Here is a 57,671-nt window from a genome sequence, read left to right as displayed (position 1 = left end):
ACTCGTTCGAAAGCTATCGTTGGTAAGCTCTTCAACGACCTGGGCAAGCGTTACGCTACCCGTGAGGGTGGCTACCTGCGCATCCTCAAGTGCGGTTTCCGCGCTGGTGACAACGCGCCTATGGCGTACGTTGAGCTGATCGATCGTCCAGTTGGCGGTGAAGCTGTATCCGCTGAGTAAGACGTCAGTCTGTAACGAAGAACCGGGCCTAGTGCCCGGTTTTTTGTGCGCGTTGAAAACTGGAATTACCTCGAGCGAATACACGTTCAGCCCGTGCAGCTACTTCTGATATCCGTTCGGATGGATCGTTAGTTAATTTCTATCGGTGGGTATGATTTAATAAATTTGATGGTGTCATCTTCCTGATCAATAATCGCTCCAAGCCGATTAGCCGGCAGTTCCGAGACTGACCTGAGGAAGATTGAGCATGAGCCAGAATAAAACCCTTACTACCGCCAGCGGCGCACCTGTCGCGGATAACCAGAATTCCCGTTCCGCCGGCCCACGCGGCCCGCTGCTGCTCGACGACTTTCACCTGATCGAGAAGCTCGCTCACTTCAACCGTGAAAACATTCCTGAGCGTCGTGTACACGCCAAAGGCTCGGGCGCTTACGGTACCTTCACCGTCACTCAAGACATCACGCAGTACACCAGCGCCAAGCTCTTCGATTCTGTGGGCAAGCAAACTCCGACTTTCCTGCGCTTCTCCACGGTGGGTGGCGAGCGTGGTTCGGCTGATACTGAGCGCGACCCGCGTGGTTTCGCGTTGAAGTTCTACACCGAAGAAGGCAACTGGGACATCGTTGGTAACAACACCCCGGTGTTCTTCATCCGCGACCCGCTGAAGTTTCCCGACTTTATCCACACCCAAAAGCGCCTGCCGCAAAGCAACCTGAAAAGTGCACAGATGATGTGGGACTTCTGGTCGCACTCCCCTGAGGCGCTGCACCAGGTCACCATCCTGTTTTCGGACCGTGGCATCCCGGATGGCTACCGTCACATGCACGGCTTCGGCAGTCACACCTACAGCTTGATTAACGCCAAAGGCGAGCGTCACTGGGTGAAGTGGCACTACAAGACCAAGCAAGGTATCAAGAACCTGGCGCCGGCTGACGCTGCACGCCTGGCGGGTACCGACCCTGATTACGCTCAGCGCGATCTGTTCGGTGCTATTGAGCGTGGTGACTTCCCGAAATGGCGCGTGTGCATTCAGATCATGACTGAGGCCCAGGCCAACGCTCACTACGAAAACCCGTTCGACGTGACCAAGACCTGGTCGCAGAAAGAGTTCCCGCTGATCGAAGTGGGTGAGCTGGAACTGAACCGCAACCCGCTGAACTACTTCGCTGAAGTTGAACAGGCGGCTTTCGGTCCAAGCAACATGGTCCCGGGTGTTGGCCTGTCGCCAGACCGCATGCTGCAAGGGCGCGTGTTCGCTTACGCCGATGCCCATCGCTACCGCGTAGGTACCAATCACCAGCAACTGCCGGTGAATGCGCCACGCAGCCCAGTCAACAGCTACCAGCGTGATGGTTCGATGGCATTCGGCTCCAATGGTGGTGCGGCCCCCAATTACGAGCCAAACAGCTACGCCGATGCGCCGAAGCAGGCTCCTCAGTATGCCGAGCCAGCCTTGGCCCTGAGCGGTGCGGCTGATCGTTACGATCACCGCGAAGATACCGACTACTACAGCCATGCCGGTGCGCTGTTCCGCCTGATGAACGATGAGCAGAAAGCCCTGCTGATCAACAATATCGCCGGCGCAATGGCGGGTGTTTCCAGCGACGTGGTGCAGCGCCAGTTGCAGTACTTCTTCAAGGCCGACCCGGCTTATGGAGAAGGGATCGCATCTGCACTGGGTGTATCGCTTAACTGACTCTAAACGATAAGCAGAACCGCCCTCATTTGGGCGGTTTTTGCGTTATTTAAGCTACTTTTCACCGGAAATCTTCACTTTTCTGCCGTTGGTCCCGTGACCTCCGGGTCATCATGGTTCAAACTACAGACTTTCAAGCAGGGAGATGTAGGGCGATGCAAGGTCACCCCGACGTAATCGATTACCTCAACACGTTGCTGACGGGCGAACTGGCAGCTCGTGACCAATATTTCATTCACTCGCGGATGTACGAAGACTGGGGCTTTACCGAGCTCTACGAGCGTATCAACCATGAAATGGAAGAAGAGGCACAGCACGCCGACGCACTGATGCGCCGTATCCTGATGCTCGAAGGCACGCCCCGTATGCGTCCCGACGACCTGGATACCGGCACCACGGTGCCTGAGATGCTCGCCAGCGACTTGCGCCTTGAGTACAAGGTCCGTGCCGCGCTCTGCAAGGGCATTGAGCTCTGCGAGCAGCACAACGACTACGTCACGCGGGAAATCCTGCGGGTGCAGTTGAATGACACCGAAGAGGATCACACCTACTGGCTGGAAAAGCAGTTGGGCCTGATCAAGCTGATTGGCCTGGAGAATTACCTGCAATCGCAGTTCTGATTCCTCCAGCTACTAAAAAGCCCCTGTCACTTACACGGTGACAGGGGCTTTTTCGTGGGGCTGAACAATCAGTCCTTGTCGCGAGCCAGCAGAGGCTTGAGGTAGAAGCCGGTGTGAGACTGCTTCATCTCCGAGACTTGCTCCGGTGTGCCGACCGCAATGATCTGCCCACCTTTGGAACCGCCTTCCGGCCCCAGGTCCACCAGCCAGTCGGCGGTCTTGATCACATCCAGATTGTGCTCGATCACTACCACCGTGTTGCCGTGGTCACGCAGGCGATGCAGCACATCCAGCAATTGCTGGATATCCGCGAAGTGCAGGCCTGTGGTCGGCTCGTCGAGGATGTACAGCGTCTTGCCGGTATCACGCTTGGACAGCTCGCGAGACAGCTTGACCCGCTGGGCCTCGCCACCCGACAGCGTCGTCGCCGACTGACCCAGCTTGATGTACGACAGGCCAACATCCATCAGTGTCTGCAGCTTGCGCGCCAGGGCCGGTACCGCGTCGAAGAACACCCGCGCTTCCTCGATCGTCATCTCGAGGGTTTCGTGGATGCTCTTGCCCTTGTACTTGATCTCCAGGGTTTCGCGGTTGTAGCGCTTGCTCTTGCACACGTCGCACGGCACGTAGATGTCCGGCAGGAAGTGCATCTCCACCTTGATCAAGCCATCGCCCTGGCACGCTTCGCAGCGGCCGCCCTTGACGTTGAACGAGAACCGGCCAGGCCCGTAGCCACGGGAGCGCGATTCCGGCACGCCGGCGAACAGCTCGCGAATCGGCGTGAACAGCCCGGTGTAGGTCGCCGGGTTGGAGCGCGGTGTGCGGCCAATCGGGCTTTGGTCGATATCGACCACCTTGTCCAGGTGTTCCAGGCCCTTGATGCTGTCGTGAGCGGCGGCTTCCAGGGTGGTCGCGCCGTTCAGTGCAGTGGCACTCAACGGGAACAGCGTGTTGTTGATCAGCGTTGATTTGCCCGAACCGGATACACCGGTCACACAGGTCAGCAGGCCCAGCGGGATCTCCAGGTCTACATTGCGCAGGTTGTTGCCACGCGCGCCCTTGAGGTGCAGTGCCATCTTCTTGTTGCGCGGGGTGCGTTTGGCCGGCACGGCGATCTTCACGCGACCCGACAGGTACTTACCGGTCAGCGAGTCAGGATGCGCCATCACTTCAGCCGGCGTGCCCTCGGCGACAATATGCCCACCGTGAACACCCGCTCCCGGCCCGATATCGACCACATAATCGGCCAGGCGAATCGCGTCTTCATCGTGCTCGACCACGATCACCGTATTGCCGATGTCCCGCAGGTGCTTCAGCGTGCCCAGCAAACGGTCGTTGTCCCGTTGATGCAAACCAATCGACGGTTCATCGAGGATGTACAACACGCCCACCAGGCCGGCACCGATCTGGCTGGCCAAGCGAATCCGCTGGGCTTCACCGCCGGAAAGCGTGTCGGCACTGCGGTCCAGCGACAGGTAGTCCAGGCCCACGTTGACCAGGAACTGCAGCCGTTCACGAATCTCCTTGAGGATCTTGTCGGCAATTTCCCCGCGGCGGCCCGTCAGTTTCAGCGTGCCGAAGTATTCGCAGGCATCGCCAATCGGCAGGTTGGTCACTGCCGGCAGGGTCTTCTCGCCAACCCACACATGCCGCGCCTCACGGCGCAGGCGTGTGCCACGGCAATCCGGGCAAGGCTGGGTGCTGAGGAACTTGGCCAGCTCCTCGCGCACGCTGGCGGACTCTGTCTCGCGGTAGCGCCGCTCCAGGTTCGGCACGATGCCTTCGAACGGGTGCGAGCGTTTGACGATATCGCCACGGTCGTTCAAATACTTGAAGTCGACGTTCTGTGAACCGCTGCCATGCAGGATGAATTTCTGCTGTTCGGCCGGCAGTTCGTTGAACGGCACTTCCAGGCTGAACTTGTAGTGCGAAGCCAACGAACCCAGCATCTGGAAGTAATAGACGTTACGCCTGTCCCAGCCACGTATCGCACCCTCCGCCAGTGTGAGGTCACCGTTGACCAGGCGCTTGATGTCGAAGAATTGCTTAACCCCCAGGCCATCACAGGTCGGGCAAGCGCCGGCCGGGTTGTTGAAGGAAAACAGCTTCGGTTCCAGCTCGCTGATGGCATGGCCGCAGATCGGGCAGGCGAAGCGCGCGGAGAAGATGATTTCTTCCCCGGGTTCATCGTCCATCGGCGCCACCAGGGCAATGCCGTCTGCCAGCTTCAGCGCGGTCTCGAAAGACTCCGCCAGGCGCTGCTGCAAGTCGGCACGCACCTTGAAGCGGTCGACGACCACATCAATCGAGTGCTTTTTCTGTTTATCCAGCTTCGGCGCTTCGTCCAGCTCGTAGAGCTTGCCGTTGATGCGGGCACGCACGAAACCCTGGGCACGCAGTTCTTCAAAGACCGAAAGGTGTTCACCCTTGCGCTCGCGAATCACCGGTGCCAGCAGCATCAGCTTGGCGCCCTCCGGCTGGGCCAGCACCAGGTCGACCATCTGGCTGACGGTCTGGGCTTCCAGGGGAATGTCGTGGTCCGGGCAGCGGGGAATACCCACGCGGGCATACAGCAGGCGCAGGTAGTCGTAGATCTCGGTGATGGTGCCCACGGTGGAACGCGGGTTGTGGGAGGTGGATTTCTGTTCGATGGAAATCGCAGGCGACAGGCCTTCAATGGTGTCGACGTCGGGCTTTTCCATCATCGACAGGAACTGGCGGGCATAGGCCGACAGGGATTCCACATAGCGGCGCTGGCCTTCGGCGTACAGCGTGTCAAACGCCAGGGACGACTTGCCGGACCCGGACAAGCCGGTGATGACGATCAGTTTGTCCCGTGGCAGGGTCAGGTCGATGTTCTTCAGGTTGTGGGTTCGAGCCCCACGAATCAGGATCTTGTCCAAGATGGCCTCGCACGGCGGGCGTAAATAATGCAGGAGTATACGGCTAAAGACTGGATGAATATACACTGTCAAAGTGCCGGGTGCAGCCTTACATGAAAGCTGCGCGGCAAAGCGCCGCATATACCCTCTCAATCGATGGGACTGGTAGAATCGCCGCCGGTTCACACGAGGTTTATCCATGCACGATCCCCACAGCGAACGCATGAGTGGCAGCGAGACCCGCGCAGCAAGCGGTCTGGCCCTGGTGTTCGCATTCCGTATGCTTGGCATGTTTATGGTGTTGCCGGTGCTGGCGACCTATGGAATGGATCTCGCAGGAGCGACCCCGGCCCTGATCGGCCTGGCGATTGGCGCCTATGGCCTGACCCAGGCGCTGTTTCAGATTCCGTTCGGCGTCATTTCCGACCGCATCGGCCGCCGGCCGGTGATCTACCTCGGCCTGATCGTCTTCGCCCTGGGCAGTGTGCTTGCGGCCAATGCCGACTCTATCTGGGGCGTGATCGCCGGACGCGTCCTGCAAGGCGCCGGCGCGATTTCCGCCGCCGTCATGGCACTGCTCTCCGACCTGACCCGCGAACAACACCGTACCAAGGCCATGGCCATGATCGGCATGACCATCGGTCTTTCGTTCGCCGTGGCGATGGTAGTCGGCCCGCTGCTGACCCGCGCGTTCGGCTTGCACGGTCTGTTCCTGGCCACCGGTGGCATGGCGCTGTTCGGCATCGTGATTGTCGCCTTCATGGTTCCGCATTCCACGGGGCCGTTGCAGCACCGTGAGTCGGGCGTCGCCAAGCAGGCATTGCTGCCGACACTCAAGCACCCGGACTTGTTGCGCCTGGATTTGGGTATCTTCGTATTACACGCAATGCTGATGTGCAGCTTCGTCGCCTTGCCCCTGGCTCTGGTGCAAAAAGCCGGGCTGCCCAAGGAGCAGCACTGGTGGGTGTACCTGACCGCGCTGCTGATTTCGTTCTTCGCCATGATCCCGTTCATCATCTATGGCGAGAAGAAACGCAAAATGAAACGAGTTCTGCTGGGCGCCGTCGCGACATTGATGCTCACTGAGCTATTCTTCTGGCAGTTCGGCGACAGCCTGCGGGCGCTGGTGATCGGCACGGTGGTGTTCTTCACCGCGTTCAACCTGCTGGAGGCTTCACTGCCTTCGCTGATCAGTAAGGTTTCACCGGCCGGCGGCAAAGGCACGGCGATGGGCGTGTATTCCACCAGCCAGTTCCTCGGTTCTGCACTGGGCGGGATCATGGGCGGCTGGATGTTCCAGCATGGCGGTTTGTCGGTTGTGTTCCTGGGATGCGCAGGTCTGGCTGCCCTCTGGCTAGCCTTTGCTGTTACCATGCGCGAACCTCCCTATGTGACGAGCCTGCGCTTGCCGTTATCGCCCGAAGCGATCCGCGAAGCCGGTCTGGTCGAGCGCCTTAAGGCCGTTGTTGGGGTTACGGATGCTGTGGTTGTTACTGAAGAAGCCGCCATCTACATCAAATTGGACACCGAATTATTGGATCGCGCGACGCTCGAGCAACTGGTCAACCCAGTGCCGACAGCGCGCCCAGCCTAGGAGAACGTTATGGCCCGTGGGGTTAACAAAGTCATATTGGTCGGTACATGCGGCCAGGATCCCGAAGTTCGCTACTTGCCGAACGGTAACGCCGTGACCAACCTGAGTCTGGCGACCAGCGAACAGTGGACCGACAAGCAAACCGGCCAGAAGGTCGAGAAAACCGAATGGCACCGTGTGTCGATGTTCGGCAAGGTTGCAGAGATCGCCGGTGAATACCTGCGCAAAGGTTCGCAGGTCTACATCGAAGGCAAACTGCAAACCCGCGAGTGGGAAAAAGACGGCATCAAGCGTTACACCACCGAAATCGTGGTCGACATGCAAGGCACCATGCAACTGCTGGGCGGCCGTCCACAGGGCGACCAACAGGGCCAGGGCGGCATGTCCAACTCGGCGCCGCGTCCACAGCAGCAGTCCCGTCCGCAGCCAACCCAGCAGCCACAGCGTGAGTCGCGTCCAGCGCCACAGCAGGCCGCTCCTCAGCCGGCAGCCGACTTCGACAGCTTTGATGACGATATTCCGTTCTGACTTACACCTGAGAACAAACTGTAAAGTATTGTCCTGAGACCCCCGCCCTGCGGGGGTTTTCCATTTTCGCATAATGTAAAAGCCGATTGTTCGCCATCCACAAGTCTCCTACCATGCAAAAAAGTTAAGAGTGGAGGCTTTATGACGCTGTCGGTCAGAAGGTTTACAGGCAATGATGGGGAACGCCACGCGATGTTGATGGACGAGGCGGGTATGCCTCTCTTCTATCCCGCACTCTGGGTAACCGTGATCCTCCGCGGAGGGGCACGGGCCGTCAACACGATCCATAACGCACTGAGTGCGATCAAATGTCTCTACGCCTGGCAGGATGTCTACGCTTTAGATGTCGAGGAGAGATTTTCCACAGGCGCACTTTTGAAGGCTAACGAGGTCCATTCGCTTCGAGATTTCCTGCAGGAGTCTCGGCGGCAGAAGGCAGGCGGGAAGGTTGTTCCGTTCTCGCATAAGCGAAAGGCAGTAAGTTCTAGCAGCCAGTATGCCCGGATGACGGTAGCTGCAGAGTATCTTGAGTTTCTTGCTAGACGACTCAGTCCATCATCAGAAGCCGCCGAGAAGCAAATCGCCGCGATGGTGGCCCAGATAAAGGCCAATCGTCCTAATCAAACGACAAAGACGATGGGCGGTGAACGAGACGACAAACATCTAGAAGATTCGGTTCTGGATGCCTTGGAGACAAAGCTGAAGCCTGGTGCGGAAGAGAATCCGTTCACAGACTATTCCGTCCAATTTCGAAATGCCCTCATGTTCGCCATTCTTCGTACTACCGGGATGCGACGCGGAGAACTACTCAACCTGAAGGTTGACGATATCGATTTTTCAGTGGACACCCTGAGGATCGTTAGACGACCCGATTCACAGCAAGATATACGCCGTTACCAGCCGGTAGCAAAGACACGCGAACGCCAATTTCCCATTGATGCGGAGCTCGCGAACCGCATCCATGAATATGTCGCGCGACACCGCAGCCGGCTCAATGCTGCTAAGAGGCATGGGTATCTTTTTGTTGTTCACAAGGAGGGCCCGTATCAGGGAGCGCCTATGTCTAACTCTGCCTTCAGTAAGTTTATTGAGGGCTTGAAGGTGATAGTTGGGACCATTCACGCTCACAAACTTCGGCATCATTGGAACTATACATTTTCAAGCCTGAGCACCGAAAAAGGTTTGCCAGTTGCAAGAGAGGAAAAGCTGAGGTCGTACCTGATGGGGTGGGAGCCCACGTCTGGCACAGCTGCAATATATAACCGCAGGCATATCAAGAAAGAAGCGGGCGAATCCATGCTGGCGCTCCAACGCAAGATGCTGGCCAAGAAATTGGACAGCCCAAATGAACAATAATCCGTTGGAGCTACACACCTTAGCCGCTAAGCGATTTGTTGCGCGGGATGGCTATCAAGTCGAATTCAATGCGCCAAGCTGGAAGCTCAGCAAAGACGTTAGCTTTCCGGTCTCAAATGCTTCTCAATTTCTGGCATGCCAGATATTCGAGTCGTACAGAGATGTGTTGGCTTTCTTTGCAAAAGGTAACTCACCGAAGTACGTTGAAGCTCTGCACTATCGGGCTGTGCATTATTTTTCTGCGATGAGCGCACTGCCGCTATTCAGCGTAGAGTCAATCATCTCCTATCGTGCCTTGCTTGGACGGAAAGGCGAACCTGCATTAGCTGTGCTGCGAGCATTTATCAGAAAATGGGCTTCGCTTGGGTATGAAGGTATCCCGCCTGAGACCATCCACCTTCTATCCAAGTGGCGGCTTTCCGGTGGAGATCGGGGAAACCCTGTGCGCTCGATGTGCCCTGAGCGGGGGCCTCTGACGGATATCGAAATGGAGGCGGTTCTCACAGGCGCTATTCAATCATTTGACGCAGGCCAACTGTCGCTTTCGGATATGTCGCTTGCAATGACCGTAATGATGACGGGGCGTCGACCGATTCAAATAACGGCGCTCAAAGTTGGCGACTTACACCGCCTCTACGATAAGTACTACTTGAATGTACCGCGGGCGAAACAACGTAATGATGGTGGGTGGCGGAAGACGTTCAAGCAAGTGCCAATCGTGGAAGATCTTTGGCTGCAACTGCAGCAGCAGGCTGACCTGGTGTATCGAGAGTTTGAGATGCTGGATACGGTAGCTTCCAAACTTCGAGATAAGTTGCCCTTGTTTCCAAATTATGCGGCCTTCAATAAATCTGAAGAGCTTGTCGCGCAGCTCGACAGCGACAGACTGCATATGCGAGTTGAGGCTCTGCAGAAAACGATGGCCAAAGTCGCAGAAAAGATATCGATAAACAGTGAGCGAACCGGTGCACCAATTCTGATTAATGCTTACCGCTTTCGCTATACCCTAGGCACTAATCTCGGGCGCGAAGGTAAGGGCGAGTATGTTATCGCAGAAGCACTTGATCATACAGATACACAGCACACCGGTGTCTATGTCAAAAACTTGCCAGAGATCGTAGAGCGAATCGATAAAGCTGTCGCATATCAGCTTGCCCCGATCGCGCAAGCATTTCAAGGGGTTGTAATCAAGACCGAAGATGAGGCGCGACGTGGCAGCGACCTTAGGAGCCGCATTTCGAACGGCACCGAGAACCTGGGAAACTGCGGAAGCTATGGGTTTTGTGGTGCGCTGGCGCCTATCGCCTGCTACACCTGCAGCCACTTCCAGCCTTGGCGCGATGGTCCGCACGAAGGTGTGCTCGACCATCTGCTGCAAGAGCGCGCCAGAATCCTAGATTTAACCAGCGACCGTAAGATTGCTTCGGTCAATGACCGCTTGATTCTTGCCGTCACCGATGTTGCTGTCCGCTGCAAGAAAATGAAAGAGGAGGCAGCTCGTGGCTGAATTACTGCTTTTCACACCGAAACACGAGCGCGACTGCCGTAAGAATCTCGCGGAATTCGTAGAGATGTGCCGCTACCGGCTGACGGTGTTCGGCGAAGACCTGGACTGGGACGCGGACAATTGGCCTGGCGTAGCGAACTTCACCGTAATTGGTGCCAATTCGCGGGGTTTTAAGCCCGAGCACCTTCTGGATAACGAGATAATGCCATTTGCCAAAGCCTATCTTAGATACCAACAAGGGCATAACCCGACAAAACTGAAAAATGAATTAAAGGCACTTCGCTGTATCGAAAAAGCTCTGCTCCAATCGTGCGGCCGTGCTGATATTACATTGGTTAGCGCTCGCGTATTGGACGTTGCGGCGTGTGTTGCCCGGGAATACAAGGCTACCTCGTATCAAGCTGGGATACAGCTCGTTAGGCTGGTTGGGTTCCTCAATGAGTCGAACATCATCCATAAGAACGTTACATGGAGAAATCCGTTTCCGAAGCCCAAGGAGTTGGATAGGACTGACACAGAAGGAAAGCGAAAGAGAGCTGCGAAGATTCCATCACATCAGTGCCTAGAATACATGGCGGAGATTTTTGCGAACGATCCGCAGGATCCTCGGGACCGTTTTACTTCTTCAATCTTTGGTCTTCTGATGTGCGCGCCGTCGCGGATCGCCGAAGCCCAAGATTTACCAGTCAATTGCTTGCATCATGAGGAGGATAGCCAAGGCGTCAAGCGAATGGGGCTTCGATGGTGGGCGGGCAAAGGATTCGGATGTGACATCAAATGGATACCTACCATATTCAAGGATGTAGCCCAAGAGGCGGTCAGGCGATTGACAGTTCTCTCCGAATCAGGCCGGCAGTTGGCGCGATACTACGAGGGGAGTCCGGACAAATTCTACCGGCATCAATGTTGCCCTGACGTTGATGAAAATGAACCACTTACTCTACGGAAGATTGAGGAGGCGCTAGGGCTGAAACCGAACGAAGGTAATTCAATCACGCAGTTCTTCAAAAACTATGAGCCGTACCGTGCGCTTCGCAACGCCGGAAAACCAGTAACGCTGGCATTTCTGCACAGCTATTGCCTTAGCCAGCTTCCAAAAGGTTGGCCGTGGTTGAGAAAGGACTTAGGCGTTAAGTACTCGGATGCACTCTGCTGTTTTCGAGCTCATGAACTTCGTACCGATTTAAATACGAGCCCCGTATTGCTCTGGTTTCCAGATAGTAATGCGTTCACAGATGATTTGAAGGTGGTGGTTGGTCGGAAGAAGAAGAGTATTTGGCAGCGGCATGGTTACAGGAATCCTGATGCATCGACAATACACATGACCTCGCACCAAATTCGACACTTTCTCAATACAGCAGCCCAACGTGGAGACCTTGGTCAGTTAGATATCGCAAAATGGTCTGGAAGGGCAAATATTCATCAGAACCCTGTCTACAACCATATGGCGGATGTTGAGTATGTGGCGGTCGCACGGGAAGCTGGTATCGGCAAAGGGCTTGTCGAGAAAATCAAGGTTAACGCGCCGGTCACATTCAGCGATCTGCAGGCTGTCGGCGAAGGGGTGGCGCATGTCACCGAGTTCGGCTTCTGCGTCCACGATTATTCGATGGTTCCATGCCAGCTTCATCGTGATTGCTTGAACTGTACGGAGCAAGTGTGCGTTAAGGGCGATGCCGAAAAACTAGAGCGCTTGAAGCTGCTGCGTGTCGGTATTCATTTGCAGTTGGAAAAAGCTAAGGTCGCCTCGACCGAAGGTATATATGGTTCGGATCGATGGACGCAACACCAACGTAATACGTTGGAACGAGCGGACGCACTTATTGACTTGCTGGTATCGCCTCAGACGCCGATGGGCTCACTCATTCGGCTTAGCAATAATCAGGCGCACAGTCCTCTCAAGAGGGCTATCGCTGCGCGCTCATCGGAGCTTGGGCTGAATCAGTCACCGGTCCCCGATATCGATGAAGTTCGTTTGCTTTTGAAGGGAGTTTAGATATGGCGAAACATCTCACTGTAAGAAACATTGATGTGCTCGTTGCACTGATTGACGCTTGGGAAGGAAAATTGACTTGGGAGGCCGTATGTGATGAAGGGGCGAAAGTTATTGGCTCACGCCCTACACGACAGACGTTGAACGCTCATGAGAAGGTAAAGACAGCCTATTTAAGCCGAAAGGCTAGAGTGAAAGCTGGTCATGTTCCTACTAAAAGACCGGCTAGTTTAAATATTGCAGAACAGCGAATTCGACGGTTGGAGGGCGAGAATAATCGTTTAAAAGACGAAAATGAAAGGTTGCTAGAGCGGTTTGCGAGATGGCAATACAACGTTTATAAACACGGAATGTCAAAGGAGATGTTGGATGCTCCATTACCGCCTGTTGATCGCGATTCGTCGGAGAGGCCGAAGACTTGACTTAATTAAGTTCGTGCCCTCGAGTTGAATTTTATTTCAGGCGAGATTTGCTCTAAGCAAACTGGAAAATCTGAAGTTTCAACTTGGCGTCCGTTAAGGATACATATAAAATCAACTTCTTAGCTGGTAGTTGGACAAGCATTCGGGTCCTTTGCAGCACTTTCTTAGTTGTAAATAAATTACGTAGGCACGTCGGAGCGAATGCCTAGCTCTATTTCAAGAGCCTGGATAACAGATAGAACGATCTTAAACGAGGGGTCTTCTTCTCCCAAAAGAAAGTCGGGCATGGGGTCAGGTTTATCTTTGATTTTTTTAGAAACTAACGCCACTCCTCTGGCGCGAACTGCCATTCTTAAGAAATTAACTATAAAATTCGCATCTCCAGTCTTCAGTACATCATCGAATAGTACTTTTAAGTCTTCAGAATTTTTAAGGTAGGCAGTAAGATTGTAGTTTTTTAGTTTTTCTGTCATTTGTAAAGGTCCCATGCAGATGCTTAGTAATTTGAGGCATGCTACCAGCAAAACTTGTGACGTAAATGCATTAGAGGGTAGCTCATCCCTGAACGATATCGTGCAAGGATGAGCTAACATAGCTCACCGGTCGCATCATGAATGATGGTGAACCGTTTTAGAGCCGAGGTAGCATCGTAGCAAACGTGGGGTCGTCAAGAAGGGCTCTCCTAAGCATCAGGTACGCCGTATCGTCCTCGCTATCGTCTGGAGCCTGTGAATCAGAATGTTTCGGAGCGATTTGCTTCTTCTGACAGTGGGGACGTCGCGATGCTCTGAGCCGGATGGGGATGATGTGTCGCTAGACTAAGGCTTGAACTCAGAGGGGCCAATCAATTTTCTCCCCGTCTGGGATTGATAGCTTTAGCTATAGGGCCAGTCACCTCTTTCTTTGCAAGGGGTCATGGTGTCAAATCACCGGCTGCCCTCGCAGGCAGGTTTATGCTTCATTTTGAAGGATATTCCTGCATGCGCAGCGGAATATTTCTGGGATTTCCCGAACCCCCGAGTAATCGGTCCGAGGCTGAGTTACCGGTTATTATGAACTTGTAGGAATTAAGTCACAATAGGGTGTACAGAACGCATTAATTTTAAATTGCAGAAATTTGTTGCCACTGCTCAATATATGTCATATCCGCATCTATTGATGACAGCAAGGCTTCGCAAGTTTTTTTGCTCTCGACAAAGTTGTCTATGGTTTCTGCTTTTGCGTGCGTCATAAATTGCACGTCATCTAATTTTCGGTTGGCCATATTAAGTTTTTTTTCTAGAAGCTCTTTTTCTGAAAGTAGCGCTGCGCATAAATCATCAGGAAATAGCTGATACTCTAGCTTGGTGATTGCTGTGAAAATATCTTTAACTTCAGAGCTTGTTTTGGAGTGAACAAAGTTTAGACCGGTTTCATCAAATGCATGGTGCTCCTGATTTTGACCCCTCCAGTTGATGAGGTCTTTCTTTATAGTATTTAGGTAGGTGGCATCCTTGGCCACGGCTGCTTCAATCAGGTCGTACATCGACTCCAAGCTAATTTCCAAAAGGTTGTTAGGCTTGAGATGTCGCTCTGTAAATACACCGGTTATCGAGCATTTGTTAGTTATGCAATACTTTACTACTATGGTTTCTAGCCATATGCGACAGTATACTAGGGCTTGTCTTACATCTGATACGGTAAGTGCTGCTTGCACTTTGCTTGAAAACCCAGAACTGTATTCAATTACTGTCAGCCCTTTGTTGGTGTACTTTAAGGTCCTGCTAGTAAAAGTTTCGTTGCTCTTCTCTGGTGCTCCCGTGTTGCAGTACCTTTCCCAGAATAAACGATCATGGGTTGTGATGATTTGTTGAATGGATTTTAAGTACGGATCGTTAAACATTAGTTTGATTATGTTAGCTCGATGGTCGGAATCTATAGCATTTACAACGTCATCAAATACGATAAAGGGAAATTTGTACTTTTCTGCAACTGCGAGTAAAAGTGCTAACCCCAGTGACCTAAGGTGGCCCTCGCTAAGAGAGGAAAATGCATCGTGTACTAAATTATCCGCTAAGCGAATTTTGATTCTGTATCCTGTTGTCTGCCTGTCAAATTTTATAGCATAGATTTTTTCGCAATCATCATCGTGTTCGTTGATCTTCTGATAATAGTACGTGGCTTTATTTTCAATGCCGGTTATTTGACTTTCTTCAACCTCTAGCTTGTACTTTAAAAGGTCGCTATACAATGTCTGATATTGGGATTGAATGTCAGTGAGTAGGTTGTTGTATTCATTTTCAGTGTTTAGGTCATGGTTATATAGTTTTAGTGTGCCGTAGAACTCCCTCAGTGTGCCTGCAAGACCTCGAATTCGTTTCAATGAGTCTTGAACAGCGCTTTTTTTAATTTGTATGTTTAGTATTGATGCTTGCAGTGCATCTATCTGTGATTGTTTTTCTAGATGTAGCGTGTTGTTGTCTTTTCCTTGTAGTACCATTTCGTGGCATTTTTCTAGGTAAGCTAATATTTCATTTTTGTTCGACGTAAGCCATTCAATTCCGAGAGCTACAAGTGATCTGTGCTCTGAAGGTAAGAGCGTATGCATGTTGAGAGCTGCTAAGTTTTCTATATTCGTGGCAAAATCACTTAAAGCTATCCCTTTTGTATTGTTCTCTTGTGTTGCGTTGATTAGGCTTTTTATGATTTTGGTGCACGTTATTAATTTCCCTTCGTTTACTTTAAGGCCCTCTTGCAATGCTTTCAAAGTCTCAAAGCGATTTAGTTCTTTTTTGGCTCGAATGAAAGGATTCTCTACTGTGTCATCAACCGGCGTTAAGCAAGCGGGGCATCTTAGATTTTCATCTTGTGATTCCCCTATTTTATCAACCGCCTCGAACAATTTTTGGAAGTCAATCTCTGATAGATTATCCGCTAGATCTGCTATAGAGGTGTCATAAGAGAATACGGCTTTACGCAGTGTTCGCAACACTGCTTCATATCTGTGCTTAGTGATGTACTGTGGGAGAGAAAGTTTTTTAAGGTTTCTAAGTTTATCTTCCTTATATGCGAGAAGACGTTTTTTATATTCAAACCGTTTCCCCATTTCGAATCGGTCGTAACGATCTATTCCAAGCTCTAAACATATTTCCTTTCTGTTGTTGCATATTTCTTGGAGGTGTTGTTTTTTTGTGTCTAGTTGTTCTCTATGACGGTTTTTTAAGATTTCAATTTTTTCTTTAGTTGAATATGATTTTAGGTGATCCAAATTAAAACTTTTTGGAAGCACAAAGCGCTGTATTAGCTCCTCAATTTCCTCAAGCCCAAATAGGGCTGCTAATACATCGCGTTCGACAAAGCTAGTATCTTTTGAACCTAGAAGTGAAAATTCTTGAAGTCGATTCCGATCTATAAAACAAGTAGACCATTGGGGGCTGCTTACAAAGTTAGAACCATCCGATGCCTTAAGAACCAGATTTACCTTTTCTTGGCCGCGACGAATATATTCATTAAGCTTTGTATGGCGGCGATCAGCTTCCTTTAACGAACCTGTAACGTTGTACTCAATGGCCTCACATAGGGAAGTCTTTCCGCCACCATTTGGCGCATAAAATATATTCTTCCCCGATGAAAACTTAATGTAGGTGCCTTTGTCGTCGCTAGGCAGAGATCCAAACCCGCGGAAATTCTTTACCCTCATCGCACCGAGAGATTTTAACTCTATTGGGCTAGCTAATGTAAGCGCTTGACGGCTATTTAAAAGTTTGACGTATTTTTCCTTGCGGCGAGTAATGTTGATTTTTAATATGTCTCTTCCCCGTTTACTTAGTTCGTCCTTTATTTTGTCACTTAACTTGCCTTTCTCTAGTTTTCTCGAAAATACAATCCATAAAGAAATTAGATAGCCTTGTGATTTGTCATCGAGATTTGCTTGGGCAAACTGTTCAATATGAAGCGCCATGCTTTTCTCGCTTTGGTTATTGAGTGGTGTGTTTTTTATCAGTCAATATTATTAAGGTTTCTGGCCGGCCAAGCTGGCAGTAATTCATCGTCTCCATCATTGGATGGTGATTTTTTATCTGGTCGATAAAGTGGCTAGGGGGTAGTGATGTCAGTTTGGCTAGCTTTTCAAGAATATCTTCGTGCCAATTCGGGTTTAGTGAGTTTATATTCTTACTTGCCTGAAGGTGAATTTCGTTATATTGGATGTCACTAATCAGTGCTAAGTCGTCTCTGAAATAATGGAGCATGTCTGTTGTGTAGGACATTTTAAAAAAGGTACTGATCATGCTTCGCCAGGAAATTGCATTAAAGTCTAGTGCCTTTAAGACTGGCAGGAAGCTGTCTATCCTAAACAAAATCCTAGCCATAAAGATTGCAGACCGCGTCGCTTCTACGGGTAAAAACGTTCCAATAACACTAAGTGCACCTGATCTAAGTAGTCCATTAGCTACAGATGCATGGGAGCCGTTTATTGGGCTAGTCAGGCATGCACTGAGCATAACTATAGGTGGGATTCTTGCTTTTTCGTATAAGTCCCATGTGTTTAACTTCTCCTCCCCGATTGCAAGCCAACTAATTCCCTCAGGACCGTCATGGTCGCCATGACAGTCAAAAATCACAATCGCACCGCTGTAGCTATTCAATGCAGATATTGTTTCTTCGATTGTTTCGACGTCAATGAATTCTACGGTGAGGCCATGCTTGAACGGGAAGGTTTCAGTTGCTACTTGAAGATAGCTTTTAATTGGGTCGCATGGTCGGAATGAGCGTATTACTAATATATCCAGCAGTGAGTTTTTGTGTATGTATTTTTTCTGCCCTGCGAAGCTGAGTTGCATCAGCATGTTTCCCGGTGTTGCTGGTATCTTCGATACTTCGTGACTAATCATTAGCGGTAGCTTGTCGAAGTATAGCCACTCTATTGGGGCGTCGCTTATTATCTTGCAAGCACCGCTTTTCGTATTTATGTAATTGATCAGTTTTTTGTCTATGTCGTCGACGAAGTCTTCCGATATTTTTCTAAAGGCTTGCTGGAATTTTTGGCTTGAATTAGGGTTCTCTTTTTGCGAAAGCTGTTCAATTTCCTTAAGCTGTTTCGATCTGAGATTTACACTATTAGGTAGCCGAATTGCGGGTAAAAACTCACTGGTGGCTATGAAGGCCGCACAAAGGTTCGTTATAAAAAGCTCTTTTTGTCGTGTAGCTATTATTAAATGAGCCATCGGGTCATGATATGGATTGTTTTCGTCAGCTCCCTCAACGGATATTCCAGAGTATTGACGGTTTTTGAATATTCCATTTTTTATTAATTTGCGGTGCCATTTTAATTTTACTTTTCGTAAGATTTGATTCCAGTAAATGCCATTCATGTCTTGGTATTTTGTAAATATGGATGGTGCATATAACACGACTTCTTGGCGGCCGTCATATATTTTGGTGTTTATTATGTTGAATATTGAGTCCGCGTTTTCCAGCATTGCGTCTACATAAGAGTCAGGGTTGGATGCGATTAAGGTTTCTGATTCTGTAAATTCAAAGCCCAGGGCGTGGTGTGTTAGTTCTCCAGCTAGTGTGACGCCGGAAGAGCGATTAGGGAAAGGAACCTTGAGGTTGTAAGTGTTCCTGGTTTTTTTCGACGGGTGTTGGCCTGTTCTGTGTAAGTGAACTGATATGTATTGATCGAGTAATTGGGATAAGGGTGTGGTTTGGTTTTGAAGGTTTATTACGTCATAGGTGTCATGATCGATGAGGCTTACAATGAGTGGAGGATATTTAAACTTTTTACAGGCTCGTATGACGGTTTCTAAATCTATCGGGCGACAAAAGAAAATGCAAAAGCGCTCGCTATGTGTGTCAGGAACGGAATCTATATACGAGGCGCTTATAGGAGTTGCATTTTTGAAAGAAGATTCGCGCCTTGATTCAAGTAGTTGTTCATATGTATAGAAAATTTCAAATGGAGTATTTGGTGCGCAGCACAGGGCGTGAAATAACAGTATTGATTCTGCTTCTGCTAACCCAGGATGGAACCCCTGAAAGGTAGTGAATTTTTCTTCCGTGAGGGCAGGGATTACAAAAAAATAGTGAATTTCTTCCATGATGACTCCGCTAAGCGTGTTGATCCAGCTATCGAAGCTTAGCTCGGGCAATGTCTATATGCTATTACACGCTCACAGGGAGAACCAAACAGCCAGTCCGATGTGGCTGATCTCTATGGGCACAATGCCATCATTCAGATACCATTTGCATCAATCGGGATACAGGGACAAGCCTACGGGACTTATCTGTGTCTGAAGCTAGCACTGACAGCGTTTATTAAAAGCCAGCAGGAGCTGTGGCTGAGACGAGCTGGTTGCCAAGGAGGCACTATTCCCTAGGCGCCGCTTCATGGGCTGCAGGTCGGCAACAGGGAAGCCATTATGCAAATCGTCGTTCGGGGCAATGGGTTGCACAAGAGCGAGACAAACGCTCTGGATCAGATGCAAAGGCACCTGCGTGAGAGCTGGTTCGGTTACGCATCGGTATTGGTTGCGGATAAGCAGGGTTCGATGGAGTTCGACCTCATTGTCGTGACGCATGACCGCGTGCTCGTGGTCGAACTCAAAGAATGGCACGGTAAGCTGACCAACTATGATGGCAACTGGATCATTACCACCCCGCGTGGCGAGCAGAACAGGGGCAAAAGTGCCTATCACCGCAAGCGAGACCAAGGGTATCGTCTGGCGGCCATTCTCAAAAAAGAAATAGGACATAAGCTGTCCTACGACCCCTTCGTCGAAGCGCACGTGGTGCTCTGTGGTAGCGCGACGCCTGAGCATCTGCCTGAAGGGGAGCGCAAGTACGTTCACACCCTTGAAGGCTTTCTGAAGATCGCGGGCAAAGGCTACGAGAGCTTGGTTCAGCAAGTGCGAATGATCAAGTTCGACGAAGTGGGCAGGCTAAGACCCAACAAAGCCCAGCCCATTTTCGACAGCTTCTTTCGTGGTAATCGTGTAGAGCTTGCTGAATTCCAATACCTGGAATACACCGCTGCTCATGCCCCAGACCGCATGCATGATCAGCATCTGTTCAGTGAGTACCCCGCCACCAAAGCCGGCCCTCCTGTTAGCAAGGCCATGATGCGTCGCTGGGACTTGGCAGCTTTAGGGTTGGCATTTCACGACGATGAGACTTGGCGCCGTGTGGTGACGCGAGAAGACTTTGTCTTTCGCACCGCCAGCGCTGCGAACAGCCCGTTAGAAGATTTTCTTCTCAGGCCTTTGTCCCCGATGGTTGAGGACAACATCACCAGTGACTGCGTCGAGTTGTTCGAGATTCGCAAGAACACCCTGCGTCTTGAGCAGCACCTGAATCTGCATGGCCACAAATGGTCGGTTGACGAACGTCTTGACCTTACCAAGGCTTTATTGGCGCCCTTTGCCGAAATGCACAGTATGGGTTTTGCGCATCGGGACATCGACACGCAGAACCTTTGGTACTCCCAGGATTCGCGCATCGTCTTGGCCTCCAGTTTCCACGCCGCCTTCGTGCCTGACAAAGGCACGGTCAAGGATCTGGCCGAACGCCTAAAAAGCAACACGACTCTCCTTCCCGAAGATGTATATGCCTCACAGGGTGATGTACTCAGCCCGTTTGCCAAAGACGTCTACCTGCTGGCCCTAGTCGCCCACAAGATTTGTTTTCACTGCGCCAAGTTTGTCTTGGAAGAAGGCATTTGCGTATGGCGCTCAGTGGCCAGTGATCCCTTCGATGGCAAGCTGGACGGATTCTTCGCCAAGGCAATGGATCTAGAGCAGAAGAACCGCTTTGCTAATGCTTCTGAAATGCTTGCTGAATTTAACACGCTGGCGATCGGCAAACCGCTGCAATATGACGATACCCAGGAGGTCATGCAGGAAATTGCCAAGGGCGATTTCGTCAAGGCTGATTGGAACCCCTACATGCTGATGAGCTACTTCCCGCCAGCGCCAGGGGTCGTTCCTATCGGCACTGCAGAGAAAATGGTTTATCGGTGTGTGTTTGACTCTGAAGAGGCACTATTCAAGTTCTGGCCGAAGGCCGTGGTCGACCTGAAGAATCCGGGCACCAACCGCCGTATCCTGCGCATGAGAAAGCGCATCGAGCAGTCTCTTGAGGACGAATTGCCACTGCCGGCGCTGCTGACCCATGGCATGTTTGCGGGCGGCAATGGACTGTTTGTCGTCACGCGCTTCGAGCAGGGCACCGGCTGGCCTGAATTTGTTACGACCTTGGACAACCTTGAGAAAAAGCTGGAGGCCGCTTCGGCACTCTGCAATCTGCTGATCAATGTGCATGGCCGAGATTTTGCTCATGGGGATCTGCATCCAGACAACATTCTGGTTCGTTCAAGCGGTGAGTGCGAGCCTCTTTCGCTGATGTTCATTGACGCACTCGATTTTGGCGACACCTCTGATCCCTACAATGTCGAATACGGCCCGGCCAACCCGGCCAGCACCGACAGCTTTGGTCGCGACTGCTATGCGCTCTACAAGATCGTAGGCGAGCTCCTAGGAGCTGAAGCCCCCACATCTCTGGTCGCCGAGTTAGCTTTGGCTAAAGAGCAGCCGAACGGAATTCCCGTTGCCATTGATCCGCTGAGCGAAAGCCTCAAGGCAGAGCTCGAAGCTCTTCGAAAGCCTAAGGCAGCAGAATTACCTGTACTGAAATTTGTCGCTGACGTCTTCCGGTGGCCCACAGAAGAGACATTACTTCAGGGCAGAGAGTCTGCGTATTACCTGTACGTCGAGCGCGCTGACCGCAATCCAGAGCAGCTATACATCAGGCTGACCGCGCTGGATAGGCGTCTGGCATTCAATTTTGATCCCGTGCACCAGACGCTGTCTTCGCCTTGGCTATCCGATGTGTCGTTCAGCGATTACATTTCGGCAGGGCACAAAGCTCAGGCTACCTTCATCCAACCCATCACCGTTCAAAAAGGTATTTCAACCAAGGCTACCGATGAGGCGTTCGTACGCTTTCTGCTGAGCCAAGAGCCCGTGCAGAGCTTCCTGAAGAAACCCGAGTCGGTGTCAGGTGAAGAGGAGGGAGGTGAAGAAACTGACGAGTTCGCCGATCAGAGCATCAAGCCATCGGCTATCTGGAAGGCAATGCTCGAAACCGAAGGTGACCAGCTGAGGCGCGTCGAAATCGAGAATGCCGCCTTTGAAGAGAGCCCTAGTGGCGCACTACTCATTCCCTATGTGCCGCAAAATGGCCAGGATCTAGACTTCAACGAAGATGCCGGTGACATCGGCATCTTCCTGGAGGGCGAGAACCGCCCGTTTGGTGAGGTGGTGGCCGAAGAGTGCAGTTCAACACGAATGGCTGTGCGCATTTTTTCTGCCGGCATTCGCAGCGTTAAACAGAAGCTGACGCCAGGCACGGAGCTTATTTTTGAGTCCAAACTCAATAACGCCTCTCGCGAGCGCCGCAAGAAGGCCATGGAGCGCGTGCTCAACGGAGTGTCCCGAATTGCTCACCTCCCTGTCTACTTCGATCAAGCCGGGGCCTTGCAGTCCAAGGTGACTGGCAAAATCCCTGATGAAGTTGCAATTAGAGAGCGCTATGACTCGGATAAGGGGCAACTCAATCCACGCCAAGTCATCGCTTTCCAGCGGGTCATCTCCGAAGGGCCGATCGGTGTATTGCAGGGGCCGCCTGGCACCGGGAAAACCGCCTTCGTCACCAAGCTTATCCACTACCTGTTTGAAAATGAGTTGGCGGGTAACATCCTGCTGGTGGGGCAATCACATGCCTCGGTGGACACGGTCGCGCTCAAGGCCCGCGAACTCTGCTCAGAGCTCGGCACTGACGTCAGCGTCGTTCGCCTGGGCCACGAATCGGCCATCGACGATCAGATGCTCCAGTGCCATTCCAGCTCAATTCAGCGCCAGATCCGCTTCAAGTTTCAACGTGAGTACGAAAAGCGGATCAATGCCTTGGCTTCCCGGCTTATGCTCAGCCAAGATCTGGTCGAGGAACTGGCCAAGCTGCACCGTAGCATCAGTCCGCTTCTCGATCGTATGCGCACCTACACCAAGCAGAGGGACGATATCGCTTCTAAGCGCCAAATCAGCGAAGAAATCCGCATCGATAGGGTGATGGACTATGACAGTAAGATCAAAAGCTGTGTCGAGTCACTGCAGCATCACATGGACAGCCGGGGTTATGAGTTCACCCTGCCATCGCCCAACGCGCCGGAGTTCTGGCGCGAGCTGTCCAACCAAGTGGCGCGCCAGCACGGTGTAACCAATCAGTTGGCCCTGCAGCGCCTGAACAATCTGATCAGCATCAGCCAGGACTGGATCGATGTTTTGGGCTCGGGAGCGGCCAACTACGACAAGTTTCTGGTCAAGACCTCCCAACTGGTGTGCGGCACCCTGGTAGGCATTGGAGCGGGTGCCTTGCACATCGAAGAGATGGAGTTCGACTGGGTCATCGTCGACGAGGCAGGCCGGGCGCAAGCTTCGGAACTCATGATTGCCATGCAGTGCGGGCGCCGCGTTTTGCTGGTGGGCGACCACAAGCAGTTGGCCCCCATGTACGAGAAAAAACACGTGCGCGCAGTGGCCAGGAGTCTGCAGATTGATGAGCGTGAAGTGGTCAAGACCGACTTCGAGCGCGCCTTTACGGTGAACAACGGCATTACCCTTGATACTCAGTACCGAATGATTGAGCCGATTGGAAACATTGTCAGCCACTGTTTCTATAACGACGAGCTGCACAGCTACCGCAAGAAAGCGGATTCGTGGTGCGATGAACTTCCGTATCCGTTCAACAAACCTGTCAGCTGGATCGATAGTGGTTCGGGAGAACGCGCGGTCAATGAGGATGAGCCCCAGAAGGGTAAATTCGTCAACAAGCATGAGGTTGCGATTTGCTTGCACTTGCTGCGTCAGCTCGCAAGACCCGAACACATGGAAAAGCTGAATGCCAAACGTACGCCGATGAATCCTCAACCCATAGGGCTCATCACCATGTACCGAGGTCAAAAGCGCTTGATCGAGGAAGAATTGAGTCGTGCTGAGTGGGCGGCACCGCTTCGAGATGCAGTCAGAATCGATACGGTTGACTCGTACCAAGGCAGCGAAAACACGTTATTAATTCTTAGCTTGGTGAGGAACAATGACAAAGGACTACAAGGCTTTCTTGTCGATCAATCGCGAATCAATGTTGCCTTGTCGCGGGCCAAAGATCGCTTAGTCATCATCGGTTCCAAGAAAATGTGGAGCGGAGTGAATACGCCAACTGCACTAGGGAGTGTGGTCAGTTATGTGACCGAGCAGCATGCCAAATCACCTGATGATTACGAAATCGTAGATGGCACCACTGTGATCGAGGGTCAGCGCCATGAGTGAAGAATACCAAGCTGTTGATGCCTCAGGCTTTCGCATTTGCAACACAATCTCCCTGCTTTTGCCTGCATACCAGTATCAAATAAGCTGCTCATGGACGAAGGAAGTCTCCTTGCCTGCGGTGGAGGAGTTCACGTGTCGTCTGCTGTTGGCCTTGCACGAAGTGCTGCCTGGAGAGATTCGTGAGTATTTCGGCTTGTCCAAGCGCGAATGCGAGGTATTGATCGAAACGCTCATCCGAAACAAGCTGGCCGTCTACACGAATGACGGACATTTGACACCTTCAGCGATGCTCACAGATCGCACCAAGGGAAGCACATCGGCCAGTCCGAGTCTCACCAAGTATGAAGAGCGGATCGAGCGCCCGATTTTTGAGTTGCTGACCAAGACCATAATGCCGGCCAGTCAAAACAATCGCACTCGCTGGGGGCTGCCTCAAATTCCGGTGCCGGCGGAAAATAAAGCTTGGTCCGTTCAGGCTGTGGCAGATGCATTCGGCGACCAGTATCGCGCTTTTCTGGATTACTCCAAGCTGCCCGATTCCGAAGCTCGGAAGACCAGGCTCTATAAGGTTGGTGCATGCGATCAGGCGGCTCCAGTAAACATTCAGGTAGATCTGGAAATCGGTCTGCTGCCAACCCAGACGGGCAATGTTGAAGTCATCAAGCGCGTTGCCGAGAAAGTTGGCGGCACTCGCCAGCGCCCCTTAAGTATGGAGCTCGAAGCTAAGATTTCCGACTATCTCAATAGCTTACGGATGCCGAAGGGCGGCATGACTCCCCAAGCCTATTGCGAGGAGTTTGGGGATGAAGTGTTGACCCGCTATCTAGATGACCGAGGTCTGGATATCAACACGTGGCTGATCGATCATAAGGAACGCAGGACGGGCTACGGCAGCCAAGCCACTAGAGCTATGATCGGGCCGATTTACGACAACAACAACCGGATTACTTTGGGGCGGATGCTCGAAGACCTATCTCGGGACTGGCCAGAGGGTAAGGTTCACTCGGCATTGTGGCTGTCGAGCTCTGTGCCTCTGTGGGCAGCCAACGGGACATTGCTCAGCGACTTCTGCCGCAGGACCGTCGATAAGCTCAGTGAGGCGCCTCACGTCAAAGGTCGAATTACCGCTATCTTCCCATTCGATGAAAAAAGGGAGCTCGGCCAGCTGCGCAGCACATATCACAATCGGATTCCTAACGGAATCGCTTTCGAAGGATCGGATCTTCAGGATCGGTTCGAGATCTTCCTAGTCCCAGGGCAGTTGGCCGTGGTGCAGTACCACTTTCAGCCCAGTGACGAGAGCGCGGCGACGGTCCCGATTGGTTACATCACTTGTGACCCGCAGCGTGTTGCCCACATTGACAGCTTCCTAAATTCCCGACTGTTCGGGAGAGGTGAGGGCCATGTGGTGTGGAGTGAGGATTCTGAGCGAGACATCACTAACCATATGGAAAAGGATCGCCTGGAGCTGATTCAGTCCAGTGGTCTCGGACTTCCGATGTCTAGCCAAGTGAAGCTCACAATCAAGAAGCCGCCTAGAAAAATATAGTGGGTTATAACGGGCTGCTTTAGAATTTTTACAGCTCTATACGTTCAGCTCAACGGGGCGTTGTATGCACGCGGCGCCTCGGTCGAGGCGCCATACATAAGTGCTCCATTCAATTTTAGGCTGATGGAGGCGGATGCTACAAACGTGACTCCAGGCGTTTAATGGAAATCGTTTGGCACTCTATGTTCTGAGGCTCGTACCGTTGGTCTGAATTTAAGCGAGGCTCAGACAAGCAGCTTGAGAAATACACTTATCGATTTTGTAAAGTTTTCCTAAGCCTTGCACGGCATAATTTACGAAAAACTTTACACTGATAAGAGGGCGGGGTAGTGATGATCCGTCCAATGCCCAATAAGATATGAGCTTAAGCCCACTCAGTCGTTCGTCTTGCTGAATGTCTGGTACTCATAACCCTTCTAAGGTCGCTTGAGACCCAGAACTGTCGCGTAACACCAGAAAACCCCCGGTGGCCTTGGCCCCGGGGGTTTTTCATTGCGGACACGGCAATCCGCTAAACGTCAGTAGAAGCGGCGCTCACCACCAACTCCCGAAACCTCTCCAATACCGACGACGTATCACCTACCCGGGTAGCCAGGTGCAACGGCGCCACCAGGCTCCGGCACTCCGAAAGCTCCCGATAAACAATCCCGTCGCCCCGCAACCGTTGCATTGAGGCAGGCACAATCGAAACCCCAAGCCCCGCAGCCACCAGGCTCAACGTCGCCGTCATGCGCGGCGCCTCTTGCACAACTTGCGGGCTGAAACCCGCTTCGCGACACGCCACCAGAATCGCGTCATACAACCCAAGCCCTACCCGGCGCCGATACAGCACAAACGCCTCGGTGGCCAATGCCGCCAATGGCAGCGGCGTCGACGGGTTGATAGCCAGTGGGTGGTCGGTAGGCAGCGCCAGCAACATTGGCTCTACCAGAATTGGCTGGTCCTGCAACGCCTGCGTCCCGCTCAGCGGCGAGCGAATGAACGCCGCGTCGAGCTTTTCGTGCAGCAACGCGTCCAGCAGTTCACCGGTACCGGCTTCTTCCAGTACCACTGAAACGCCGACAAAGGTTTCCCGAAACAGGCGCAGTACGCTGGGCACAAACGGATGCAAGGCGGCGGAGCTGGTGAAACCAATCGCCAGGCGTCCGCGTTCACCTCGGGCGGCGCGGCGCACAATGTCGGCCACACCATCGACGCCGGCCAAGATATGCCGCGCCTCTTCCAGCAAGGCCAGCCCCGCAGTGGTCGGGCGCACGCCTCGTGGCAGGCGCTCCATCAGCACCACACCCAACTCGGCTTCCAGACTTTGCAACAGGCGCGTCAATGGCGGTTGCTGCATGCCCAGTCGTTCTGCCGCGCGGGTGATATAGCCTTCTTCGGCAATCGCGACGAAGGCCCTGAGCTGCCTGAGCTCCAGCATAGGAATACTTTTCAGGTATGGGAGATGATCAATCGTGGCATTTGTTCTCATGGATCACAAGATTTAGGCTGTCCTCACTCCTCACAGAAGAAGGAATGCCGCAATGACCTGGTCAGCCAAGCAATACTCGATGTTCGAACAACAGCGCACTCGTCCCGTCCGGGATCTGGTAGCGGCCATCCCTGAGGGTGATGTGCGCACCGCCGTCGACCTGGGTTGCGGCCCGGGCAATTCGACTGAAGTCCTGGCTGATCGCTTTCCGCAGGCAGTGGTCACCGGCATGGACAGCTCCGATGACATGCTGGTGGACGCCCGCAAGCGCCTGCCCGCGTTGAACTTCGAATTGGCGGATATCGGCGCCTGGAACCCCGCGCAGAAATTTGACGTCATCCTCGCCAATGCGTCGCTGCAATGGCTGCCTGATCACGCCACGCTGTATCCGCATTTAGTCAATCAACTGACCTCCGGCGGCACCCTGGCGGTGCAGACGCCCGACAATCTTGACGAGCCGGCCCACAAGCTGGCGCGGGAAGTCGCGGCGGACGGCCCGTGGGCCGCAAAGATCGGCAGCGTCAAACACAATGAACGCCATACCGCGAGCTACTACTTTGAGTTGCTGAGCCAACACTGTTCCACCGTGGATGTATGGCGCACCACTTACCACCATCCGCTGGCAGGTTCCGCCGCGGTGGTGGAGTGGTTCAAGGGGTCGGCATTGCGTCCGTTCCTGGCGCCCCTGACCGAGTCAGAAAGGAACGCCTTCCTCGACGAGTACCTGGCGCGGATCACCAAGGCTTATCCAGCGTTGGCCGATGGCACTGTGTTGCTGCCGTTTCCGCGCCTGTTCATCATCGCTACCCGGTAAGCGCGGAGAAGGTCAATCGGCGGACAAGAACTGTTCCGCCGATACCACGCTCGCATAAGCAAACCCCAGCGACGACATAAACGCCGCATGCACCTGGGCTGCCGGCACGACGCTGCCATTGAATTCCAGGTCCCGCGTGGCGCAGGCATCGTGGATCACCGTCACGGTGTAGCCCAGGTCCGACGCGGCGCGCACCACGCCGTCGATGCACATATGGCTCATGCTGCCCACCACCACCAGCTCGGTGATGCTGCGTTGTTCCAGCAGGGCCCGCAGGTTGGTTTCGCGGAACGCATTGACGAAATGCTTGAGCACCACCGGCTCGTCGGCCTGGTTCAGCACCTTGGGGTGCAGGTGTGCACCTTCCGAACCCGGGGTGAAGAAGGGGGCATCGTCGGAGGTGAATTCGTGGCGTACGTGAATCACCGCATCGCCTGCCTGGCGAAATGCCTGTAGCACTTGCTGCGCCTTGTCTGCCGCCGCGTCCACTCCGTCTAGCGGCCACTTGCCCTGGGGGAAGTAGTCGTTCTGGATATCGATTAGGATGAGCGCTTGCTTGGCCATGTTGGTTTCCTTGTGAGGGTTGATGCGTCCAGTATCCTGGCTGGCGTGACGCCTGGGGATTGGCCGCACCGACAATAACAGAGGGAAAACTGACAATGGCGATCGTCGAGCTCGGCGTGCTGATCTACAGCGGTGCGCAAATGGCCGCCGTGCATGGCTTGACCGACCTGTTCGCGGTCGCCAACCGGATTGCGACCGAGCATCAGTCCGAGCAACTGCCGTCCCTGCGCATCAGCCATTGGCAGGCTGAAACAGGCGGTGCGCCGACCCGCGTATTCGACAGCCAGCCCGGCCCAGGGCACGCGCTGACGGCCTTGCTGATTCCACCCTCCATTGCCGGCTTTTCCGAGGGCCAGGCGTCCGCCGAATTGCTGGATTGGCTGCGCCAGCAACATCGCTCCGGGACCATTCTGGGCGGCGTGTGCGTAGGTTCGATCCTGATGGCGGAAAGCGGCCTGTTGGACGGTCGCAGCGCCACCACGCACTGGACGTCGGCGAAAACCTTCGCCGCCCGTTATCCGGCGATTCGCCTGGAAGCCGACAAACCCATCGTCGACGACGGCGACTTGATCACCACCGCCGGCCTCATGGCCTGGTCCGAATTGGGCCTGCGCCTGGTGGACCGTTTGCTCGGCCCGAGCATCGCTGCCAGCACCGCGCGTTTCCTGGTGATCGAACACAGTGACAGCGCCAGTGAGTGCGGCAGTAACTTTGCGCCGATCCTTGCCCATGGCGACGCTGCGATTCTCAAGGTGCAACATTGGCTGCAGGCCAGCGGTGCGGTGGATGTTTCGTTGGCTGCCATGGCGCAGGAGGCGGGACTTGAGGAACGCACCTTCCTGCGACGGTTCCGCGCCGCCACCGGTTTGAAACCCACCGAATATTGCCAGCACCTGCGTGTCGGCAAGGCGCGCCAGATGCTCGAGTTCACCAACGGCACCATTGATCACATCGCCTGGACCGTGGGGTATCAGGACCCCGGCGCCTTCCGCGTCACCTTCAAGAAAATCACCGGGCTGGCGCCAAGCGACTACCGCAGCCGTTTCGGCGTAACCCCAACCAAGGCCCAAGCCTGAATCGTGCAGAAAACCGCGACACCGGGATCACATCGTGCAGAATAAAACAGGCCAAGTGCTATCGCTTTTCCCGCAACTGATTGATTCCCCTCGCGTTTAAACAAACGCCGCCTTGGCTTGATCCCTGCTACCGTTTCCTTACACACATGGCAGCAGAGCCAAGGGGGACGCATGACCCCGACAAATCGCAAAAAAATCGTGGTGGCGCATTCAATCCGTCCGCAAGCGCCATTGCACGAAGTGGAGACCAACCGCGCCCTGGCCCGTTGGCTGGCGCACGTCCTCGGGCTCAAATATGGCGGCAGCTATAACCCTGAGCAGCACAGTGGGCGCGACCTCTATCTATTGCCCACTCAGACGCTGGTCGGCGCGGCCCAGGCGCGGCAATTCGGCGTCAAAGGCCCTGAGGATCTGTGGGGCGGCTACGTCGATCACGATTTCATCTGCACCAAGGCCATCAGCCACGGGTTGCTGAATAAAAACGCGGTTGCGCCCGAAGGCTGGTCGCCGCTGTTTTCCGAGCGCATCCGCAATGTGGTGCTGGATGGGTTGAGTGTGCACGCCCTGGCAGATGCGCGGCCGGCGGCGACCCATTTGCTGTACACCGGGCCGATCCGTCTCAAGCCCGTGCATGCCTGCGCCGGTCGCGGCCAGGAAGTGATCCGCAGCCTCGACGAGTTCGACGCCATCCTCGCGCGCCCTGATGCGGCGCAATTGTTCAGCGACGGCGTGGTGCTGGAGCAGGACCTGCGCGACGTGGTCACCCACAGTGTCGGCCAGAGCTTTATCGGCGATCACGTCATCAGCTACTGCGGCGATCAATACCTGACCCGGGACGGGCAGGGCGAAGAGGTCTATGGTGGTTCCAACCTGTTGGTGGTCCAGGGCTACTACGAAGACCTGCTCAAGCTCGACCTGCCCGCTGACGTGCGCCTGGCCATCCAGCAAGCGCAGGTCTTCGATAACGCGGCGGATGAGGCCTATCCCGGGTTCTACGCCTCGCGGCGCAATTACGACATCGCCCAGGGCCTGGACAGCGACGGCCAACGCCGCAGCGGCGTGCTCGAGCAGTCCTGGCGCATGGGCGGGGCCAGCAGCGCGGAAGTCGCGGCGCTGCAAAGCTTCGTCAACAATCCCGGGCTGCGGGCGATTTATGTCTCGTCGGTAGAAACCTACGTCGATCAGCCGCTGCCGGCTGACGCGATCGAGGTGTACCGGGGCCCGGCAGAAAACAGCGACTTTCTTCTCAAGTACGTGACGGTCAAATCCTATGACGGCTAGAAGCGAAACCATTGCCATTGATATCGACGACGAACAGATGAGCGGGACCTTCCTCAGTCCCAAATCGAAAGTACCGGGGGTGTTGTTTGTGCACGGCTGGGGTGGGAGCCAGGAGCGTGACCTGGAACGCGCCAAGGGTATCGCCGGGCTCGGTTGTGTATGCCTTACATTCGACCTGCGCGGCCATGCCGGCAACGGCATTCCGTTATCCCGCGTCACCCGCGAAGACAACCTGCGCGACCTGCTCGCGGCCTACGACCGCCTGTTGTCACACCCGGCCATCGACACCTCGGCGGTGGCGGTGGTGGGCACCAGCTACGGCGGTTACCTGGCCGCCATCCTCACTTCGCTGCGCCCCGTGCGCTGGCTGGCTTTGCGGGTGCCGGCGCTGTACCGCGACCAGGAATGGCTCAAGCCCAAGCGCGACCTCGATAAAGCCGACCTGATGGATTATCGCGGCACCTTTGTGCACGCCGAAACCAATCGCGCCCTGCATGCATGCGCGGCGTTTACCGGTGATGTGTTGATCGTGGAGTCGGAGACCGACGACCACGTGCCCCATGCCACCATCATGAGCTACCGCGCCGCCTGCCAGCAGACGCATTCGCTGACTCACCGGATTATCGACGGTGCGGATCATTCCCTGAGTGATCCGGTTTCCCAGCAGGCCTACACCTCGATCCTGGTGGACTGGATTACCGAGATGGTGGTGGGCGAGCGCTTGAGCATCATCCAGTCGTAGGCGTTTTCTTCACGCGCAATGCCTTGGCCTTGGCTTCGACCGCGAGGTACATCACCAGGGCCACCAGCAACGGCAGGATGAAGTAGATCGCGCGGTAGGCGATCAACCCCGCGAGCAGACTGCCGCGGGACGCTTCGTGCTGCAGCAAGGCAATGAACACTGCCTCCAGCACACCCAGCCCTGCCGGGATATGCGTGACCACCCCGGCAATGCTGCTGATCAGCAACACCCCGAGCACCACGGGGTAATCCAGCTGCTTGGGCAGCAGGGTAAAAATCACTGCTGCCATCAGCGACCAGTTCAGCGCGCCGAGCGCCAACTGCAACACTGCCATGCGCAGCGACGGCAGGCTGATTTCAATCCCGCGTATCGACCATGCGCGCTTTTTCGACAAGCGACAGGCCAGCAGGTAACCCAGGCTCGCCAGTACCAACAGCACGCCGACGCCTTGCAACGCACCGCTGCTGAGCTTCCACCCCGGCGGCAATGTCACCAGCCCGCTGCTGAATACCGCGCCGGCAATCGCCATGTAGCCGAACCAGTTGGTGGCCAGGCTCAAGCCGAGGATCTTCGCGATGTTCCCGCTGCTCACCCCGAGTCGGGAATACAACCGATAGCGCATGGCGATGCCACCAACCCACGCGCTCAGGTTGAGGTTGAACGCATAGCTGATGATGCCCACCGGCAAAATCTGCTTCCAGCCCAACGGCTGGCGGATGTAGGTGCGGCCGATCAGGTCGAAGCACGAATACACCAGGAAACTGCACAAAGTCAGCCCACCCGCGATGAGCAGCGTGCGCAGCTTGAAGTCGCCCAGGGTGTCGAGCACTTCGCTCCAGTCGATACGCCGGGCGAGCAGGGTGAACAACACGATCAGCACCAGGAAAAAACACCACCGTCAGCGGTTTTTTCCAGCGTTTCAAGAAGCCGGGGCGAGCGCTTTCTTCAGCGATGCGAGCTTGGGTCATGATCCGCACGCTCCTCAAGAACGAAGGGTTTCAACCTCGGCTTGTGGGCCGGCAACCAGCCGGTCCACGACGGAAAATGCCGCAGCACATGGAACACCACAAAACCCACGGTCACCCGCCAGAACCAGCCGCGAGGCGCGCGGTTTTCCGGCATGGTCTTGCAGTGGTTCTGGCTCAGATATTCCAGGCGCTCGAACAACTGCTGGTTGAAGGCACGATCACGAACCAGCACATTCGCCTCCAGGTTCAGCGACAGGCTCAACGGGTCGAGATTGCTCGAACCCACCGTGCTCCACTCTTCATCCACCAGCGCCACCTTGCCGTGCAACGGACGCTGGCAGTACTCGTGGATCACCACGCCTTCCTTGAGCAAATAGTCATAGAGCATGCGTGCCGCCAGCTTGGCCAGCAGCACATCCGGCTGGCCCTGCATGATCAACTGCACGTGCACGCCGCGCCGCGCGGCATTACGAATTTCCCGCAGCAGGCGGTAGCCGGGAAAGAAATAGGCGTTGGCGATCACCACCCGCCGCTCGGCCTTGCGCAGGGCGTGCAGGTAGGCCTCTTCGATATCGGTACGGTGTTGCAGATTGTCCCGGTAGATCAGCCGTACCAGGCCGTCGCCTTCGCCGGCAGCCCATGGCGACGGGCGTTGCTCGCGCCGCCAGCCGCGCCGCTTGCGCACACGCCGGCCACTTTGTGCGAGGGCGAAATGATGCAGGTCGGCGACTGCCGGGCCCTGCACCTGCACGGCATAATCCTGCTTGGCCTCGGGGCCGAAATCCCCCAGGTGATCCGCCGAGAAATTGATCCCGCCGATAAACGCCACACTGGCATCCACCACCACAATCTTGCGGTGCAGGCGGCGAAACCAGTTGGTGCGAAAACCCAGGGTCTTGGTGGCCGGGTCGAACATCTGCACGGTCACGCCGGCCTGGCTCAATTCGCTGAGAAACCCCGGTGTCAGCTCGCCACAACCAAAGCCATCGAGGCTGGCGACGACCTTGACGCCACGCTGCGCCGCCTCGATCAAAATGCCTTTGAGCTCGTGGCCGACCTTGTCTTCGAAAAGGATAAAGGTCTCCAGCAAGATCTCCCGCTGGGCCTGGCGCATCGCCTCGAACACTTTGGGAAAGTAGGCCTCGCCGTTCTCCAGCAACTCGATCTGGTTACCGCTTTGCCAGCCGTAATCCAGGTCCCGGGCCACGGCATCGTCCGGCGGTTGGTCGGTCGCGATGTGTTCCACCGCGACCTTTTCCAGTGGTGCGCTGTTCATAACTCGATCTCCACCGACAGCGGCGCATGGTCCGACAAGTGTGACCACGGGCGGCTGGTCAGGACTTGGGGCTGATGCACCTTGAGGTTGCGCACATAGATGCGGTCCAGCGGCAGCAGCGGCAGGCGCGCCGGGAAGGTGCGGGCCGGCTTGCCGTGGGTTTCGATAAACACTTCCCGCAGCCCGCAGTGGGCGAGATCGGCGCGCTGGCGCCAGTCATTGAAATCACCGGCGACAATCACCGGCGCGTCGGCGGGAATCTCGGCGACCCGCTGCGCGATCAGGCGCAGTTGCTGCTGGCGATGGACTTCCCGCAGCCCCAGGTGCACGCAGATGGCATGCACGTCCTGCACGTTGCCCGGCAAGCGCAGCACGCAATGCAGCAGCCCGCGACTTTCGTGGCCGCTCTGGGAGATGTCGAGATTGTCGTAGCGGATGATCTGGAATTTCGACAGCAACGCATTACCGTGGTCGCCATGGGGATACACCGCGTTGCGACCGTAGGCGTATTGCGGCCAGATACTGTCGGCGAGGAACTCGTATTGCGGCATGCTCGGCCAGTTGCTGTAGCGCTTGGGGTGGCGCTCGTGGGTGCCGTGGATTTCCTGGAGGAACACCACGTCGGCGGCCACACTGCGAATCGCCTCCCGCAACTCGGGCAATATGAAGCGCCGGTTGAGCGCGGTGAAGCCCTTGTGGGTATTGACCGTCAGCACCCTGAAGCGGGTGATGGTTTCGGTGGGCGTGGTTGGCATCAGTTCCGGATGGGTCATGACAGCACCCCCGTGTCCGGCAACTTGCCGGGTTCGGTGGCCAGTGCCTGGTCCAGGCCAAAACGCTGCAGTAATTGGCGCGCGTCGAAGGGCGCGCGCACCTTGATGTCGTTATCGAAATAGCAAAACACCTCGCGTTGCTTGCGGGCGCGGGGTTTGTGCTTCGGGTCGATCAACTGTGCATCGGCGGGTTGTTTGCCGTGGCTCCAGCGTTCGATGCGATCGCCCCAGCGCTTGAGCGCTTCGGACGTATAGCCGCTGGCATACAGCGCTTTGTCCCCATGCAGGCGCAGGTACACAAAGTTGGCCGTGACGTCTTCCAGGTAGGGCCACTTGCCGGCTGTGTCCGCCACCACCAGGGCCACGCCGTGCTTGTCGAGCATCTCGACAAACTCCGGCACGGCGAAACTCTTGTGGCGAATCTCCACCGCATGGCGCAGCGGCTTTTTACCGTGGGCTTGCAGGCTCGCCTTGCCGTTCAGGCGCGGCTCATGCTCGCGGGCGAGGGCGGCGGCCTGCTGGGTAGTAGTGGGTAATTCGGCGAGAAAGGCTTCAAACAACGGCGGGTCGAATTTGAAACTGGGCGGGAACTGCCAGAGGATCGGCCCGAGCTTTTCCTTGAGTTCCAGCACCCCGGAGGCGAAGAAATTCGCCATCGGCTTGTGCACCTCCCGCAACCGCAGGATATGCGTGATATAGCGCGGCGCCTTGACGCTGAACACAAACCCTTCAGGCGTGTCGCCATACCACTCGGCGTAGCGCTTGGGTGTTTGCAGCGCGTAGAACGAGCCGTTGATCTCGATGCTGTTGACCGCCCGTGAGGCAAACTGCAGCTCGCGCTTCTGGGTCAGGCCCTCGGGGTAGAAATCCCCCCGCCAGGGCGTGTAGCGCCAGCCGGAAATGCCGATATGAATCGCGGCCATGATGACTCCCGTGGGTTAACTGTGTGGTGACCTCCGTTTTAGGGTGACTATGATGATCGGGAGAAAGTTTCGACGGTCCTACAGACGGCACCTCTCAAAATGTGGGAGCGGGCTTGCTCGCGAAGACGGTGGGTCAGTCGATATCTCTGTTGACTGACACACCGCTTTCGCGAGCAAGCCCGCTCCCACATTGGGTTCTTTATCGCTGCGGGATCAGTGCCCGCCAACCACCCGGGTCGAGCTCTCGGCATACACCGGCCCCAACCGGTCAAGGCGCCCGCTCCAGGCCGTCAGCGCCAAGGCCACCAACACCACCGAGCCGCCAATCCACGCCGTGTGGATCAAGCCCATGTGGGCAACGATCAGGCCGCCGGCCCACGCGCCACCGGCAATCCCCAGGTTGAACGCCGCGATGTTCAGGCCCGAGGCCACGTCCACCGCGTTCGGCGTGTGATGTTCCGCCTGGCGCACCACATACACCTGCAAGCCCGGCACGTTGCCGAAAGCGACCGCGCCCCACACCAGCACAGTGGCCAGGGCCAGCCATGGGTTGCCTGCGGTAAAGGTCAGTACAAACAACACGGCAGCGAGCAGGGCAAAGATGATTTTCAGCGCGCTGATCGGGCCGCGTTTGTCGGCCAGCTTGCCGCCCCAGATATTACCGATGGCCACCGAGATGCCATACACCAGCAACACCAGGCTGACGGTGCCGGCGCTGAAGCCGGAGATGTCCTGAAGGATCGGCGCCAGGTAGGTGAACGCGATGAACGAGCCGCCGTAACCCACCGCCGTCATGGCGTACACCAGCAGCAGCCGTGGTTGTTTCAACACTTGCAGTTGCTGCAACAGCGACGCGGGTTTGCTGTGGGCGATGTTTTTCGGTACGTAGAGCAGGCTGCCGATAAACGCGATCAAGCCCAGGGCCGAGACGGCGAGGAAGGTTTCGCGCCAGCCGAAGTGCTGGCCGATAAACGTCCCCAGTGGCACACCGGTCACCAACGCCACGGTCAGGCCGGTAAACATGATGGCAATCGCGCTGGCGGCTTTTTCCTTGGGCACCAGGCTTGTGGCGATCGTGGAGCCAATCGAGAAAAACACCCCGTGGGCCAGGCCGGTGACGATCCGTGCCAGTACCAGGGACTCATAACTCGGCGCTTGCCAGGCCAGCAGGTTGCCGAGGGTGAACAGCACCATCAGCGACAACAACAGCAGTTTGCGTGGCACTTTGCCGGTGAGGGCGGTGAGTACCGGCGCGCCGATGGCCACGCCCAGGGCGTAGAGGCTGACCAGCAGGCCGGCGGACGGCAAGTCGACACCCAGGTCGGCGCCGATGGTGGGTAACAGGCCAACGATGACGAACTCGGTCGTCCCGATGGCAAAAGCGCTGAGGGTCAGCGCGAGCAAGGCAATGGGCATGGCTGCAACTCCGGTGGGTTTCAATCAGGAGCGCAGTCTCGGGGTTCGGCTTGTGCGGAAAAAGACAGGTATTGGCATTTGATATTTGCCTGGGGCGCACGGATCGAAGTCTACGGGGAACGATCGGGCGTCAAACCCGTCAGTTCCTTACAGACCCTTCTGAAGGAGCCCGGTGTTTTGTTGAATTTAAAGACTGTGCTACTGCTCGGCACGCTGCTGTTCTGCGGCAGCGGCGCGCTGCAAGCGGCCACCGCCCCCGCGGCTCCAGCGCCTGCCGCCCCGGCCCAGCCGGAACTGTTGGTAGAAGGCGGCCTGCTCGGCGCCATCAGCTCCAGCATCGATGATGTGCAGGACAAACTCGACCTCAACCAGAACCTGGTCGACGCCTGGCGGCTGCGGGCCGACCGGGCGGCGGATGAGGTGGACAAGCTGGTCAACCAGCCGTCCGAACGTTCCTCGTGGAGCGTGGCCGGGGATTTCCTGTTGTTGTCCGGGGTGTGGATCGGCGCGTTCGCCGCGCTGACCCTGCTGGGGCGCTTTATCGTCAAGCGCCTGAGCCTGCAGCGGCATATCGCACCTCGCCAGCGCCTCCAGGCGTTGCTGGGTTACCTGATTCCCTACACGATACCGGCGCTTATCTGCCTGCCATTGACGCTCTACGTCAGCCACTTCCTGCCCACCTCGGTGGGCCGTGCGCTGGCGCTGTGTTTTGCCTACGCCACCAGCAGCGGCATTTTCTCCACCTCGATCCTGTTGTGCGTGATCGTCATGTTCAACGTCGGCCACAAGCGCCCGGCGGTGCAGATTATTCGGGACTACTGCCCCAAGCCGCTGTTCCTGATCGGCTTCCTTGCCGCCCTCAGCGATGCGCTGACCAGCCCACAGATCGCCCGCCAACTGGGGGGCAATATCACCGCCAGCGTCGCGATCTTCACCGGGCTGTTTGCCTCGGTGATCTTCGGCATGCTGGTGATTCGCCTGCGCCGTCCGGTGGCGCATTTGATCCGCAACCGGCCCCTGGCCCAGCGCCTGAAACACCCGGCGGTGCAGCAATCCCTGCGGGTGTTTTCCGGCCTGTGGTATTGGCCGATCCTGCTGATGGTGCTGGTGTCGGCGATCAACCTGATCGGCGCCGGCGACGACAGCCAGAAAGCCCTGCGCTGTGCGCTGTTCACCACGATCCTGCTGATCGGCACGGTGTTCCTCAGCACGGTGTTGCAGCACCTGTTCCAGTCCCGCAGCACGGTGGCGGTGCAGCGCAGCAGCGCCTACAAAGAGCGTTTCCTCAGCCTGCTGCACGCGCTGTTGCGCATCGTGATGGCCATCGCCTTTATCGAAATCCTCGGGCGTATCTGGGGCGTTTCGCTGTTTGAGTTTGCCCAGCGCAACTCCGTGGGCCGGGCCATCAGTGATTCCCTGAGCAGCATCGGTTTGATCCTGCTGGTGACCTGGCTGTTCTGGGTGGTGCTCGACACGGCGATTCAGGAAGCATTGAAACCCCCGGTCAACAAACGCTCCAGCCGCCAACCCAGCACGCGGGTGAAAACCATCCTGCCGCTGCTGCGCAACGCAGTGAAAATCATCCTGGTGGTGATCTGCGCGATCACCACCATGGCCAACCTGGGGATCAACGTCGCACCGCTGCTGGCGGGTGCCGGGGTGGTGGGCCTGGCCATTGGTTTTGGCTCCCAGCAACTGGTGCAGGATGTAATCACCGGGCTGTTCATCATCATCGAAGACACCCTGTCGATTGGCGATTGGGTGGTGCTCGACTCCGGCCACGCCGGTACCGTCGAGGGGCTGACCATCCGTACCCTGCGCCTGCGGGACGGCAAGGGGTTTGTGCATTCGGTGCCGTTCGGGCAGATCAAGGCCGTCACCAACCAGTCGCGGCAATTCGCCTATGCGTTCTTCTCGGTGCAGTTCACCTACGACACCGATGTCGACAAGGCCGTGGAACTGATTCGCGAGGCGGGGCAGTCGATCCGCGACGACGTGTTCCTCAAGTACAACCTGCAAGGGCCGCTGGAGGTATTTGGCGTCGACAAGATGGACCTCAACGGCGTGGTGCTGACGGCGCAGTTCCGCACGGTGTCGGGTGGGCAATATGCGGTGAGCCGCGCGTTTAACCAGCGCTTGAAAAAGCTTGTGGATAACTGTGCCTTTGTTCACTTCGCGCAAACTTATCCACAGCAGGTGATGCTGCCGCAGCGGGTCGGGCAGCAGGTGGATGAGCCGGAGGAAGAAGTGCCTTCTTCGGTGGTGCTTACCGAGCAGCCAAGAACCCAATAGTTTTGTGTTGAGGCCGCCGGCCTCTTCGCGAGCAAGCCCGCTCCCACATTCGATACGGTTCCACCCTTGGAATGCGGTCAAATGTGGGAGCGGGCTTGCTCGCGAAGGCGTCATTACGGGCGCTACACGAGTCAGCGCCTGATCAGTTTTTCCCGCACCAACCCGGCCTCCTGCTGATCCAACTCCAGCAACACCTGCTGCTTGCCGGCAATCTCCACCGCCGCCGGCAATCCATCCCGGTACACCAACCGATTGCCGCTCAACGCCGGCACCTTGCTACCCGGCAGCAGCGTGCCCACCAGGTTCAGCGGATCCGCCCCACACACGGCAATCAAGCTTCCATCGTGAGGCCGCCGCCGAACTTCCCGCAGCAGCGGAATCGCTTCCGGCAACGCAAACTGTTCCCCCGCCAAACCACTTACAAACCGCCCGCCCCGAATCTCGCCCCGGGCCTCCAGCCGGTGGAACGTACGCAGCAATTCCCGCCAACTGGGCAGCCAGTCCGCCTCGCGCTCCAGCAGGCGCCAGAACACCACCCCGTAGCGGCGCAGCAAGGTCATCGCCACATGCTCCAGCGTCTCGGCCGAGTGAGCCCCCGGACGTGTGCCGTCCGCCACCGGTGCCCGCCGTACCAGGGCCCAACGCCCGGCATCGTCCATCCCGCCGACAAACGCGCCACGCCCGCGCCGACTGCTGCGGGCCTGACGTTTGCTCGCCGGCGTGGTCAGGGCGCGCAGGCCGGCAAAACTGTCGGCGTTCGCCAGCCCCGCGCCCACCAGTTCCTGCAACGCGGTTTCCAGTTCGCTGCGCAGCAGATGGGCTTCGTGGATCAATTCATCGAAAAACAGCGCGCCGTTTTCCCGCAGCGCCTGATGGACTTTCTGTGCCTTGGGCGACAGCTCGGTGCTGTCCGGCGCTTCGGTCAGTCCACTCCATAATGGCACCTGGCTGCGGGGCAACAGCACCACTGGCGTGCTGCGCAGGGCCGTCGCGCCGGCCTTGTTGCTCAGGCGTGTCCACACCACTTTGCCGCTGCGGCACAAATCGTCCAGCCAGTGGGGCGCGTAATCCTTGATTCGTGCGCTGAGCAAATCGCTGTCCCAGGCCGAAGTGGCTGCGGCGTACCCTTCCAACTGCGCGACGATCTGCGGCAACACGGCGCTGCCCTGGCCGCGGGTACCGTTCGACAGGTGCTGCCAGTCGAACAGAAAACGCATGAAATCCTGCAACGCCACCGGCTCGATTTCCCGGCGCAGGCGCTTGACCGTGTAGCGGTGAATGCGCGCCAGCAGGTGGCGTTCGCACCATTGTTCGGCGCTGGCGCCGGGGCTGAAACGGCCGCGCAGCACGTAGCCTTCGCTCTCCAGCCGCGCGAGTGCCTGTGATACGTCGGCCACCGGCAAGGCCAGGGGCGCGGCGATCTCGATCAGCGTCAATGGGCCGAAGCCGCTCAGGCGCGCCCGCAGCACTTCCACCAAGGCTTCATCGAAGGTCCAGGGCTCATCGAAACCGGGCAACAGCGGCAGGTCATTCGGGTAGATCGCCGCTAAACAGCTCAAGCGCTCCAGAGCGACCCAAACGGCCTGGTCGGTACCGATCTGCAATCGGCTGGCGCGCCCACCGTCGGCCAGGGCTTGCAGCCATTCGGCCCACTGCGCCGTGACCTCCGATTCGGCAATGCACGCCAAACTCATCAGCGCTTCATGCATCTCGTCCAGGCCATTGGGCGCCGGCCAGGCTTCCTCGCACACACCGGCAATCGCTTCGGCATCCAGCGCGCCAAGGTCATCGGTGCTTTGCGGGTCGCTCCAGCGCCGGTTGAGTACGGCCTGGGTGCGGCGCTCCTCCAGCGGAGCGTCGTCGAGAAAGGTGTAGGGGCGGGCGCTGAGAATCTCTGCTGCCAGTGGCGACGGCGCCGGCAGATCACGGCTGATCAGGCGGATTTCGCCGCGCTCCATGCGCCGCAACAGGGCCAGCCAGCCTTCGCTGTCCATGGCTTCGTGCAGGCAGTCGTCGAGGGTTTGCTCCACCAGCGGATGCTCGGGCACTTCGCGCTCGCCGGCGAGGTTTTCCAGGCAAGCGATCTGGTCGGGGAACACACTGGCGATCAGGTCTTCACTCTTCATGCGCTGGATCTGCGGCGCCACCTTGCGCCCACCGGTGTAGCGCGGCAATGCCAGGGCCACCCCGGCATTCCAGCGCCAGCGCACGCCGAACAGCGGTGCATCCAGTACCGCCTGGATCAGGATGTGCTCGGCCGTGTTGCTGTTCAGGTAGCGCCACACTTCGTCCAGCTCAAAGCTGTGACTGGTGGACAGCGACAACACGATTGCGTCCTCGCTGGCGGCGGCTTGCAGTTCGAAATTGAAGGTGCGGCAAAACCGCTTGCGCAGCGCCAGGCCCCAGGCGCGGTTGATGCGACTGCCGAACGGCGTGTGGATGATCAATTGGGTGCCGCCGGACTCGTCGAAAAACCGTTCCATGATCAACGTGTCCTGGGACGGCAGCGCGCTCAGCGCCAGCCGCGCCCGCGCCAGGTAATCCAGCAGTTGTTCGGCGCTGGCCAGGTTCAGGCCGAGGGTGCCGGTGAGCCAATCGAGCGCCGGTTGCAGGTTACCCGGCGTGGCGCCCAGCAGCGCATCCAGTTGCCCCTGAAAACGCGCCACGGCAAACGACAACTCCGCGCTGCGTCCCGGTGCTTCGCCGAGCCAGAACGGAATGGTCGGCGGCTGGCCGTGGGCATCCTCGACCCGCACCTTGCCGGGCTCCACTCGCAGGATGCGGTAGGAGGTGTTGCCCAGCTGGAAGATATCCCCGGCGATGCTTTCCACCGCGAAGTCTTCGTTGACGCTGCCGATGTTCAGGCTCTGCGGCTCAAGCAGCACGCTGTAGTCGGCGTTGTCGGGGATGGTGCCGCCGCTGGTCACGGCGGTGAGCTTGGCGCCCCGCCGGCCACGCAGGGTGCGGGTGATGGCGTCGCGGTGCAGGTAGGCGCTGCGCAGGCCCTGGCGCCCGTTGTAGCCTTCGGCGAGCATTTGCAGCAGTGCCTGATAGTGACGCTCATCCAGCTCGGCGTAGGGCGAGGCGCGGCGGATCAGCGTGAGCAGGGCCTGTTCCTGCCATTCCTGGCAGCTGACTTCGGCGATGATCTGCTGGGCCAGCACATCCAGCGGCGCAACCGGAATCAGCAAGGTGTCCAGCTCGCCCCGGCGCACGCAGTCGAGCAGGGCGGCGCATTCGATCAGGTCGTCGCGGGTGGTGGCGAACAACCGGCCTTTGGGCGTGCCGCCGACCTGATGCCCGGAGCGTCCGACCCGTTGCAGAAAACCGTTGATCGAGCCGGGCGAGCCGATCTGGCACACCAGGTCGACATCGCCGATATCAATCCCCAGTTCCAGCGACGCAGTGGCGATCAACACCTGCAGCTCACCGGCCTTGAGCCGTTGTTCGGCGTCCAGGCGCATTTCCTTCGCGAGGCTGCCGTGGTGGGCGGCGACGGCGGTTTTGCCCAGGCGCTCGCTCAAGTGCCGGGCCAGGCGTTCGGCCAGGCGCCGGGTGTTGACGAAAATCAGCGTGGTGCGGTGTTGCCTGGCCAGTTCGGCGAGGCGGTCGTAGACCAGCTCCCACACGTCGTTGGCCATGACGGCCGACAGCGGCACCGGCGGCACTTCGATATCCAGGTCCCGTGGGCGTGCGTGGCCGATATCGACGATCTCGCAAGGCCGGCCGGTGCCCACCAGAAAGCGCGACACCGCCTCGATGGGCTTTTGCGTGGCGGACAGGCCGATGCGGGTCAGCGGTTCGCTGCACAAACCCTGCAGGCGCTCCAGTGTCAGGGCCATGTGGCTGCCGCGCTTGCTGGCGGCGATGGCGTGGATCTCATCGACGATCACCGTGCGGGTGCTGGCAAGCATCTGCCGGCCGGAATCCGAGCCGAGCAACACGTAGAGCGATTCCGGGGTGGTGACCAGGATGTGCGGCGGGTGCTTGCGCATCAGGGCGCGGTCTTTCTGCGGGGTGTCGCCGGTGCGCACGGCGGTGCGGATCGCCAGCGGTGGCAGGTCGAGGCGCTGCAAGTGCTTGGTGATGCCGGCCAGCGGGGTTTGCAGGTTGATCTGGATGTCGTTGGACAAGGCTTTGAGTGGCGAGACGTAGACCACCAGCGTTTGGTCTGGCAGTTGGCCGCCATTGGCCAGGCCTTGGTGCACGAGATCGTCCAGCACCGCGAGAAAGGCAGTCAGGGTCTTGCCGGAGCCGGTGGGTGCGGCGATCAGTGTGGAGCGGCGCTGGCGGATCAGCGGCCACGCCTGGGCCTGGGCGGCGGTCACCGACGGGAACGTGCTGCGGAACCAGGTGCTGACGGCGGGGTGGAAACCGTTCAAGACCGTGTCCGTTGATTCAGGAAGGTTCATCCCCAATTTATGCGGCCGGCCCCGGCAACTTGCAACCCCGGGATGCATTCCCTGTGGTGAGGGAGCTTGTTGTGGCGAGGGAGCTTGCAGTGGCGAGGGAGCTTGCTCCCGCTGGAGTGCGCAGCGCTCCCGCTTTTTTGGGGCCGCTACGCAGCCCAGCGGGAGCAAGCTCCCTCGCCACAAGAAGCTCCCTGGCCACAGCAAGCTTCCTGGCCACTGCATGCTCCCTGGCCATAAAAAGGCTCTCTCTACCTAAACCCCCCGGCCGCAATCGGCGGCGCACTTTATAAGTGACGGTTGCGCTACAAACCCGCAAAATGCAACGATTCTGGCAAATGCCAACGGCATGGCTCACAAGCCTGTCGATAATAACCATCGTTCCAAACAGACCGGGCCTGCTCAATCTATGCGAATGCGCCTTATGTTACTGGGCGGCGGGAATGCCCTCGGGCAGGCGCTGATTCGCCTCGGTGCGGAGGAAGACATCGGTTTCCTCGCCCCGCGCCCGCCCCAAGACGGCTGGGATGCCGCGAGCCTCACGCAACTGCTCGACGACACCCGTCCCGATGCCTTGATCAATCTCGCCTATTACTTCGACTGGTTTCAGGCGGAGACGGTCAGCGAGACACGCCTGGCCGCCCAGGAATATGCGATCGAGCGCCTGGCTGAACTGTGCCAGCACCACAGCATCACCCTGCTGCAACCGTCCAGCTACCGGGTGTTCGACGGCTCCCGCGCCACCGCCTACAGCGAAAAAGACGAACCCGTGCCCTTGGGCCTGCGAGGCCAGGCGTTGTGGCGCATCGAGCAGAGCGTACGCGCCACCTGCCCGCAGCACGTGCTGTTGCGTTTCGGCTGGCTGCTGGATGACAGCGTCGACGGCACCCTCGGGCGCTTCCTGGCCCGTGCCGAAAAACCTGACGAACTGCTGATGGCCGACGACCGCCGGGGCAACCCGACGCCGGTGGACGATGCCGCGCGGGTGATCATTTCGGTGCTCAAGCAACTGGATTGCGCCGCGCCGTTGTGGGGCACCTACCACTACGCCGGCCACGAAGCGACTACCCCGCTGGCGCTGGGGCAGGCGATCCTGACCGAAGCGCGCAACTTCCACCCGCTGGCCGTGGAAGCTCCGACCGCCCAGGCCCACGCCGCTCGTCCGGATGCAGCCGACGAGCCGCAACACGCGGTGCTGGCCTGCAAGAAAATCCTCCACACCTTCGGCATCAAGCCACGGGCATGGCGGGCCGGGCTGCCGGCGTTGCTCGACCGGTTCTATCGACACGGTCAAACATAAAAAAGGCGCCTGAAACAGGCGCCTTTTTTTGTGGCGGTGCGCGGACGGTTAAAAGTGATATGTGTTGGCAAGTCGGATGCGCCACGGCATACGAAAAATTTGAAACCTTTGGTGCGCCCGGTCATCCATGCCAATAGGGATTGATTGTGCTTACGGCTCGTTCAGCAAAAGCAAAAGTCTGCATTCAGAAGAAGACTTCGCCCATCCAGCCATGGGCAGCCTAAAAGAGGAGCCCTACCCATCATGGCAACAAACTCTCCGGTGAATGGTTCGCCGCCGCCTCACGATGATGTGTATGAGGAAGCGCACGACCTGCAGTTCGCTTTGAGTGCCGCCGGGCTTGGTATATGGCGCCTGGATTTGACGACGGGCGAGCTGAAGACCTCAGCCACTTGCCGCCTCAACTTCGGACTCGAACCACAGATACCGTTCAGTTATGAACACATGCAGCGCCTGGTGCACTCCGAAGACAGAGGCCGAGTGGCTGACGCATGGGATCACTCGATCGCTCAACGCTGCGCCTACGACGTTCACTACCGGATCGTCACGCCCCACGGTGAAACTCGCTGGCTGCACGTGTGTGCCAGAGCCCGTTACGCCGATGACGGTCACCCCGTCGCGATGACGGGAACCGTTCAGGATGCGACCCAGGAGCAGTTACTGCAGTCGCAGAAGATGGAAGCGCTGGGGCGGATAACGGGCCGCGTGGCTCATGACTTTAACAACCTGCTGACGGTGATCCGTTCTTCAGCAGATCTTTTGAAGCGTCCTTCAGTATCGGAAGAGCGGCGGCTGCGCCTGGTGCAAGCCATTTCCGAGGCGGTAAAGCGTGGTTCTCACTTCACCAGCCAATTGCTGTCCTTCGCTCGCAGGCAAACCCTCCATCCCGCACCGCTGGACGTCAATTCAAGCACGTTGGCCATGACCGATACGATTGCTTTGCGGGTTGGCACAGGCATCCACGTACGCATCGAGTCCACAGCAGCACCCTGCGTTGTTCACGTTGACCCAGAACAGTTTGAAACCGCCATTCTCAATATGCTCATGAATGCCCGAGACGCCATGCCTGATCACGGTGAGGTGGTCATCCGTGTTGAGTCGATGGACCTTATCCCTGCGTCCAATGGTCATGCCCTTATGAACGGAAGTTACGTTGCCGTCTCCATCACAGACAATGGTTCGGGTATCGCACCGCTCAACCTCGACAGAATCTTTGAACCGTTTTTCTCCACCAAAGGCAACGGCCAGGGAACCGGGTTGGGGCTCAGCCAGGTATTTGGTTTTGCCAAGCAGTCGGGGGGAGAGATCAGGGTAGAGAGTCGTCCTGGTCAGGGAAGTACGTTCACGCTTTATTTGCCCCGCGCTTGAACGGGCTGAGTGGATAGCCCGATTGCACAAATGGAGTTAGCATCGTAAACCTTCGGCTCAAGAGCCTGTTGTTCACATCAGGGTTGCATTGTGGAAAAGCTAAATCGCCTTCAAAGCGGAATAGAAGGGCTGGATGCTCTGCTCAAGGGTGGGCTAGTCGCAGGTGCCTCCTACATCATCCAGGGGCGCCCGGGATCCGGTAAAACCATCCTCGCCAATCAGCTGGGGTTTAACCATGCGCGCAATGGGGGCCGTGTACTGGTGGCCACGTTGCTGGCCGAATCCCACGACCGTTTATTTCAGTTCCTCTCGACCCTGAACTTCTTTGATGTTTCCCGGGTGGGGGCTGAAATTCAGTTCGTCAGTGCGTTTGACACCCTTGAGAACGAAGGTCTCGATGAGGTGGTCAAGCTGCTTCGGCGTGAGATCAGTCGCCAGAAGGCCACCGTGTTAGTGGTCGATGGCTTGCTCAATGCACGCTCCAAGGCTGACTCGCCCATCGACACCAAGAAATTCATTTCCGAGCTGCAAGGGCACGCTGCGTTCGCCGGTTGTACGGTGCTGTTTCTCACCAGTTCCCGGTTGGACGACGGCAGTCCCGAGCACACCATGGTTGATGGTGTGATCGAGATGGGTGAAGAGCTTCACGGCAGCCGTTCAGTGCGCCGTATTCAACTGCGCAAGACTCGCGGCAGTGGTGCACTGACCGGATTGCACGAGTGTGAAATCACCGACGATGGCCTGGTGGTTTATCCGCGTCTGGAAAGCCTCTACAGCCATCCGTCTTTACCTGACAGTGCCGATCTGACGCGTATCACCAGCGGCATCGGTTCGCTGGACGCCATCATCGGCGGTGGCCTGCACAGTTCGTCCGTTACCCTCGTCATGGGGCCTTCCGGCGTCGGGAAAACCACGTTGGGGCTCAGGTTTCTCGCTGAGTCGACAGTGGAAGCGCCGGGCCTGCATTTCGGTTTTTATGAAAGCCCGCAGCGGTTACGTCTCAAAGGCCAATCGCTGGGGATTGATATCAAGGGTATGGAAGAAAGTGGTGCGCTGAGTATTGCCTGGCAACCCACGACAGAAGGCCTGATCGACGGTCTCGGCGCACGGCTGCTGAAAATGGTTGAGGAAAAGGGCATCAAGCGCCTGTTCATCGACAGCTTGAGCGGCATGACCCGAGTGTCGACGAACCCGGCACGTATCACTGATTTCTACAGCGCCCTGATGAGCGAGCTTCGTGCCCGTGGCGTAACGGTGTTTGCCTCATGGGAGATGCGTGACGTTTTTGGTTCGGAGGTCAGCTCTCCGACCCCGGACCTGTCCAGTATTGTCGATAACCTGCTGCTGATGCGTTTCTTCGAGATTCAATCTGAACTAAGAAGAATGCTTTCGATTCTTAAGGTACGAGACAGCTTCTACGATCCTTCGCTTCTTGAAGTGGTAATCCATGAACACGGCGTTGACTTGAAGAAGGCATCAAGAAATGCATTGGCTGTCGCTGATGATTCCTGGCGGCCGGGCTCAACGTCCAAAGTCTCTGATTCGGGTTGAATTGACATGACCACCATCCTGGTCGTCGACGACGAGTATTTGATCGCTGACATTCTCGGCTATGCGCTGGAGGATGAGGGGTACATGGTCGTAAAAGCGAGCAATGGCCAGAAAGGACTCGAGGTCCTGGAGCGCGAGCGGCCAGCGTTGATCATCACCGATTTCATGATGCCGGTCATGGACGGCCTGGAGTTTGCCGAAGCGGTTCGCGCCCTGCCGGCAGTCAATCACCTGCCCATCATCCTGATCAGCGGAGCCCAGGCTCATATTGGTATGGAGCGGTCGGACTTGTTCAATGCAGTGTTGAAAAAGCCGTTCAACATTGACTTGGTCATCGCTGAAGTTCGCCAGCTCCTGGCTGAAGCCTGAATCGCAGCACACGGGCGTGTGCCTGGCCTCTGATTGGCGCTTGCCTCCATGGGAAGCCTCACAAAAAAGGCCCTGTACAACAGGGCCTTGGGTAGAACCTAGAACTTGTAGCCAATACCGACCATGTACACCATCGGGTCAACATCCACATTCACCTTGGCCCGAGTGCCCTGGCCCAGGGCGTTGTTGTCCACGGTGGCCTTGGTGCTGATGTCGATGTAGCGCGCCTGGGCGTTGATCATCCACTTGTCGTTGATCATGTAGTCCGCACCGATCTGCGCGGCCCAACCCCAGGAGTTTTCCGCCTTGAAGTTGCTGAAGCCGGCCTCCTGGGCGCGACCGCCAACGTGCTCGTCGTAGATCCAGGTGTAGTTGATACCGGCGCCGATGTACGGCTGGAATACCGACTTGCTGTCCAGCGGGTAGTACACGACGCTCAGGGTCGGTGGCAGGTGCTTCAGCGTACCGAGCTTGCCGTTGGCAGCGCCCAGGGCGGTGTTCTTGATCTTCACATCATGTTCGAACGGCGTGGCCGCCAGCAGTTCGATACCCCAGTGGCTGGTGAACATGTAGGCGAAGTTCAAGCCCAGCTGGGTGTCGCTGCTCATGGTCGCCTTGCCGCCCAGGTTGGTCCCGGCCAGCGGGCCCTGGTCAACCTTGACACTGCTGCTGTCCGCTTTCGGGTTGACGGTGATGGCACCGGCGCGAATCAGGATGTCACCCGCTTCGTGAGCGTGGGCAACAGGGGCGACGAGGGCGAGCGCGACAAGCGACGCGCCGAGCAGGGACTTGTTCATGGGAGCTCCAAAGGACGTTATTAATTGCTTGTGTCCAATGGTAAAGATCGTAACGTTCGAGCTTTTGACTCAGCTCAATGAAAGCGCAATCACGGGTTATTCCTGCAACTCGTACACATAGATCTTGTCGGCATCCATCTGGTAGCCGGCATCGGCCAGTTCACTGCTGGACGGTTTGACCTGCATCTGGCCTTCGATCCAGTACGGCTGATACAACTCGTCGAGCTTCACGCCGACTTCGCTTTTGACATGCACGATCTGGTTCGACGGCGGTGGCGGCACGTGAATGCAGGCGCCGAAATACGGCACCAGCAGGAACTCCGTGGTGCGGCCTTCCTCGCTGACTTCCAGCGGCACGATATAACCCGGCAGGCGGATGTGCTTGCCGTCCAGGCTTTGTACGACCGGCGCGTTGGGCAGGTCCTGCTTGGCGGCCGGCGCTGACTCCACCGACAACGCATCGGCCATGCCCGACAAGTCGTGCAGCGGTTTCATGTTGGGGATTTCCGGCGGCGCGTCCGGCGGGATCATCTCCTGCCACGACAGGTCCTTGGGCTGGTCTTCAGCCCACACGGGCAGGGCCGCCAGCAGTAACAGTGCGAGCACGGCGCGACGCATCAACAGCTTCCTCATAAACGTATCGACAGGCCGTCGGCCAACGATTGCCGGTAGGCGCGCCAGGCTGGCACGCTGCCCATCAGCAGGGCTGCGACGAGAATACCGCCCAACAAAGTCCATTCATATTCGCTCGGCAACGACAGCGGCAGGTCCAGGCCGTAATTGGCCTGCAAATACCCGCGCGACGCGGCGATGCACACATACAGCAGCCCGACGCCGGCGATCACGCCCGACAATGCCAGGGCGAAGGCTTCGAAGATCAGCAAGGTCGCAATATGCCAGGGCCGCGCGCCCACCGAACGCAGGATTGCCATTTCCCGGCGGCGCTCGTTGAGGCTGGTGAGGATCGCGGTGAGCATGCCGATCAAGCCGGTCAGCACCACGAACAGCGAGATCACGAACAGCGCTTTTTCAGCCGTGCCCATCATGCTCCACAGCTCTTGCAGCGCCACGCCCGGCAGGATCGCCAGCATCGGCTCGCCACGGAACTCGTTGATCTCCCGTTGCAGGGCGAAGGTGGAAATCTTGTTGTTCAAACCGAGCATGAACGCGGTGATGGCTTGTGGCGTCAGGTCCATGTTGCGGGCCTGATCGGCGCTGATCCGGCCTTTGCCCTGGGCCGGTACGCCGTTGTGCCAGTCGATGTGAATCGCTTCCATGCCGCCGAGGCTGATATGCAGTGTGCGGTCCACCGGAGTGCCGGTGCGCTTGAGAATGCCGACCACGGTGAACGGCTTGTCGTCGTGCTTGACCAGGCTGACCACCGCCACGCCGTGGGCCAGCACCAGCTTGTCGCCGAGCTTGTAATGCAGCGCGTCGGCCACTTCGGCGCCGAGCACCACTTCGAATGGATCGGTGGCGAAGGCGCGGCCGCTGGCCAGTTCCAGGTTCTGCCGGCGGCCGTATTGGTAGTGTTCGAAATAGGATTCGTTGGTGCCCATCACGCGGTAGCCGCGATGGGAGTCGCCGAGGGAAATCGGGATCGCCCATTTTACCTGCGGGTTGGCCGCGAAGTGCTCGTAGCTGTCCCAGCGAATGTTGTTGGTGGCGTTGCCGATGCGGAACACCGAATACAGCAGCAAATTCACCGAGCCGGAGCGCGCGCCGACGATCAGGTCGGTGCCGCTGATGGTGCTGGCGAAGCTGGCGCGGGCTTCGGTGCGTACCCGTTCCACCGCCAGCAACAGGCACACCGACAGGGCGATGGCGAAGGCGGTGAGTATCGCGGTAAAGCGGCGGTTAGCCAGGCTGGCCATGGCTAGTCGAAACAAATACATCTCAAACCTCTGCGGGCGTGGCGGCGCGATTGAGTTCGGCCAGCGACAGGTTGCGGTCGAACAGCGGCGCCAGGCTCTGGTCATGGCTGACGAACAACAGGCTGGCGCCTGCTTCGCGGCATTCGGCGAACAGCAACTGAATGAAGGCCTCCCGGGCGTCGTAGTCCAGGGCCGAGGTCGGCTCGTCGGCGATCACCAGCTCCGGCTGGCCGATCAGCGCACGGGCAGCGGCCACCCGTTGTTGCTGGCCGATGGACAGGGAGTCGGCGCGGCGCTCCAGCAGGCTCTTGTCCTTCAGGCCCAGGTGGGCGAGCAAGGTCGCGGCAGCCTGGTCGACGCTGCCGTGACGCTGGATTGCCCGCTGCGCCCGTAACGTTGAAAAGTGGCAGGGCAACTCGACGTTCTCGCGCACCGAGAGAAACGGCAACAGGTTGAACTGCTGGAAGATGTAGCCGGTGTGGTCGACCCGGAAACGGTCGCGGGCGCCGGCCGAGAGTTCGGTCAGCTCCTGGCCCAGCAGGCGAATACTGCCGCGGCTGGGCTTTTGCACACCGCCCAGCAGGCCGAGCAGGGTGGTCTTGCCACTGCCGCTGGGGCCCTTGAGGAACAGGGTTTCCCCCGGCTCCAGGCGAAACGTCGGGATGTCCAGCAACTGTGGGTGACCGGGCCTATTGAAGCCCAGGTCAGACAGTTCGATAAGTGCTTGGGTCATAGGGAGGTCAGTGGTCTGGCTCGATTTGGATGATGACACCGATCAACTGTAGGAGCTGGCTTGCCTGCGATGGCATCACCGCGGTGTTTCTGGAGCACCGCGGCGTCTGCATCGCAGGCAAGCCAGCTCCTACAGTGTGGTGTTTACATCAGAATTTCAGGGTGGCTGCTGTGGCCGTCGCTTCCACACCCTGCTGGCCGCTCGGGCCAATGAGTTGTACCTGAATTTTCTGGGTGGCGGGGAAGGTCTTGAACACCTGGGTCAGGTCGAGGTTGCTCAGCGCGGTCGGCGTGGCGCAGGTGAACTGGTAGTGAGCGTGGATTTCGCTGTGGTCGTGGTGATGTTCGTGGGCGGCGGCGCCTTTGCCATCGGTGGCGTGGTCGTCATCGTCTTCATCGTGGTCGGCTTCAGGCTTGTCGCCGAACAGCGGGCTGTTCAGTTCCTGGGTGCTGATCACGCAACCGGCGGCCTTGGGCAGGCTGAACAGCACCAAAGGTTGTTCAAGTTGTTTGCGGGCAGCGGCGACCTTGGCTTTGTCGGCGGACGTTGTAGCGAGGTGTTCGAAGCCCACCAGGTTCATCGCCGGGCTGTCCAGTTCCAGCTCCAGGGCCTGGCCGTCGAGCACCGCGTTGAGGCGACCCACGCCGTGTTCGTGGGCACCGAGGCTGCCGTGCTCGTGATCATGGTCGTGCTCGTCGGCAGCCTGGGCGATGGCCAGTGGCAACAGGGCAAACGGCAAAGCGAGCAGCAAACGGCGCATGGTGGAGCTCCCGGACAAAGATGAAAGTTTTGTTATGTGATCTTATAACAATTTTGCGAGGAGTTTGACCGCCCGCTTGGCGTAGCGCAAGACGCGTGGGAGCATGCTCGTCAGAAAAGTGCGGGAGTAAGTGCGATGTTGAGAATTCGTGGAACCGTCGGTGACCTGCCGGTGGACTTGACCCTGGAGCTGGATGACGGCGACTGGGCCCGGCTGGGCGCGCAGTTGCAGGCCAGCAAACCGCCGAGTGCCGAGCCCGTGGTGGCGCCGGCCGCGGGTAACCTGGACGAGAGCCTGTGGCAGGCCGCCCAGGATTTGCTGCGCAAGGCCGGGCAACTCAACGGCCTGGAATTGCTTGATCAACTGGAAGGCCTGGCCGGCAGCGCCTCGGCGGGCAAGCGCCTGCTGGTGCGCCTGCGCCATAGCGCCAAGGTCAAGGTGGCCAGCGGCGGGGATACGCCGCTGTACAGTTGGATCGAGTAAGGCTTAATACAGCGCGGCGAACAGCTTGCGGCGGTACACGGTGACCAGCGGATGATCGTTGCCGAGCAGTTCGAACACCTGCAACAGCGTCTTGTGGGGCAGGCCTTCGCTGTAGCTGCGGTTGCGGATGAACAGCTTGAGCAAGCCATCCAGCGCGGCGTCGTATTGCTGGCGCGCCAGTTGTTGCACGGCCAGTTGGTACACCGCCTCGTCATCCTGCGGGTTTTGCGCCAGGCGGGCTTTCAGGTCTGCGGCGTCCGGCAGGTCGGCGGCCTGGCGCAGGAAAGTGATCTGCGCCTTGGCGCCGGCCAGTGCGGCCTTGTGATCATCGCTCTTGACGGCGTCGAGCACGGTTTGCGCTTCGCCCAGTTCACCGCGCTCGGCCAGGCAGCGTGCGTACAGGATCAGCGCGGCGGCGTTGGTGTTGTCTTCGCCAAGCAGGGTGACCAGCACGGCCTCGGCGTCGGTGATACGGCCTTCGGCAAACAGCGCCTGGGCCTGCTCCAGTGGATCGGCAGCCGCCGGTGGTGGCATCTGCACATGGGGCTCCAGCATCGCGCGCACGGCGGATTCAGGCTGCGCACCGGCAAACCCATCCACTGGCTGGCCATCCTTGAACAGCACCACGGTCGGCAGGCTGCGAATGCCAAAGCGCGAGACCACGTCCGGCTCGGCATCGCAATCGACCTTGGCCAGCAGCAACTCACCCTGATAACTCTCGGCAATCTGCGCGAGCATCGGCATCAACGCCTTGCACGGCGCGCACCACTCGGCCCAGAAATCCACCAGCACGGGTTTTTCGAAGGAGTTCTGGATCACCGCCTGATCGAAGGTGGCGGTGGTGGCATCGAAGATGTACGGCGTGGGCTCACTCATGGGGAATCTCGAAGAAAGCAGGAATGGGGCAACTATAAAGACTGGAGGAGGCGACCGGAAGCTATGCCGCGATTAAGCGCGTACAGGATGCCAGAAAGGGTCCTGGTACCAGTCTTGAGGAAAACCCATCGCTTTGAGGCTGACATCGGGAAATTCCTCAGTCAGTTGACGCAGGCGCCGGTCCCACTGAGCGTGTGGACACACTTTATGCATTAGGTGATTAAGGATGCAGAGTGCTGCGAACATACGGGCATGAGTGCCCGGATGAATAAGGTGCCTGGGCCACGGGAAGTTGGCTTTTTTGGGCAGTTCTGGGCGAATGCCCAATTCTCGATTCCACATTCGCGCATGGTGTGCGCAGATGTTACGAATAGTGGTCAAGGTGTGCAGCCAGGACTGCATCAAAGGGGCGGGGAGTTCCAGGCGTCTGGCGATAGCCTTCTTGTCTGAATCCCTGGCCAAGCCTTTGTAGAGATGGGACAGGTCACCGAGTGTGAGTTCTTCCAGCATTGCCCAGCCGGGCATGAGTGGTGGTTGGTCATAGGTGGTGGGGTAGTGTCGGGCGTAACTCTCTTTTGCTCTTTGGCATTTGAGATGCGCTTTGCGACCGCTATCGGCTTGCAGTCGATCTATTCGCAGGCATTCGCGCTCATAGTCTCGGATAGCGGCACATTGCTTGGACTGCAATGTTGCAAGTAGGCGTTGGTGGTCAAATGCCTGTTGAAACATTCCGATATCGGTATACCAATGGCTGCCATAGTTGGGCCCCATATGGTTACTGATCATCGAGCGGGTCGCTATTTCCACGCGTTCAATGGCATCCATGCTCAACAATCGAAGCCTGCGGTCAAAATCGTAGAGTCGAGTTAACTGACGAAAACCTGTGCCATCGCGAAATCGATGATCGACATCTCCCGATTGCTGAAAAGGGCGCATGTAGGGGCTCAATCGGAAAAAACTGACGGACTGCAAGAAACACTGCGCACGGGCTTCATCTTGAATGAGCAAGCCACGTTGTTTGAGCAGTTCTATCTGGGAGGGAACATCAATGGCAGGTTTGTCGAACGTTCTCATGCCCAAAAAACGCCAGGCATAAAAAACCCGCACAATTTGTGCTTAGTCACTTGCGCGACCAGAGGCATGGCGGGTGTATTGCGGCAAAGATTAGGCAGTAGCGGTAACGTTTGCAAGCTTTTTGAGCAAGAGGCGACGGATGCAAATCGGGGGTTTGGCATACCCTTTGGTCGTCCAGGTAGCGTGCGAGAGGCGGCCATTTTCCACGCTACGCTGAAGACTGTCTTAGCCCATCTGTTACTGGAGATTTGCGGGTTTGATAGGCGCGACTATCGCTGCGAATGGTACAGGCTCACCTTGCGAAACTCCCACGGCTCGGCCAGGTCGGGCAGTGTCAGGGCGTCGAGGATACCCAGGCGCTGATACTCCGGGTGCTGGAAGTCCCGAACCCGGGAATCGGCGACCAGCGCTTCGCGGCCGCGTGTCAGGAATTGATCCAGCAGCGGCAGGTTCGCCCGGTCGTACAGCACATCGGCGACCAGGATCAGGTCAAACCGGTCGGCTTCGGTGAAGAAGTCTTCTGAATAGCCCAGTGTTACGCCGTTGAGTTCGGCATTCGCCCGGCAGGCAGCCAGGGCCAGCGGATCCAGGTCGCACGCCACCACTTCCAGCGCTCCGGCCTTTACCGCGGCAATCCCGGCAACACCCGAACCTGCACCGAAATCCAGCACCCGCTTACCCGCGACCCACTCGGGGTTGGCCGCCAGGTATCGCGCCAGCGCCAGGCCACTGGCCCAGCAAAAGCTCCAGTACGGCGGCTCATGCAGGATGCGCCGGGTTTCTTCGGGGCTGAAGGCGCGGTCCATGTTGTCGGCGTCCAGCAGCCACAGCGACAACTCGGTGCCCGGCAGCGGGCAGGGCACCAGTTGGGCGTCGCCGATCAGTTCGCTCAGTGCGCGTTGCAGGCCCAGCGGTGGCGTCATGGTGCGGGAACGAGTTGCAGCGGCCCGGTGGTCTGGGTGATCGCCTGGGTGATGCGCACCGGCGGCAGGTGCAGGATCAACTGGCCGGACTGGCTGGCGCGACCACGCAATTCAACGCGCCCGCCCGCCGGGAACGCTTGCGGGTTGAAGCGCAGGCGGAAGGCCAGGGGCTTGTTGTTGCCGATCAGCACGCTGCTGGCCAGCAGTTGTTGCGGGCGCGAACGGTCGTCGATCACCAGCAGCGCCAGTTCCACTTCCGCACCCGCCGGTATACCGTTCAATTGGCCGCTGACTTCACGCTGATAGGCGGGCAACGGGCCGAGATCTTCTTCCACGCCCGGCAGTTTTTTCTCTTGTTGCGGTGCCGGAGCCGGCGCCGCAGGTTTTGGGGCATGGCTGCTGCAGGCGACCAGAAAACCGAGCAACGTGAGCAAAACAAGTGGTCGTAACTGCATGTACGGCTCCAGAAAGGACAAAATCCGTGGCTTAAAAAATATGAAACATAATAGTCAGCCTATATACCGTAAAGGCTATGGCTTGTCTTGCCACAGGGATGCGCTACCATGGCCCTCCCATTTTTTGTTGCCTGCCACCATGCACTGTCCCTTCTGCGGTGCCAACGACACCAAGGTCATTGACTCGCGTCTGGTCGCCGAGGGCGAACAGGTGCGTCGCCGGCGTGAATGCCTGGCCTCTGGCTGCGGTGAACGTTTCACCACCTTCGAAACCGCCGAACTGGTATTGCCACGTCTGATCAAGACCGACGGCAGTCGCCAGCCTTTCGACGAAGAAAAACTGCGCGCCGGAATGCAGCGCGCCCTGGAAAAACGCCCGGTGAGTGTCGAGCGGCTGGAAGCGGCGCTGGTGCACATCAAGCACAAGCTGCGCGCCACCGGCGAGCGCGAAGTCAAATCCCTGGTGGTTGGAGAACTGGTGATGGGCGAGCTGCAAAAGCTCGACGAAGTCGCCTATATCCGTTTCGCCTCGGTGTATCGACGCTTCCAGGACCTCAACGAGTTCCGCGAAGAGATCGACCGCCTGGCCCGTGAGCCGGTAAAAGAATGAACCCACCTTCGGCAGAACAAGCGGTACTCGACGCCCATTACATGGCCCGTGCCCTGGAACTGGCGCGCAAGGGCCTGTACACCACCCACCCCAACCCCCGGGTTGGCTGCGTGATCGTGCGTGACGGGCAGGTTGTCGGCGAAGGCTGGCACGTGCGCACCGGCGAACCCCATGCGGAAGTCCATGCCCTGCGGGCAGCGGGCGACAAAGCCCGGGGCGCCACGGCCTACGTGACCCTTGAACCGTGCAGCCACCACGGGCACACACCGCCGTGCGCCGATGCCTTGGTGAATGCCGGCCTGGCCCGTGTGGTGGCAGCGATGCAGGACCCGAATCCGGAAGTCGCCGGGCGTGGCATGCGCCGCCTGGCCCAGGCCGGGATCGAGACCCACAGCGGCTTGCTGGAAAACGAAGCGCGGGCGCTTAACCCGGGCTTTCTCAAGCGCATGGAGCATGGCCTGCCGTTTGTGCGGGTCAAGTTGGCCATGAGCCTGGACGGTCGCACCGCGATGGCCAACGGCGAAAGCCAATGGATCACCGGCCCGGCCGCCCGTGCCGCTGTGCAGCGCCTGCGTGCCCAGGCCAGTGTGGTGCTGACCGGCGCCGACACGGTGCTGGCCGATGGTGCTCGCCTGACCGTGCGCGCCGCCGAACTGGGCCTGGATGAAGAAACCACCGCCCTGGCGATGTCCCGTCCGCCGCTGCGTGTGCTGATCGACGGCCGCCTGCGGGTGCCGCTGAATGCGCCGTTCTTCAAGGCTGGCCCCGCGCTGGTCATCACCTGCGTGACGCCGGACAACCAGTAC

At 57.5% G+C, this 57,671-nt stretch carries 43 protein-coding genes and 1 pseudogene (2 of these 44 running past the window's edge); 23 read left to right on the top strand and 21 right to left on the bottom strand.

All coding sequences use genetic code 11. The features are described from left to right. From rplQ to bfr, 3 genes are all read left to right on the top strand, one after another. On the top strand, nt 1–180 hold the 3' end of the coding sequence (gene rplQ / locus QF039_RS25905) for a 50S ribosomal protein L17 (protein WP_003210053.1). It extends 207 nt beyond the left edge of the window; only the last 180 of its 387 coding nucleotides appear in the window; the start codon falls outside the window, past its left edge; it ends in the stop codon at nt 178–180. Nucleotides 181–427: 247 nt separating this feature from the next. After that, nucleotides 428–1,876 carry a catalase gene (locus QF039_RS25900; protein WP_008436430.1) on the top strand — a complete coding sequence of 483 codons (1,449 nt, stop codon included), beginning with the start codon at nt 428–430 and terminating at the stop codon, nt 1,874–1,876. A 155-nt stretch (nt 1,877–2,031) separates the two neighbouring features. Next, entirely contained in the window at nt 2,032–2,496 is a 465-nt protein-coding gene (bfr, locus tag QF039_RS25895; RefSeq protein WP_003210048.1) for a bacterioferritin, read from the top strand. A gap of 68 nt (nt 2,497–2,564) precedes the next feature. On the opposite strand, the gene uvrA is transcribed toward bfr, so the two are convergent. Continuing rightward, on the bottom strand, nt 2,565–5,399 hold the full coding sequence (uvrA, locus tag QF039_RS25890) for an excinuclease ABC subunit UvrA (RefSeq protein WP_003210046.1): 2,835 nt from the start codon (nt 5,397–5,399) through the stop codon (nt 2,565–2,567). A 178-nt stretch (nt 5,400–5,577) separates the two neighbouring features. On the opposite strand from uvrA, the gene QF039_RS25885 reads away from it, so the two are divergent. The 6 genes from QF039_RS25885 (at nt 5,578) to QF039_RS25860 (ending at nt 12,778) form a co-directional block, all read left to right on the top strand. Beyond that, nucleotides 5,578–6,972 carry an MFS transporter gene (locus QF039_RS25885; protein WP_003210044.1) on the top strand — a complete coding sequence of 465 codons (1,395 nt, stop codon included), beginning with the start codon at nt 5,578–5,580 and terminating at the stop codon, nt 6,970–6,972. Between the two features lie 9 nt (nt 6,973–6,981). Next, on the top strand, nt 6,982–7,500 hold the full coding sequence (locus tag QF039_RS25880; protein ID WP_003210042.1) for a single-stranded DNA-binding protein: 519 nt from the start codon (nt 6,982–6,984) through the stop codon (nt 7,498–7,500). A 141-nt stretch (nt 7,501–7,641) separates the two neighbouring features. Continuing rightward, nucleotides 7,642–8,856 carry a site-specific integrase gene (locus tag QF039_RS25875; RefSeq protein ID WP_307521395.1) on the top strand — a complete coding sequence of 405 codons (1,215 nt, stop codon included), beginning with the start codon at nt 7,642–7,644 and terminating at the stop codon, nt 8,854–8,856. Then, complete coding sequence (locus QF039_RS25870) at nt 8,846–10,363, top strand: site-specific integrase (RefSeq protein WP_307521393.1); 1,518 nt, start codon at nt 8,846–8,848, stop codon at nt 10,361–10,363. The genes QF039_RS25875 and QF039_RS25870 overlap by 11 nt, the downstream gene beginning before the upstream one ends. After that, a complete protein-coding gene (locus QF039_RS25865) occupies nt 10,356–12,359 on the top strand; it encodes an integrase (RefSeq protein WP_307521391.1) in 2,004 nt (667 codons plus the stop codon). Before QF039_RS25870 ends, QF039_RS25865 begins: the two co-directional genes overlap by 8 nt. Before the next feature lie 2 nt (nt 12,360–12,361). Continuing rightward, nucleotides 12,362–12,778: a hypothetical protein gene (locus QF039_RS25860; protein ID WP_307521389.1), complete on the top strand. Its 417-nt coding sequence runs from the start codon at nt 12,362–12,364 to the stop codon at nt 12,776–12,778. 179 nt (nt 12,779–12,957) lie between these two features. On the opposite strand, the gene QF039_RS25855 is transcribed toward QF039_RS25860, so the two are convergent. From QF039_RS25855 to QF039_RS25845, 3 genes are all read right to left on the bottom strand, one after another. Further along, nucleotides 12,958–13,251 (bottom strand): hypothetical protein, encoded by a 294-nt coding sequence (locus tag QF039_RS25855; RefSeq protein WP_307521387.1) that lies wholly within the window; start codon nt 13,249–13,251, stop codon nt 12,958–12,960. Between the two features lie 629 nt (nt 13,252–13,880). Next, complete coding sequence (locus QF039_RS25850) at nt 13,881–16,718, bottom strand: ATP-binding protein (protein ID WP_307521385.1); 2,838 nt, start codon at nt 16,716–16,718, stop codon at nt 13,881–13,883. Nucleotides 16,719–16,734: 16 nt separating this feature from the next. Further along, on the bottom strand, nt 16,735–18,858 hold the full coding sequence (locus QF039_RS25845; RefSeq protein WP_307521383.1) for a CHAT domain-containing protein: 2,124 nt from the start codon (nt 18,856–18,858) through the stop codon (nt 16,735–16,737). Nucleotides 18,859–19,179: 321 nt separating this feature from the next. Between QF039_RS25845 and QF039_RS25840 the strand changes: the two genes are divergently transcribed. Together QF039_RS25840 and QF039_RS25835 are read left to right on the top strand one after the other, a co-directional pair. After that, entirely contained in the window at nt 19,180–24,138 is a 4,959-nt protein-coding gene (locus QF039_RS25840) for an AAA domain-containing protein (protein WP_307521382.1), read from the top strand. After that, nucleotides 24,131–25,687 (top strand): hypothetical protein, encoded by a 1,557-nt coding sequence (locus QF039_RS25835; protein ID WP_307521380.1) that lies wholly within the window; start codon nt 24,131–24,133, stop codon nt 25,685–25,687. Before QF039_RS25840 ends, QF039_RS25835 begins: the two co-directional genes overlap by 8 nt. A 511-nt stretch (nt 25,688–26,198) precedes the next feature. Here QF039_RS25835 and QF039_RS25830 read toward each other — a convergent pair. Next, nucleotides 26,199–27,107 carry a LysR family transcriptional regulator gene (locus tag QF039_RS25830; RefSeq protein WP_174717791.1) on the bottom strand — a complete coding sequence of 303 codons (909 nt, stop codon included), beginning with the start codon at nt 27,105–27,107 and terminating at the stop codon, nt 26,199–26,201. A 103-nt stretch (nt 27,108–27,210) separates the two neighbouring features. Here QF039_RS25830 and tam point away from each other — a divergent pair, with 103 nt between their 5' ends. Beyond that, nucleotides 27,211–27,972, top strand: a complete 762-nt coding sequence (gene tam / locus QF039_RS25825; RefSeq protein WP_102370003.1) for a trans-aconitate 2-methyltransferase — start codon at nt 27,211–27,213, stop codon at nt 27,970–27,972. 12 nt (nt 27,973–27,984) lie between these two features. Here the strand turns inward: tam and QF039_RS25820 are convergent, their stop codons facing one another. Continuing rightward, complete coding sequence (locus QF039_RS25820; RefSeq protein ID WP_087692337.1) at nt 27,985–28,536, bottom strand: cysteine hydrolase family protein; 552 nt, start codon at nt 28,534–28,536, stop codon at nt 27,985–27,987. Nucleotides 28,537–28,631: 95 nt separating this feature from the next. Between QF039_RS25820 and QF039_RS25815 the strand changes: the two genes are divergently transcribed. From QF039_RS25815 to QF039_RS25805, 3 genes are all read left to right on the top strand, one after another. Further along, nucleotides 28,632–29,612: a GlxA family transcriptional regulator gene (locus tag QF039_RS25815; protein ID WP_307521376.1), complete on the top strand. Its 981-nt coding sequence runs from the start codon at nt 28,632–28,634 to the stop codon at nt 29,610–29,612. Between the two features lie 171 nt (nt 29,613–29,783). Further along, nucleotides 29,784–30,893: a DUF3182 family protein gene (locus QF039_RS25810; RefSeq protein ID WP_307521374.1), complete on the top strand. Its 1,110-nt coding sequence runs from the start codon at nt 29,784–29,786 to the stop codon at nt 30,891–30,893. Continuing rightward, nucleotides 30,883–31,635, top strand: coding sequence for a S9 family peptidase (locus tag QF039_RS25805; RefSeq protein WP_003210032.1), 753 nt, complete (start codon nt 30,883–30,885; stop codon nt 31,633–31,635). The genes QF039_RS25810 and QF039_RS25805 overlap by 11 nt, the downstream gene beginning before the upstream one ends. Here QF039_RS25805 and QF039_RS25800 read toward each other — a convergent pair. The 5 genes and pseudogenes from QF039_RS25800 to QF039_RS25780 all read right to left on the bottom strand — a co-directional run bounded on the left by QF039_RS25800 (nt 31,622) and on the right by QF039_RS25780 (nt 36,991). Continuing rightward, nucleotides 31,622–32,603, bottom strand: a pseudogene (locus QF039_RS25800) (lysylphosphatidylglycerol synthase domain-containing protein). The gene QF039_RS25805 and the pseudogene QF039_RS25800 overlap by 14 nt on opposite strands. Beyond that, complete coding sequence (gene clsB, locus QF039_RS25795) at nt 32,581–33,879, bottom strand: cardiolipin synthase ClsB (protein ID WP_307521371.1); 1,299 nt, start codon at nt 33,877–33,879, stop codon at nt 32,581–32,583. Before clsB ends, QF039_RS25800 begins: the two are co-directional and overlap by 23 nt. Next, the gene (locus QF039_RS25790) at nt 33,876–34,652 is read right to left on the bottom strand and encodes an endonuclease/exonuclease/phosphatase family protein (RefSeq protein WP_003210026.1); all 777 of its coding nucleotides are present in this window, start codon (nt 34,650–34,652) and stop codon (nt 33,876–33,878) included. The genes clsB and QF039_RS25790 overlap by 4 nt, the downstream gene beginning before the upstream one ends. Then, nucleotides 34,649–35,575, bottom strand: a complete 927-nt coding sequence (locus QF039_RS25785) for a DUF72 domain-containing protein (RefSeq protein WP_177020918.1) — start codon at nt 35,573–35,575, stop codon at nt 34,649–34,651. Before QF039_RS25785 ends, QF039_RS25790 begins: the two co-directional genes overlap by 4 nt. Before the next feature lie 213 nt (nt 35,576–35,788). Next, nucleotides 35,789–36,991, bottom strand: coding sequence for an MFS transporter (locus QF039_RS25780; RefSeq protein WP_102369997.1), 1,203 nt, complete (start codon nt 36,989–36,991; stop codon nt 35,789–35,791). A gap of 177 nt (nt 36,992–37,168) precedes the next feature. Between QF039_RS25780 and QF039_RS25775 the strand changes: the two genes are divergently transcribed. Beyond that, a complete protein-coding gene (locus QF039_RS25775; RefSeq protein ID WP_102369996.1) occupies nt 37,169–39,283 on the top strand; it encodes a mechanosensitive ion channel family protein in 2,115 nt (704 codons plus the stop codon). Between the two features lie 131 nt (nt 39,284–39,414). Here QF039_RS25775 and QF039_RS25770 read toward each other — a convergent pair whose 3' ends face one another. Continuing rightward, the gene (locus tag QF039_RS25770) at nt 39,415–43,695 is read right to left on the bottom strand and encodes a DEAD/DEAH box helicase (protein ID WP_307521366.1); all 4,281 of its coding nucleotides are present in this window, start codon (nt 43,693–43,695) and stop codon (nt 39,415–39,417) included. Between the two features lie 406 nt (nt 43,696–44,101). Between QF039_RS25770 and QF039_RS25765 the strand changes: the two genes are divergently transcribed. From QF039_RS25765 to QF039_RS25750, 4 genes are all read left to right on the top strand, one after another. After that, nucleotides 44,102–44,992, top strand: a complete 891-nt coding sequence (locus tag QF039_RS25765; protein WP_008436463.1) for a sugar nucleotide-binding protein — start codon at nt 44,102–44,104, stop codon at nt 44,990–44,992. 243 nt (nt 44,993–45,235) lie between these two features. Continuing rightward, the gene (locus QF039_RS25760; protein WP_307521364.1) at nt 45,236–46,360 is read left to right on the top strand and encodes a PAS domain-containing hybrid sensor histidine kinase/response regulator; all 1,125 of its coding nucleotides are present in this window, start codon (nt 45,236–45,238) and stop codon (nt 46,358–46,360) included. 90 nt (nt 46,361–46,450) lie between these two features. After that, nucleotides 46,451–47,911 carry an ATPase domain-containing protein gene (locus QF039_RS25755; protein ID WP_177008879.1) on the top strand — a complete coding sequence of 487 codons (1,461 nt, stop codon included), beginning with the start codon at nt 46,451–46,453 and terminating at the stop codon, nt 47,909–47,911. A gap of 6 nt (nt 47,912–47,917) precedes the next feature. Continuing rightward, entirely contained in the window at nt 47,918–48,280 is a 363-nt protein-coding gene (locus QF039_RS25750; protein WP_177008878.1) for a response regulator, read from the top strand. Between the two features lie 98 nt (nt 48,281–48,378). Here the strand turns inward: QF039_RS25750 and QF039_RS25745 are convergent, their stop codons facing one another. The 5 genes from QF039_RS25745 to QF039_RS25725 form a co-directional block, all read right to left on the bottom strand. Beyond that, nucleotides 48,379–49,077 carry an OmpW family protein gene (locus QF039_RS25745; RefSeq protein WP_307521358.1) on the bottom strand — a complete coding sequence of 233 codons (699 nt, stop codon included), beginning with the start codon at nt 49,075–49,077 and terminating at the stop codon, nt 48,379–48,381. Between the two features lie 96 nt (nt 49,078–49,173). Beyond that, on the bottom strand, nt 49,174–49,695 hold the full coding sequence (locus tag QF039_RS25740; RefSeq protein WP_177066965.1) for a DUF3299 domain-containing protein: 522 nt from the start codon (nt 49,693–49,695) through the stop codon (nt 49,174–49,176). 11 nt (nt 49,696–49,706) lie between these two features. Beyond that, nucleotides 49,707–50,972, bottom strand: coding sequence for an ABC transporter permease (locus QF039_RS25735; protein WP_003210004.1), 1,266 nt, complete (start codon nt 50,970–50,972; stop codon nt 49,707–49,709). A gap of 1 nt (nt 50,973) precedes the next feature. After that, entirely contained in the window at nt 50,974–51,684 is a 711-nt protein-coding gene (locus tag QF039_RS25730; RefSeq protein ID WP_307521354.1) for an ABC transporter ATP-binding protein, read from the bottom strand. 148 nt (nt 51,685–51,832) lie between these two features. Further along, on the bottom strand, nt 51,833–52,444 hold the full coding sequence (locus QF039_RS25725; protein WP_003209999.1) for a DUF2796 domain-containing protein: 612 nt from the start codon (nt 52,442–52,444) through the stop codon (nt 51,833–51,835). Nucleotides 52,445–52,579: 135 nt separating this feature from the next. On the opposite strand from QF039_RS25725, the gene QF039_RS25720 reads away from it, so the two are divergent. Beyond that, a complete protein-coding gene (locus QF039_RS25720; RefSeq protein WP_102369989.1) occupies nt 52,580–52,927 on the top strand; it encodes a hypothetical protein in 348 nt (115 codons plus the stop codon). A gap of 3 nt (nt 52,928–52,930) precedes the next feature. On the opposite strand, the gene trxA is transcribed toward QF039_RS25720, so the two are convergent. From trxA to QF039_RS25700, 4 genes are all read right to left on the bottom strand, one after another. Continuing rightward, a complete protein-coding gene (gene trxA / locus QF039_RS25715) occupies nt 52,931–53,803 on the bottom strand; it encodes a thioredoxin (protein ID WP_003209995.1) in 873 nt (290 codons plus the stop codon). Nucleotides 53,804–53,875: 72 nt separating this feature from the next. Further along, nucleotides 53,876–54,877 (bottom strand): Abi family protein, encoded by a 1,002-nt coding sequence (locus tag QF039_RS25710; protein WP_177122542.1) that lies wholly within the window; start codon nt 54,875–54,877, stop codon nt 53,876–53,878. Between the two features lie 269 nt (nt 54,878–55,146). Then, entirely contained in the window at nt 55,147–55,800 is a 654-nt protein-coding gene (locus tag QF039_RS25705; protein ID WP_178903052.1) for a methyltransferase, read from the bottom strand. Then, the gene (locus tag QF039_RS25700; RefSeq protein WP_003209991.1) at nt 55,797–56,255 is read right to left on the bottom strand and encodes a YbaY family lipoprotein; all 459 of its coding nucleotides are present in this window, start codon (nt 56,253–56,255) and stop codon (nt 55,797–55,799) included. The genes QF039_RS25705 and QF039_RS25700 overlap by 4 nt, the downstream gene beginning before the upstream one ends. A 139-nt stretch (nt 56,256–56,394) precedes the next feature. Between QF039_RS25700 and nrdR the strand changes: the two genes are divergently transcribed. Together nrdR and ribD are read left to right on the top strand one after the other, a co-directional pair. Continuing rightward, nucleotides 56,395–56,865, top strand: coding sequence for a transcriptional regulator NrdR (nrdR, locus tag QF039_RS25695; protein WP_003209990.1), 471 nt, complete (start codon nt 56,395–56,397; stop codon nt 56,863–56,865). Then, on the top strand, nt 56,862–57,671 hold the 5' portion of the coding sequence (ribD, locus tag QF039_RS25690; RefSeq protein ID WP_003209989.1) for a bifunctional diaminohydroxyphosphoribosylaminopyrimidine deaminase/5-amino-6-(5-phosphoribosylamino)uracil reductase RibD. Its footprint extends 327 nt past the window's final position; 810 of the gene's 1,137 nt are visible here — the first part of the coding sequence; its start codon is at nt 56,862–56,864; its stop codon lies beyond the right edge, outside the window. Before nrdR ends, ribD begins: the two co-directional genes overlap by 4 nt.

The organism is Pseudomonas sp. W2I6 (assembly GCF_030815935.1).
GTDB lineage: Bacteria > Pseudomonadota > Gammaproteobacteria > Pseudomonadales > Pseudomonadaceae > Aquipseudomonas.
The sequence above is the reverse complement of the archived record's forward strand: the minus strand, read 5'-3'. Positions and strand labels throughout refer to the sequence as shown.

Coding starts and splice junctions, on each gene's coding strand:
- QF039_RS25900 (WP_008436430.1), top strand. CDS start 428: ATGAGCCAGAATAAAACCCTTACTACCGCCAGCGGCGCACCTGTCGCG.
- bfr (WP_003210048.1), top strand. CDS start 2,032: ATGCAAGGTCACCCCGACGTAATCGATTACCTCAACACGTTGCTGACG.
- QF039_RS25885 (WP_003210044.1), top strand. CDS start 5,578: ATGCACGATCCCCACAGCGAACGCATGAGTGGCAGCGAGACCCGCGCA.
- QF039_RS25880 (WP_003210042.1), top strand. CDS start 6,982: ATGGCCCGTGGGGTTAACAAAGTCATATTGGTCGGTACATGCGGCCAG.
- QF039_RS25875 (WP_307521395.1), top strand. CDS start 7,642: ATGACGCTGTCGGTCAGAAGGTTTACAGGCAATGATGGGGAACGCCAC.
- QF039_RS25870 (WP_307521393.1), top strand. CDS start 8,846: ATGAACAATAATCCGTTGGAGCTACACACCTTAGCCGCTAAGCGATTT.
- QF039_RS25860 (WP_307521389.1), top strand. CDS start 12,362: ATGGCGAAACATCTCACTGTAAGAAACATTGATGTGCTCGTTGCACTG.
- QF039_RS25855 (WP_307521387.1), bottom strand. CDS start 13,251: ATGACAGAAAAACTAAAAAACTACAATCTTACTGCCTACCTTAAAAAT.
- QF039_RS25850 (WP_307521385.1), bottom strand. CDS start 16,718: ATGGCGCTTCATATTGAACAGTTTGCCCAAGCAAATCTCGATGACAAA.
- QF039_RS25845 (WP_307521383.1), bottom strand. CDS start 18,858: ATGGAAGAAATTCACTATTTTTTTGTAATCCCTGCCCTCACGGAAGAA.
- QF039_RS25840 (WP_307521382.1), top strand. CDS start 19,180: ATGCAAATCGTCGTTCGGGGCAATGGGTTGCACAAGAGCGAGACAAAC.
- QF039_RS25835 (WP_307521380.1), top strand. CDS start 24,131: ATGAGTGAAGAATACCAAGCTGTTGATGCCTCAGGCTTTCGCATTTGC.
- QF039_RS25830 (WP_174717791.1), bottom strand. CDS start 27,107: ATGCTGGAGCTCAGGCAGCTCAGGGCCTTCGTCGCGATTGCCGAAGAA.
- tam (WP_102370003.1), top strand. CDS start 27,211: ATGACCTGGTCAGCCAAGCAATACTCGATGTTCGAACAACAGCGCACT.
- QF039_RS25820 (WP_087692337.1), bottom strand. CDS start 28,536: ATGGCCAAGCAAGCGCTCATCCTAATCGATATCCAGAACGACTACTTC.
- QF039_RS25815 (WP_307521376.1), top strand. CDS start 28,632: ATGGCGATCGTCGAGCTCGGCGTGCTGATCTACAGCGGTGCGCAAATG.
- QF039_RS25810 (WP_307521374.1), top strand. CDS start 29,784: ATGACCCCGACAAATCGCAAAAAAATCGTGGTGGCGCATTCAATCCGT.
- QF039_RS25805 (WP_003210032.1), top strand. CDS start 30,883: ATGACGGCTAGAAGCGAAACCATTGCCATTGATATCGACGACGAACAG.
- clsB (WP_307521371.1), bottom strand. CDS start 33,879: ATGAACAGCGCACCACTGGAAAAGGTCGCGGTGGAACACATCGCGACC.
- QF039_RS25790 (WP_003210026.1), bottom strand. CDS start 34,652: ATGACCCATCCGGAACTGATGCCAACCACGCCCACCGAAACCATCACC.
- QF039_RS25785 (WP_177020918.1), bottom strand. CDS start 35,575: ATGGCCGCGATTCATATCGGCATTTCCGGCTGGCGCTACACGCCCTGG.
- QF039_RS25780 (WP_102369997.1), bottom strand. CDS start 36,991: ATGCCCATTGCCTTGCTCGCGCTGACCCTCAGCGCTTTTGCCATCGGG.
- QF039_RS25770 (WP_307521366.1), bottom strand. CDS start 43,695: ATGAACCTTCCTGAATCAACGGACACGGTCTTGAACGGTTTCCACCCC.
- QF039_RS25765 (WP_008436463.1), top strand. CDS start 44,102: ATGCGAATGCGCCTTATGTTACTGGGCGGCGGGAATGCCCTCGGGCAG.
- QF039_RS25760 (WP_307521364.1), top strand. CDS start 45,236: ATGGCAACAAACTCTCCGGTGAATGGTTCGCCGCCGCCTCACGATGAT.
- QF039_RS25750 (WP_177008878.1), top strand. CDS start 47,918: ATGACCACCATCCTGGTCGTCGACGACGAGTATTTGATCGCTGACATT.
- QF039_RS25745 (WP_307521358.1), bottom strand. CDS start 49,077: ATGAACAAGTCCCTGCTCGGCGCGTCGCTTGTCGCGCTCGCCCTCGTC.
- QF039_RS25740 (WP_177066965.1), bottom strand. CDS start 49,695: ATGCGTCGCGCCGTGCTCGCACTGTTACTGCTGGCGGCCCTGCCCGTG.
- QF039_RS25735 (WP_003210004.1), bottom strand. CDS start 50,972: ATGTATTTGTTTCGACTAGCCATGGCCAGCCTGGCTAACCGCCGCTTT.
- QF039_RS25730 (WP_307521354.1), bottom strand. CDS start 51,684: ATGACCCAAGCACTTATCGAACTGTCTGACCTGGGCTTCAATAGGCCC.
- QF039_RS25725 (WP_003209999.1), bottom strand. CDS start 52,444: ATGCGCCGTTTGCTGCTCGCTTTGCCGTTTGCCCTGTTGCCACTGGCC.
- QF039_RS25720 (WP_102369989.1), top strand. CDS start 52,580: ATGTTGAGAATTCGTGGAACCGTCGGTGACCTGCCGGTGGACTTGACC.
- trxA (WP_003209995.1), bottom strand. CDS start 53,803: ATGAGTGAGCCCACGCCGTACATCTTCGATGCCACCACCGCCACCTTC.
- QF039_RS25710 (WP_177122542.1), bottom strand. CDS start 54,877: ATGAGAACGTTCGACAAACCTGCCATTGATGTTCCCTCCCAGATAGAA.
- QF039_RS25705 (WP_178903052.1), bottom strand. CDS start 55,800: ATGACGCCACCGCTGGGCCTGCAACGCGCACTGAGCGAACTGATCGGC.
- QF039_RS25700 (WP_003209991.1), bottom strand. CDS start 56,255: ATGCAGTTACGACCACTTGTTTTGCTCACGTTGCTCGGTTTTCTGGTC.
- nrdR (WP_003209990.1), top strand. CDS start 56,395: ATGCACTGTCCCTTCTGCGGTGCCAACGACACCAAGGTCATTGACTCG.